Genomic DNA, 53,866 nt, shown 5'->3' with positions numbered 1-53,866 from the left:
GGACCGGACACGGAACATGGCCGGGGTCGGGGAGGTTCCGACCAGGGACCGGCACCCCAGCACCACCCCCCAGAGCAGCACACAGACGAGCACCACCCCAGCGCAGGTAGGAGATCCAGGCCACCCATGCCCACGATCAACCAGCTGGTCCGCAAGGGCCGCGAGGACAAGGTCGAGAAGACCAAGACCCCGGCGCTGAAGGGTTCGCCCCAGCGTCGCGGAGTCTGCACGCGCGTGTACACGACGACGCCGAAGAAGCCGAACTCGGCGCTGCGCAAGGTCGCTCGCGTCCGCCTGACCAGTGGCATCGAGGTGACCGCCTACATCCCGGGCGTCGGCCACAACCTGCAGGAGCACTCGATGGTGCTCGTGCGCGGCGGCCGTGTGAAGGACCTGCCCGGCGTCCGCTACAAGATCATCCGCGGCTCGCTGGACACCCAGGGTGTCCGCAACCGCAAGCAGGCTCGCAGCCGGTACGGCGCGAAGAAGGAGAAGAGCTAATGCCGCGCAAGGGCCCCGCGCCGAAGCGTCCGCTGGTCGCCGACCCGGTGTACCAGTCGCCGCTGGTCACCCAGCTGGTGAACAAGGTGCTGGTCGACGGCAAGCGCTCGGTCGCCGAGGCGATCGTCTACGGCGCCCTCGAGGGTGCCCGCGCCAAGACCGACACCGACCCGGTCGTCACGCTCAAGCGCGCGCTGGACAACGTGAAGCCGGCCCTCGAGGTCCGCAGCCGCCGCGTCGGTGGTGCGACCTACCAGGTCCCGGTCGAGGTCCGCGCCTCCCGCAGCACCACGCTCGGCCTGCGCTGGCTCATCCAGTACAGCCGGGCCCGCCGCGAGAAGACGATGACCGAGCGCCTGATGAACGAGCTGCTCGACGCGAGCAACGGCCTCGGTGCCGCCGTCAAGCGGCGCGAGGACACGCACAAGATGGCCGAGTCGAACAAGGCCTTCGCGCACTACCGCTGGTAACCACCAGCGCCCGCCGTCGGCGGGACTCCCGGGGCGCCTCTCGACGTCGCAGCCCCGGCACCCGCACACGGACCTGATCCAAGAGGAGAAGCAATGGCCAGCAACGAGGCCCAGCTCCGCAAGACCCGCAACATCGGGATCATGGCGCACATCGACGCCGGCAAGACGACCACCACCGAGCGCATCCTCTTCTACACCGGTATCACGTACAAGATCGGTGAGGTCCACGACGGCGCGGCCACGATGGACTGGATGGAGCAGGAGCAGGAGCGCGGCATCACCATCACGTCCGCCGCGACGAAGTGCTCCTGGAACGGCCACGACATCAACATCATCGACACCCCCGGGCACGTCGACTTCACCGTCGAGGTGGAGCGCTCCCTGCGCGTGCTCGACGGTGCGGTCGCGGTCTACGACGGTGTGGCCGGTGTCGAGCCGCAGACCGAGCAGGTGTGGCGGCAGGCCGAGAAGTACGGCGTCCCGCGCATGTGCTTCGTCAACAAGCTCGACCGCACCGGTGCGGACTTCTTCCGCTGCGTCGACATGATGGTCGAGCGCCTCGGGGCCAACCCGCTGGTGCTGCAGCTGCCCATCGGCGCCGAGGCCGACTTCATCGGTGTCGTCGACCTGGTCACCATGAAGGCGCTCACCTGGCGCGGCGAGACCAAGATGGGCGAGGACTACGCCGTCGAGGAGATCCCGGCCGAACTCGCCGACCAGGCCGCCGAGTACCGCGAGAAGCTGCTCGAGAACATCGCCGACTTCGACGACTCGCTCATGGAGGACTACCTCGGGGGCGAGGAGATCGAGGTCGACCGCCTGAAGGCGGCGATCCGCAAGGCCACCATCGGCGGGCAGGTCAACCCGGTGCTCACCGGCACGGCCTTCAAGAACAAGGGCGTGCAGCCCCTGCTCGACGCCGTGGTGGACTACCTCCCCAGCCCGCTCGACATCGAGGCGATCGTCGGCACGGCCCTGGACGGCGAGACCGAGGTCCTCCGGCACGCCGACGAGGACGAGCCGTTCTCGGCGCTGGCGTTCAAGATCCAGACCGACCAGCACCTCGGCAAGCTGACCTACGTCCGCGTCTACTCCGGCCGGCTCGACGCCGGGTCCCCGGTGCTCAACAGCACCAAGGACCGCAAGGAGCGGATCGGCAAGATCTACCAGATGCACGCCAACAAGCGCGAGGAGCGTGCGGGCGTGGGGGCCGGTCAGATCGTGGCGGTCAACGGGCTCAAGCAGACGACGACGGGTGACACCCTCTGCGACCCGCAGAAGCCGGTGATCCTCGAGTCGATGTCCTTCCCCGCTCCGGTCATCTCGGTCGCCATCGAGCCGAAGACCAAGAGCGACCAGGAGAAGCTCGGCACCGCGATCCAGAAGCTCGCCGAGGAGGACCCGACCTTCCAGGTGAAGCTTGACGAGGAGACCGGTCAGACGGTCATCTCGGGCATGGGCGAGCTCCACCTGGAGATCCTCGTCGACCGCATGCGCCGCGAGTTCAACGTCGAGGCGAACGTCGGCAAGCCGCAGGTGGCCTACCGCGAGACGATCCGCAAGGCCGTCGAGCGCTACGACTACACCCACAAGAAGCAGACCGGTGGCTCCGGCCAGTTCGCGAAGGTGCAGATCGCCATCGAGCCGCTCCCCACGGGGGGCGACGCGGCGACCTACGAGTTCGAGAACAAGGTCACCGGTGGTCGTGTCCCGAAGGAGTACATCCCCTCGGTCGACCAGGGCATGCAGGACGCCATGCAGTACGGCGTGCTGGCCGGCTACCCCATGGTGGGTGTCAAGGCCAGCCTGCTCGACGGCCAGTACCACGAGGTCGACTCCTCGGAGATGGCCTTCAAGATCGCTGGATCGATCGCCTTCAAGGAGGCTGCGCGCAAGGCCGACCCGGCCCTGCTCGAGCCGCTGATGGCGGTCGAGGTCACGACGCCCGAGGACAACATGGGCGACGTCATCGGCGACCTGAACTCCCGCCGCGGGATCATCCAGGCGATGGAGGAGCGCTCCGGCGCCCGCATCGTCCGGGCCCTGGTGCCGCTGTCGGAGATGTTCGGCTACGTGGGCGACCTGCGCAGCCGCACCCAGGGACGGGCGAGCTACTCCATGGTGTTCGACTCGTACGCCGAGGTCCCGGCCAACGTCGCCAAGGAGATCATCGCGAAGGCGACGGGGGAGTGAGCATCGCAGGGCCGTCCGCGGCCCGAGCAGCGGAGCGACCCCGGAGCCGGGTCATGGACATCGCCAAGGCGACCGGCGAGTAACCGGAGTCCGGGCGGCCCCGCCCGCGCTCCCCGAGCACAGCCCCACCCCAGAGCACGCACCACCTGCGTAACCACGAGGAGAGGAACCCAGTGGCCAAGGCCAAGTTCGAGCGGACCAAGCCGCACGTCAACATCGGCACCATCGGGCACATCGACCACGGCAAGACGACGCTGACCGCGGCGATCACCAAGGTCCTGCACGACAAGTACCCGGACCTCAACGAGGCCTCGGCGTTCGACCAGATCGACAAGGCGCCCGAGGAGAAGGCTCGCGGCATCACGATCTCGATCGCGCACGTCGAGTACCAGACCGAGAACCGGCACTACGCGCACGTCGACTGCCCCGGGCACGCCGACTACATCAAGAACATGATCACCGGTGCCGCCCAGATGGACGGCGCGATCCTCGTCGTGGCCGCCACCGACGGCCCGATGCCGCAGACCAAGGAGCACGTCCTCCTGGCCCGCCAGGTCGGCGTCCCCTACATCGTCGTGGCCCTCAACAAGGCCGACATGGTCGACGACGAGGAGATCCTGGAGCTCGTCGAGCTCGAGGTGCGCGAGCTCCTCAGCGAGTACGAGTTCCCGGGCGACGACGTCCCCGTGGTCCGCGTCTCGGCGCTCAAGGCCCTCGAGGGCGACGCCGAGTGGGGCGACAAGCTCATGGAGCTGATGAACGCCGTCGACACCGCGATCCCGGAGCCGGAGCGCGAGATCGACAAGCCGTTCCTCATGCCCGTCGAGGACGTCTTCACGATCACCGGTCGTGGCACGGTCGTCACCGGCCGCGTCGAGCGTGGCATCGTCAAGGTCTCCGAGGAGATCGAGATCGTCGGTATCCGCGAGGGTTCGACGAAGACCACCGTCACCGGTGTCGAGATGTTCCGCAAGCTGCTCGACCAGGGCCAGGCCGGCGACAACGTGGGTCTGCTCCTCCGCGGCATCAAGCGCGAGGACGTCGAGCGCGGCCAGGTCGTCGTGAAGCCCGGTTCGATCACCCCGCACACCAACTTCGAGGGCTCGGTCTACATCCTCTCGAAGGACGAGGGTGGCCGTCACACGCCGTTCTTCAACAACTACCGTCCCCAGTTCTACTTCCGGACGACGGACGTGACGGGCGTCGTGACCCTGCCCGCCGGCACCGAGATGGTCATGCCGGGCGACAACACCGAGATGACGGTGGAGCTCATCCAGCCCATCGCCATGGAGGAGGGTCTCCGGTTCGCCATCCGCGAGGGTGGCCGTACCGTGGGCGCCGGGCGCGTCACCAAGATCATCAAGTAACACCCTGACGGGCGGCGGCCGGGGAACCGGCCGCCGCCCGGTCATGGGCTCGGGCGTACGAAGCCGGAGCCACCCCCCGGGTCGTCAGACCCACGGGTCAGCAGACCCACTTGATCTTTCACAACCGATCGGCAGGAGCGAGAACAGGCGATGGCGGGACAGAAGATCCGCATCCGGCTGAAGGCCTACGACCACGAGGCGATCGATGCCTCGGCGCGGCGCATCGTGGACACGGTGACGAAGACCGGAGCGCGCGTCGTCGGCCCGGTGCCGCTGCCGACGGAGAAGAACGTGTACGCCGTGATCCGGTCTCCGCACAAGTACAAGGACTCCTTCGAGCACTTCGAGATGCGGACCCACAAGCGGCTCATCGACATCCTCGACCCGACGCCGAAGACGGTGGACGCGCTCATGCGCATCGACCTGCCGGCCTCGGTCGACGTCAACATTCAGTAAGGGCAGTCAGCAGACATGGCGAGCACATTCCGTGGTCTCCTCGGCGAGAAGCTGGGGATGACCCAGGTTTTCGACGAGAACAACCGCCTCGTGCCGGTGACCGTCGTCAAGGCGGGCCCGTGTGTGGTGACCCAGGTGCGCACCCCCGAGGTCGACGGCTACTCCGCCGTCCAGCTCGGGTTCGGCGAGATCGACCCGCGCAAGGTGAACCGTCCTGAGGGCGGGCACTTCACCAAGGCGGGCGTGACGCCGCGGCGCCACCTGGTGGAGCTGCGCACCTCCGATGCGGGGAGCTACACGGTCGGCCAGGAGCTGACCGCCGAGGTGTTCGACGGCGTCGCGAAGGTCGACGTCATCGGCACGAGCAAGGGCAAGGGCACCGCCGGTGTCATGAAGCGTCACGGCTTCAAGGGCCTCGGCGCGGCGCACGGCACCCAGCGCAAGCACCGGTCGCCGGGCTCCATCGGTGGCGCCTCGACGCCGGGCCGGGTCTTCAAGGGCCTGCGCATGGCCGGCCGCATGGGTGCGGTCAAGACCACGACCCTGTCGCTGGTCGTCCACAAGGTGGACGCCGAGCGCGGTCTGCTGCTGATCAAGGGCGCCATCCCCGGCCCGAAGGGCGGCCTCGTGCTCGTCCGTTCGGCCGTCAAGGGCGGGCCCGTGGGGAGTGACGACAAGTGACCTCATCGACCGACACGCGCACCGACCGCCAGGTCGACGTCCGCACCCCGGCGGGGGAGACCTCCGGCAGCGTCACGCTGCCCGGTGAGCTCTTCGACGCCAGCGCGAACGTCTCCCTGATGCACCAGGTGGTCGTCGCACAGCTGGCAGCGGCCCGTCAGGGCACGCACGCGACGAAGACGCGGGGCCAGGTGAGCGGTGGTGGCGCCAAGCCGTACCGCCAGAAGGGCACCGGTCGCGCCCGCCAGGGTTCGACGCGTGCGCCGCAGTTCGCCGGTGGTGGCATCGTCCACGGCCCGCAGCCGCGCAACTACGAGCAGAAGACCCCGAAGAAGATGAAGGCCGCCGCCCTGCGCGGTGCCCTCTCCGACCGGGCCCGCGAGGGCCGGGTGCACGTGGTCTCCGCGTTCGTCGACGGCGACGCCCCCAAGACGAAGGCCGCCCTGGCCACGCTGCACGCCGTCACCCAGGCCAAGCGCGTCCTCGTGGTCCTCGACCGCGACGACGTCCTCAACTGGGTGAGCCTGCGCAACGTGCCCGAGGTGCACCTGATCGAGGCCGGCCAGCTCAACACGTACGACGTGCTGGTGTCCGACGAGGTGGTCTTCACCGAGACGGCGCTGGCGGAGTTCGTCGCGGGTCCGGCCAAGGGCAAGCGCTCCGGCGCGGACCTGCCGGACCTCGCCACCCACGAGACGCCGGGTGGCATCCCGTCCATCGCCCCCGCCGTCGGCGAGGGCACCGTCGAAGAGACCACCGAGGAGAAGGCATGAGCGTCCGCGACCCCCGGGACGTCCTGCTCGCCCCGGTCATCTCCGAGAAGAGCTACGGCCTTCTCGACGGCAACCAGTACACGTTCATCGTGCGGCCGGATGCCAACAAGACGCAGATCAAGATCGCGGTCGAGCAGATCTTCAAGGTGAAGGTCCTCGGCGTGAACACGATCAACCGCCAGGGCAAGCGCAAGCGCAGCCGCGGCGCGCAGATGGGCAAGCGCAAGGACACCAAGCGCGCCATCGTCTCCGTGGCTGCCGGCGACCGCATCGAGATCTTCGGTGGTCCCGGCGCCTGAGCGCCTGGACCGTTCGGACCAGAGATAGAGGACTGAGTCAGCAATGGCTATCCGCAAGTACAAGCCGACGACGCCGGGCCGCCGCGGCTCCAGCGTCGCCGACTTCGCCGAGGTCACGCGAGACCACCCCGAGAAGTCGCTGGTCCGACCGCTGCACGGTCGTGGCGGGCGCAACGTGCACGGGAAGGTCACCGCTCGTCACCAGGGCGGTGGGCACAAGCGCGCGTACCGGGTGATCGACTTCCGTCGCGCCGACAAGGACGGCGTGCCGGCCAAGGTCGCGCACATCGAGTACGACCCGAACCGCACCTCGCGGATCGCGCTCCTGCACTTCGCCGACGGCGAGAAGCGCTACATCATCGCGCCGGCGCGGCTCAAGCAGGGCGACCTGGTGGAGTGCGGCCCCGCCGCCGACATCAAGCCCGGCAACAACCTGCCGCTGCGGAACATCCCGGTCGGCACCGTGGTTCACGCCATCGAGCTCCGTCCCGGTGGCGGCGCGAAGATCGCCCGCTCCGCGGGGACCAGCGTCCAGCTGGTCGCCCGTGAGGGTCGCTTCGCGCAGCTGCGCATGCCGTCGGGCGAGATCCGCAACGTCGACGTGCGCTGCCGCGCGACCGTCGGCGAGGTGGGCAACGCCGAGCAGTCGAACATCAACTGGGGCAAGGCCGGCCGCATGCGCTGGAAGGGCAAGCGCCCGACCGTCCGCGGTGTCGCCATGAACCCGGTGGACCACCCGCACGGTGGTGGTGAGGGCAAGACCTCCGGTGGTCGCCACCCGGTGAACCCCAAGGGCAAGCCGGAAGGCCGGACGCGCAAGCGGAAGGCCAGTGACGCCCTGATCGTGCGCCGCCGGCGCGCCAACAAGAAGCGCTGAGCCCGGGTAACCGGCGGTAGAGGAGAGCCGAATGCCACGCAGCCTGAAGAAGGGCCCGTTCGTCGACGACCACCTGCTCAAGAAGGTGGACGCCCAGAACGAAAAGGGCACCAAGAACGTGATCCGTACCTGGTCACGCCGCTCGACGATCATCCCCGACATGCTGGGCCACACCCTCGCGGTGCACGACGGCCGCAAGCACGTCCCGGTGTTCGTCACCGAGGCGATGGTCGGGCACAAGCTCGGGGAGTTCGCGCCCACGCGCACCTTCCGCGGGCACGTCAAGGACGACCGCCGCTCGCGGCGGGGCTGACCAGGTAGAGAGAGATTCAGATGACTTCCCAGTTGGGACAGGAGGCGCCGGTCGCCCGGGCTACGGCCCGGTTCGTCCGCGTGACCCCCATGAAGGCCCGCCGAGTGGTGGACCTGATCCGCTACCTGCCGACCGACGAGGCGCTGGCGCTGCTGCGCTTCGCCCCGCAGTCGGCCAGTGAGCCGGTCGCCAAGGTCGTCGCCAGCGCGGTGGCCAACGCCGAGCACAACCTGCAGCTGGACCCGGCTGCACTCGTGGTCAGCGCGGCGTACGTCGACGAGGGCCCCACGCTGAAGCGGATCCGTCCGCGTGCGCAGGGCCGGGCGTTCCGCATCAACAAGCGGACCAGCCACATCACCATCGAGGTGAGCGAGGTGGCCAGCAGCGCCGTCCTCGCGCAGAAGTCGCGCAAGGCGCGCCGGGACACCGGTCAGTCGGGCCCGGCCACCCAGCAGTCCACCAGCAACACGAGGGGAGGGACCCGATAGTGGGTCAGAAGGTCAACCCGCACGGGTTCCGACTCGGGATCACCACCGACTACAAGTCCCGGTGGTACGCGGACAAGCTGTACAAGGACTACGTCAAGGAAGACGTCGCGATCCGCAAGCTCATGTCCAAGGGCATGGAGCGGGCCGGCATCTCCAAGGTGGAGATCGAGCGCACCCGTGACCGGGTCCGCGTCGACATCCACACCGCCCGCCCGGGCATCGTCATCGGCCGCCGCGGCGCCGAGGCCGACCGCATCCGCGGCGAGCTCGAGAAGCTCACCGGCAAGCAGGTGCAGCTGAACATCCTCGAGGTCAAGAACCCCGAGTCGGACGCGCAGCTGGTCGCCCAGGGCGTCGCCGAGCAGCTCTCCAGCCGGGTCAGCTTCCGCCGCGCGATGCGCAAGGCCATGCAGTCGGCCCAGCGCAGCCCGCAGGTCAAGGGCATCCGGGTGCAGTGCTCCGGTCGCCTCGGCGGCACGGAGATGAGCCGCTCGGAGTTCTACCGCGAGGGCCGCGTGCCCCTGCACACGCTCCGCGCGAACATCGACTACGGCATCTACGAGGCCCGGACGACCTTCGGTCGCATCGGCGTCAAGGTGTGGATCTACAAGGGCGACGTCAGCGGCTCGCGCGCCGAGCGCGCCGCCCTCGAGGCCCTCGCCGACCGCCAGCAGCGTCGTGAGCGGGCCCAGCGGCCCCAGCGGCGATCGGGCTCCTCGGGCACCACCGCCGGGGGCACCGAGGCCGGGCGTGCCGCGGTCCAGTCCTCGACCGGTCCGGTGGCCGACGCGACGACCGACACCACGGATGCCGTGGTCGCGCAGACCTCCGGTGAGGTCGCTCCCGAGCAGACCATCGCCGAGGCAGCCGGCCCCGAGGCGACCGCTGCCGCCGAGGCTGCGTCGTCGACGGCCCCGCCCGCCCAGAACACGGAGAGCTGAGCCATGCTCATCCCACGGCGCGTCAAGCACCGCAAGCAGCACCACCCGAGCCGCACCGGCCGGGCCAAGGGCGGCACCGAGATCAACTTCGGTGAGTACGCCATCCAGGCCCTGGAGCCGGCGTACGTGACCAACCGGCAGATCGAGTCGGCGCGTATCGCGATGACCCGGCACATCCGTCGTGGCGGAAAGGTGTGGATCTCGATCTACCCCGACCGTCCGCTGACCAAGAAGCCCGCCGAGACCCGCATGGGCTCCGGTAAGGGCTCGCCCGAGTGGTGGGTGGCCAACGTCAAGCCCGGCCGCGTGCTGTTCGAGCTGTCCGGTGTCGCCGAGCCCGTGGCCCGCGAGGCCATGCGCCGCGCGATCCACAAGCTGCCGATGAAGTGCCGCTTCATCACGCGTGAAGGAGAAGTGTGATGGCCGCTGGTCTGACCGCTCCCGAGCTGCGCGAGCTCTCCGCGGATGAGCTCGCCGCGCGGCTGCGCGAGTCGAAGGAAGAACTGTTCAACCTGCGGTTCCAGGTGGCCACCGGCCAGCTGGACAACAACCGGCGACTGCAGACCGTCCGCCGCGACATCGCCCGGATCTACACGATCATGCGCGAGCGCGAGCTGGGTCTCTCGGTCGCCCCGAGCGAGGGTGTGGCATGAGCGAGACCCAGCAGTCGTCCGGCCCCGGACTGGCCGGCCGTGGCTACCGCAAGGTCCGCGAGGGCCTCGTCGTCAGCGACAAGATGGAGAAGACCATCGTCGTCGAGGTCGAGGACCGCGTGAAGCACGGCCTGTACGGCAAGGTCATCCGGCGGACCAGCAAGCTGAAGGCCCACGACGAGCAGGGGGTCGCCGGCGTCGGTGACCGCGTGCAGATCATGGAGACCCGGCCGACGTCGGCCACCAAGCGGTGGCGGCTGGTCGAGGTCATCGAGAAGGCCAAGTAAGCCCAGCAGGAGGCGGCCCGGCAGGGACGCGACGGGTAGGAGTACCCTGAACGACTGGCGCGCACCCCACCGCTCGACGGGGGTCGCGCGCCGCATCCCGGTACCCGTGCTTCGGACGCACCGGCGGCAGCAGCCGCCGGTGCGTCCGCACGCGAGTGCCGGACAGCCGGTTCACCGTTCCGGCCCGGCTGTCACCACAAGTATTGGGGAGTAGGACGTGATCCAGCAGGAGTCGCGGCTGCGAGTCGCCGACAACACCGGTGCGAAGGAGATCCTCTGCATCCGGGTTCTCGGTGGCTCCGGGCGACGCTACGCGGGCATCGGCGACGTCATCGTCGGCACCGTGAAGGACGCGCTGCCGGGTGCCGGCGTCAAGAAGGGCGACGTGGTCAAGGCCGTCGTCGTCCGCACGGTGAAGGAGCGGCGTCGTCCCGACGGCTCCTACATCCGCTTCGACGAGAACGCCGCTGTCATCATCCGCGACAGCGGCGACCCGCGCGGTACGCGCATCTTCGGGCCCGTCGGCCGGGAGCTCCGCGACAAGCGCTTCATGCGGATCATCTCGCTCGCCCCGGAGGTGCTGTGATCATGGCTGCTGCCAGCAACGGCAAGACGCCGTCGATGAAGGTCAAGAAGGGCGACACCGTCCTCGTGCTGTCCGGCAAGGACAAGGGCGCGAAGGGGCGTGTCATCGCCGCCTACCCCAAGCTCCAGCGCGTGCTGGTCGAGGGTGTCGGCCGCGTGCGCAAGCACACCCGCATCAGCTCGAACCAGCGCGGCGCCCAGCAGGGCGGGATCGTCACGCAGGAGGCGCCCATCCACGTGAGCAACGTGATGGTGGTCGACTCCGAGGAGAAGCCGACCCGGGTCGGCTACCGCAAGGACGAGGAAGGCCGCAGCATCCGGGTCTCGCGGCGCACCGGTAAGGACCTCTGAACCTCATGAGCGCACCCACCCGTGAGCTGCCCCGCATGCTCGCCCACTACCGCGAGACGATCGTGCCCGCCCTCCAGTCGGAGTTCGGCTACGAGAACGTCATGCAGATCCCGCGCCTGACGAAGATCGTCGTCAACATGGGCGTCGGCGAGGCCACCCGCGACGCGAAGCTGATGGACGGCGCGGTCCGCGACCTCACCGCCATCACCGGCCAGAAGCCGGCTGTCGTCCGGGCCCGCAAGTCCATCGCGCAGTTCAAGCTCCGCGAGGGCATGCCCATCGGCGCGAAGGTCACCCTCCGCGGCGACCGCATGTGGGAGTTCCTCGACCGCCTGCTGTCGCTCGCCCTGCCCCGCATCCGTGACTTCCGCGGCCTCAACGCCAAGCAGTTCGACGGCAACGGCAACTACACGTTCGGCCTGACCGAGCAGTCGATGTTCCGCGAGATCGACGTCGACAAGATCGACCGTCCCCGCGGCATGGACATCACGCTGGTCACGACCGCGACCAACGACGAGGAGGGTCGCGAGCTGCTCCGCCAGCTCGGCTTCCCCTTCGCCGGCCAGCCCGTCATCACGACCGTCCGCTGAGCCGGGCAGGAGAGAAGAGATGGCCAAGAAGGCGCTGATCAACAAGGCAGCTCGCACCCCCAAGTTCAAGGTGCGCGGCTACACCCGCTGCCAGCGGTGCGGTCGCCCGCACTCGGTCTTCCGCAAGTTCGGCCTGTGCCGGATCTGCCTGCGGGAGATGGCTCACGCCGGGGAGCTCCCCGGCGTCCGCAAGAGCTCCTGGTAGAAGGACTCGGCTGCGCCCCACGACACGCTTCGCGCGCCGCGGGTCCCTGCAGCCGAGCCGTTCCATTCCGTTACTGATCGCCGAGAGGCCCGGCGCCAAGTCCCTGAGACCCGGCGCACGAGGAACCGCGGCGAGAGAGGCACCACTCACGTCATGACGATGACCGATCCGATCGCAGACATGCTGACGCGTCTGCGCAACGCCAACCAGGCGTACCACGACTCCGCGGTCATGCCGTCGTCGAAGCTGAAGACGCACATCGCCGAGATCCTCCAGCAGGAGGGCTACATCGCCGGCTGGCGCGTCGACGACGTCGACAAGGACGGCAACCCCTTCAAGCAGCTGGTCATCGACCTGAAGTACGGCCCCAACCGCGAGCGCAGCATCGCGGGGGTCCGCCGGGTCTCCAAGCCCGGTCTGCGGGTGTACGCGAAGTCCACCGCACTGCCCAAGGTGCTCGGCGGTCTCGGCGTGGCGATCATCTCGACCTCGACCGGGCTGCTGACCGACAAGCAGGCGAACAAGAAGGGCGTGGGTGGGGAAGTCCTCGCCTACGTCTGGTAAGAGGAGCGAGCGAAGATGTCACGGATCGGACGACTCCCGATCGCCGTGCCCGGTGGTGTGGACGTCGCCATCGACGGTCAGACGGTCAGCGTGAAGGGACCCAAGGGCGCTCTCAGCCACACGGTCGCCGCGCCGATCACCGTCGAGCGCGACGAGGACGGCACGCTGCGGGTCCAGCGCCCCAACGACGAGCGGCAGAACCGCGCCCTGCACGGGCTCTCGCGGACTCTGATCGCCAACATGATCACCGGCGTCACCGAGGGCTACACCAAGACCCTCGAGATCGTCGGCGTCGGTTACCGCGTCCAGGCTCGCGGCTCGGACCTCGAGTTCGCCCTGGGCTTCAGCCACCCCGTGCCGGTGAAGGCCCCGGAGGGCATCACCTTCGCTGTCGAGTCCCCGACCCGCCTCCGGGTCAGCGGCATCGACAAGCAGCTGGTCGGTGAGGTGGCGGCCAAGATCCGCAAGATCCGCAAGCCCGACCCGTACAAGGGCAAGGGTGTGCGGTACCAGGGCGAGGTCGTCAAGCGCAAGGTCGGGAAGACGGGTAAGTGATGGCTCAGGCAACTGCTCCCACGAACGGGAAGAGCGCCGGCGGCCGCAAGCCCGTCGGCACCGACATCAGCACGGCGCGCCGCGTCTCGCGGCTTCGTCGGCACAACCGGCTGCGCAAGCGGGTCTCCGGCACGCCGGAGCGTCCGCGCCTGGTGGTCAAGCGCAGCGCGCGCCACATCCACGTGCAGATCGTCGACGACACCGTCGGTCGCACCGTGGTGAGCGCCTCCACCATGGACGCCAGCCTGCGCGGCGCCGAGGGCGACAAGTCCGCCCTGGCCCGTCAGGTCGGTGGCCTGGTGGCCGAGCGCGCGAAGGCCGCCGGCATCACGGCGGTCGTCTTCGACCGCGGGGGCAACCGCTACGCCGGGCGCATCGCCGCCCTGGCCGACGGTGCCCGCGAGGGTGGGCTGGACTTCTGATGACCACCCACCCCACCAGCACGAGCGAGCAGATCGAGAGGGACGTCTGATGCCAGGACCACAGCGACGCGGCGGCGGCGCCGGCGGCGGCAACGACCGCCGGGACCGCCGTGACGGCGGGCGGGGCCCCGGGGGCGCGCCCGCCGAGAAGAGCAACTACATCGAGCGCGTGGTGGCCATCAACCGCGTGTCCAAGGTCGTCAAGGGTGGTCGGCGCTTCAGCTTCACCGCCCTGGTGATCGTGGGCGACGGTGACGGCACCGTGGGCGTCGGCTACGGCAAGGCCAAGGAGGTGCCCGCGGCGATCGCCAAGGGCGTCGAGGAGGCCAAGAAGCACTTCTACAAGGTGCCGCGCATCGCCAGCACCATCCCGCACCCCGTGCAGGGTGAGGCGGCGGCGGGCGTCGTGCTGCTGAAGCCGGCCAGCCCCGGTACCGGTGTCATCGCCGGTGGGCCGGTGCGTGCCGTGCTCGAGTGCGCCGGGATCCACGACGTGCTCTCCAAGAGCCTCGGTTCGTCGAACCCGATCAACATCGTGCACGCCACCATGCAGGCGCTGAAGGACCTCGTCCGCCCCGAGGAGATCGCGGCCCGCCGCGGTCTGCCCCTCGAGGACGTGGCCCCGGCCGCCATGCTGCGTGCGCGTGCGGGCCAGGGGGTGTGACGTGGCGCAGCTCAAGGTGACCCAGATCAAGTCGGCCATCGGCACCAAGCCGAACCAGCGTCAGACGCTGCGTTCGCTGGGGCTGAAGCGGATCAACGACTCGGTCGTCCAGGAGGACCGTCCCGAGATCCGCGGGATGGTCGCGACGGTGCCGCACCTGGTCACCGTCGAAGAAGTCTGAGGAAAGACTCGCTATGACACTGAAGGTCCACCACCTGCGGCCGGCCCCGGGCGCCCACACCAAGAAGACCCGCGTGGGTCGCGGTGAGGGCTCCAAGGGCAAGACGGCCGGACGCGGTACCAAGGGCACCGGCGCGCGGGGCACCGTCGCCGCGCGGTTCGAGGGTGGGCAGACCCCGCTGAACATGCGGCTGCCCAAGCTCTCGGGCTTCAAGAACAACAACAAGGTCGTCTTCCAGGTCGTCAACCTCGACCGGATCGCGGCGCTGTTCCCGCAGGGCGGCCCGGTCAACCCGGACACCCTGGCCGAGGCCGGCGCGGTGCGCCGTGGCCAGCCGGTCAAGGTGCTCGGTACCGGTGAGCTCGGCGGGGTCAAGGTCGACGTCCACGCGAACGCCTTCTCCGCCTCGGCGGCCGAGAAGATCGCCGCGGCCGGAGGCAGCACCACCCGCATCTGAACACGGATCCCCCGGAGGGCCGAACCGGTCGACAGACCGCGACGCGTCCCTCCGGGGGGATCGACACGGGCCCGTCCCGCTCCGCGGGACGGGCCCGTTGCTAACCTCACTCGACCGAACCAGGGGAGGGCACGTGCTGCAGGCGTTCGCCGCGGCGTTCCGGACGCCAGACCTCCGGCGCAAGCTGCTGTTCTCCCTGGCGATCATCGCCATCTACCGGCTGGGGGCCGCGGTCCCCGGCCCCGGTGTCTCGGTCGAGGCGATCAACAGCTGCCTGGAGCAGGCGCAGGCCTCCGACCAGCGGGACCTCTACTCGCTGGTGAACCTCTTCTCCGGCGGCGCGCTGCTGCGGCTCTCGGTGTTCGCGCTCGGGATCATGCCGTACATCACGGCGAGCATCATCGTGCAGCTGCTGGTGGTGGTGATCCCGCGCTTCGAGCAGCTGAAGAAGGAAGGGCAGTCGGGTCAGGCCAAGCTGACCCAGTACACCCGGTACCTCACCATCGCGCTCGCCGTCCTGCAGAGCACCGGCATCATCGCCCTCGCCCGGAGCGGGCAGCTGTTCCCGAACTGCAGCGAGCAGATCATCCCCTCGCAGTCGGTCTGGACGACGATCATCCTGGTGATCACGCTGACCGCCGGGACGGCCCTGATCATGTGGCTCGGCGAGCTCCTCACCGAGAAGGGGATCGGCAACGGCATGTCCGTGCTGATCTTCACCTCGATCGCGGCCCGGATCCCGGCCGAGGGCGGTGCGATCCTGCAGACCCGCGGCGGCGTGGTCTTCGCCGTCGTGTGCGCCTTCGCGGTCGTCATCATCGGCACGGTCGTCTACGTCGAGCAGGCCCAGCGGCGCATCCCGGTGCAGTACGCCAAGCGGATGGTCGGGCGCCGCATGTACGGCGGCACGTCCACCTACCTCCCGCTGAAGGTGAACCAGGCCGGCGTCATCCCGGTCATCTTCGCCTCGTCGCTGCTGTACCTGCCGCAGCTGCTCACCCAGCTGCAGGGCAGCGAGACGGGCGCGGTCCGGCGCTTCTTCGAGACCTACGTCATCGACCAGAGCAGCCCGGTGCACGTCGCGATCTACTTCGCGATGATCATCTTCTTCACGTACTTCTACGTGTCGATCACGTTCAACCCGGAGGAACGGGCCGACGACATGAAGCGCTACGGCGGCTTCATCCCCGGCATCCGCCCGGGTCGCCCGACCGCCGAGTACCTGCAGTACGTCCTGTCCCGGATCACGCTTCCGGGCTCGATCTACCTGGGCCTGGTCGCCGTCCTGCCGAACCTCTTCCTGTCGATCACGCAGGAGGGCCAGAACCAGAACTTCCCGTTCGGTGGGACCGCGGTCCTGATCATGGTCGGAGTGGGGTTGGAGACGGTGAAGCAGATCGAGACGCAACTCAACCAGCGCAACTACGAAGGGTTCCTGAAGTAGTGCGCGTCGTCCTCCTGGGGCCGCCCGGAGCGGGCAAGGGCACCCAGGCGCAGATCATCGCCGGCAAGCTCGGCGTCCCCGCGATCTCGACGGGTGACATCTTCCGGGCGAACGTGAGCGGGCAGACCGAGCTCGGCCGCAAGGCCAAGGTCTACATGGACGCCGGCGACCTCGTCCCCGACGAGATCACGGTCGCCATGGTCAAGGACCGGCTGGCCGAGGACGACGCCGCGGCGGGCTTCCTGCTCGACGGCTTCCCCCGCACGATCGCCCAGGCCGAGCAGCTCCGGGAGTCGCTGGCCGAGCTCGGTCAGAAGCTCGACCGCGTGCTCGAACTGGTCGTGGACGAGGAGGAGCTGGTCCGCCGGCTCTCGGGACGCCGGATGCTCGTCGACGGCGAGATGGTGCAGCGGGACGACGACAAGCCGGAGACCGTGCGGCACCGCCTGAAGGTCTACCGGGAACAGACCGCGCCTCTGTCGGGCTTCTACGAGGGAGAGGGCCTGCTCGCGCGGATCGACGCGATCGGCTCCGTCGAGGAGGTCACGGCCCGGGCGCTGCGTGCGCTCGGTGCCGACGGCGAGTCCGGTCACCCGGCTGCCGTCTGACCGGACGGCGGGGCGCGGTGAAGGAGCGACGCGGCAGATGACGGCAGGCATCCTCGGCCGCCTTCCGTTGCTCGCGAAGTGGAGTGGACGCATGATCCAGATCAAGACGGCGCACGAGATCGAGCTGATGCGGGGCGCCGGCCTCGTCGTCGCGGGGGCCATCGCCGCGGTCCGCGCCGCGATCCGGCCCGGTGTGACCACCGGGGAGCTGGACGCGATCGCCGAGGACCACATCCGGAGCGCGGGCGCCGTCCCGTCCTTCCTCGGGTACCACGGCTTCACCGGCAGCATCTGCGCGTCGATCAACGACGAGATCGTGCACGGCATCCCGAGCACGAGCCGGGCCCTGGCCGAGGGCGACAACATCTCCATCGACTGCGGGGCCATCCTCCACGGGTGGCACGGCGATTCCGCCGTGACGCTGACCGTGGGAGAGCCCTCGGCGGAGGACGCCGCGCTGATGGCCGTGACCGAGCGCTCGATGTGGGCCGGTCTCGCGCGTGCGGTGGCCGGGGGCCGGCTCACCGACATCAGCTCGGCGGTCGAGCAGGAGATCCGCCGGGAGCAGCACCCGTACGGGATCGTCGACAACTACGGCGGCCACGGCATCGGGACCGAGATGCACCAGGACCCGCACGTGCTCAACTACGGGCGTCCGGGTCGAGGCCCCAAGCTCGTCCCCGGCCTGGCGCTGGCGATCGAGCCGATGGTCACGGTGGGGGACCCCGCGACGGTCGAGCTCGAGGACGGCTGGACCGTCGTCACCAAGGACGGGTCGCGCGCCGCGCACTTCGAGCACACGGTGGCCATCACCCCCGAGGGCCCGTGGGTCCTGACCGCCGAGGACGGCGGGGCCGCCGGTCTCGCCCCGTTCGGCATCACGCCGCGCTCCTAGAAGGGCCCCGTCGCCCCCCACCGTTCGCACGCTCACGGCGGGCCCCTGCGACGGGGCCGCTCCAGCCCGTCGTCGGGGGTGCGGGTCGTCACTCCGGGGGCGGGTTGGTGACTCGTGGGGCACGGGGGTACGATCTTCTGTGGCGCTAGCGCCGCTCCGTCGTCGTGCTGTGGCCGCATGACCCGGGGCGCCCTCTGCGAGAGCGTCAGCACCACCCGATCTGCAATCTCCGAGCGCGTCCAGCCGGGTACCGGCGCGGGCGCACGAGGATCCAGTACCACCGAGTCAAGGAGTGCGTGTAGGGCATGGCGAAGAAGGACGGGGCCATCGAGGTCGAGGGTCGCGTCGTCGAGCCGCTGCCCAACGCGATGTTCCGGGTCGAGCTGCAGAACGGGCACCGGGTGCTCGCCCACATCAGCGGCAAGATGCGGCAGCACTACATCCGCATCCTGCCCGAGGACCGCGTGGTCGTGGAGCTCTCGCCCTACGACCTGACGCGCGGTCGCATCGTCTACCGCTACAAGTGACCGTCGCGGACCCGCACGTGGTGCGGGGTCCCGGCACATCGATTTCGAGGAATGAGGGGCGGCACCGGTGAAGGTCCAGCCGTCGGTGAAGAAGATCTGCGACAAGTGCAAGGTGATCCGCCGGCACGGCCGGGTCATGGTCATCTGCGACAACGCCCGGCACAAGCAGCGCCAGGGCTGAGGGAGTACCTGAACATGGCACGACTGGCTGGCGTCGACCTGCCCCGCGAGAAGCGGATGGAGATCGCGCTCACCTACATCTATGGCATCGGCAAGCACCACGCCAAGGAGACCCTGGCCGCGACGGGCGTCAGCCCGGACCTGCGCGCCAAGGACCTCAGTGACGAGGACCTGCTGAAGCTGCGCGACTACATCGACGAGCACTTCCGCGTCGAGGGTGACCTGCGCCGCGAGGTGGCCGCCGACATCCGTCGCAAGGTGGAGATCGGTTGCTACCAGGGCCTGCGGCACCGCCGCGGTCTCCCGGTGCACGGTCAGCGCACCAAGACCAACGCGCGCTCGAGCAAGGGCCCGCGCAAGACCATCGCCGGCAAGAAGAAGGCCGGTAAGAAGTAATCACCCGGGGGCTCCGCCCCCGTGCACCCCCGGAAAAGGTGCACGGATCAGGCGCCCCTCGAGTGCCCCCCGGCTCGGCTTGCGGCCCGTACGCAGCCTCACCGGATCCAGGCCACGAAAGACAAAGGATTCGACAGACATATGCCTCCCAGGGCTCGCGCCGCGGCCGGTGCCAAGAAGGTCCGCCGCAAGGAGAAGAAGAACGTCGCTCACGGTGCTGCGCACATCAAGAGCACGTTCAACAACACGATCGTCTCGATCACCGACCCGACCGGGAACGTGATCAGCTGGGCCTCGGCCGGCCACGTGGGCTTCAAGGGCTCGCGCAAGTCGACGCCGTTCGCCGCGCAGATGGCCGCCGAGAACGCTGCCCGCAAGGCGCAGGAGCACGGCATGCGCAAGGTCGACGTCTTCGTGAAGGGTCCCGGCTCCGGCCGCGAGACCGCGATCCGATCGCTGCAGGCCACGGGCCTCGAGGTCGGTCAGATCCAGGACGTGACGCCGCAGCCGCACAACGGCTGCCGCCCCAAGAAGCGCCGCCGGGTCTGACCGCGGTCCACTGACGAGACGAACGAGGAGTACCTGACGTGGCCCGTTACACCGGAGCCGACTGCCGCCTGTGCCGGCGCGAGAAGATGAAGCTGTTCCTCAAGGGCAGCAAGTGCGAGTCCCCGAAGTGCCCGATCGAGATCCGGCCGTACCCGCCGGGCGAGCACGGGCGGGGTCGCAGCAAGGACAGCGAGTACCTGCTGCAGCTGCGCGAGAAGCAGAAGGCCCGCCGCATCTACGGCGTGCTGGAGAAGCAGTTCCGCGGCTACTACGAAGAGGCCAACCGCAAGACGGGCAAGACCGGTGAGGTCCTGCTGCAGATCCTCGAGTCGCGGCTGGACAACGTGGTCTACCGGGCCGGCTTCGCCGAGTCCCGCGACATGGCCCGCCAGCTGGTGCGCCACGGCCACATCCGGGTGAACGGCCGCAAGGTCGACATCCCGTCCTACCGCGTCAGCGAGAACGACATCGTCGAGGTGGCCGAGAAGTCGCGCACGATGATGCCGTTCGAGGTGGCCCAGGCCCGCGCCGGCGAGCGCCCTGTGCCGCCGTGGCTCGAGGTCATCAGCACCCAGCTGCGCGTGCTGGTCCACGGCATCCCGGCCCGCCAGGTGATCGACACCCCGGTCCAGGAGCAGCTGATCGTGGAGCTCTACTCGAAGTAGAAGGACCCCTCTGCCCCCCACCACTCGCACGCTCGCGGTGGGACCCTGCAGAGGGCCGTTCCATCGCGTCACCACGGCTCCGGCGGGCGGACAGATGCCCGCCGGAGCCAGCACCACCCTCACGGCGTCATATGGCGGATGCCGGAGGATCTGGAGGAGAAACGCAATGCTCATCGCACAGCGCCCCACGCTGACCGAGGAGACCATCTCGGAGCAGCGCTCGCGGTTCGTCATCGAGCCGCTCGAGCCGGGCTTCGGCTACACCCTCGGCAACTCCCTGCGGCGCACGCTGCTGTCGTCCATCCCCGGTGCCGCTGTCACCAGCATCCGCATCGAGGGCACCCTGCACGAGTTCACCACCGTGCCGGGCGTCAAGGAGGACGTCACCGAGATCATCCTGAACCTCAAGAGCCTGGTGGTCAGCTCCGACTCCGACGAGCCGGTGACCATGTACCTGCGCAAGCAGGGCCCGGGTGAGGTCACCGCCGCGGACATCGCGCCGCCGGCCGGGGTCGAGGTGCACAACCCCGAGCTGCACATCGCGACCCTCAACGGGAAGGGCCGCCTGGAGATCGAGCTGGTCGTCGAGCGCGGCCGCGGCTACGTGCCGGCCCCGCAGAACAAGCAGCCCGGCCAGGAGATCGGTCGCATCCCCGTCGACTCGATCTACTCGCCGGTCCTCAAGGTGACGTACGCCGTCGAGGCCACCCGTGTCGAGCAGCGCACCGACTTCGACCGCCTGGTGGTCGATGTCGAGACCAAGCCCTCCATCGCCCCGCGCGACGCCATCGCGTCGGCCGGGTCGACGCTGGTGGAGCTCTTCGGCCTGCTGCGCGAGCTGAACATCGACGCCGAGGGCATCGAGGTCGGGCCCAGCCCGGCCGAGGCCGCCGACATCGCGAACTTCTCGATGCCGATCGAGGACATGGACCTCACCGTCCGGTCCTACAACTGCCTGAAGCGCGAGGGCGTGCACACCGTCGGTGAGCTCGTCACCCGTTCCGAGGCCGACCTGCTGGACATCCGGAACTTCGGGGCCAAGTCGATCGACGAGGTCAAGATGAAGCTGGCCGCCATGGGTCTGGCCCTCAAGGACAGCCCGCCCGGGTTCATCCCCACCTCGATCGAGAGCTACGACGAGGGCTACGAGACCGACGCCTACCAGGGCACGGGCGAGTACGCCGCGGGTTACGACCAGGCGCAGTTCGACGACGGCTCCTACCAGGAGACCGAGCAGCTCTAGAAGTACCCCGTCCTCCCCACCCTGCGCACGCTCAGGGCGGGACCCGGGACGGGGCCGGGCCGGGCGGCGGGGCGACCCGCCGTCCGGCACCGGTGCCCGACGCGCGACACTGAACGAGCACCACCGACGCTTTGCACCACGGATGCAGCCGGCATCGAGCGCCCGGCCGCCTGAGGAAGGACCGACATGCCCACCCCCACCAAGGGCCCCCGTCTCGGCGGGTCCCCCGCGCACGAGCGGCTGATGCTGGCCAACCTGGCCACCTCGCTGTTCGAGCACGGGCGGATCACCACCACCGAGGCGAAGGCCAAGCGGCTGCGTCCGCTGGCCGAGAAGCTGGTGACCTTCGCCAAGCGCGGTGACCTGCACGCCCGTCGTCAGGTGATGACGACCATCCGTGACAAGGACGTCGTCCACACGCTCTTCGCCGAGATCGGTCCTCGCTACGAGAACCGCCCCGGTGGCTACACCCGCATCACCAAGGTCGGTCCGCGCAAGGGCGACAACGCCCCCATGGCGGTCATCGAGCTGGTCGAGGCCCTGACCGTCGGTCAGCAGGCCGTCGGCGAGGCAGAGCGGGCCCGCGGCACCCAGTTCGCCTCCGGCGCCGGCGCGGCCGCCGTCTCCGGTGAGGTCACCGCGGACGCGGTCGAGCCGACCGACGCGGTAGAGCCGACCGACTCGGTCGACAGCGCCGACTCGGTCGACAGCGCCGACTCGGCCGACAGCGCGGACACCCCGGAGGAGACCGTCGCCGAGGCGCCGGCCGCCGAGGACGAGGGCACGGACGCGCGATGAGCAACCCCGAGAACGTCGCCGGTGCGGGCGCGGCCGGCGTCTCCGCCGGTGGCGGCGACCAGGGCGCCACGTTCGAGGGTGAGACCACCGGTCCCGGCGGCGACACCTCGCCCGCCGTAACCGACGGCAGCGTCACCGACGAGGCGCAGGAGGTCGTCACCGACCTCTACAACCCCGACGGCGAGCGCCAGGACGACGGCGCCGTGACGCCGCAGCCGCAGCGGGAGAACGCCGTCGTCGTCGACGACCCGGTCCTCTCGCCCGAGGTGGCCCGCGCCGCCGCGGCCGAGGTCGAGGCCGCCGAGCTCGGCGACGCGGCCACCGCCGGCCAGCAGTACCAGGGCGGCGACTCCGCGCCCGACCCGAAGTGACCGGCCGCTGACCACGCCAATCACGGGTGCCGAGACCTGCACGGCGCCGCAGGACGAGCCCGCCACCGATTCCGGTGGCGGGCTCGTCCGTCTCCGCCTGGCGGTGCAGTACGACGGGACCGGCTTCCACGGGTGGGCGCGTCAGCCGGCGGTGCGGACCGTCCAGGACGAGCTCGAGCGCGGCCTCGCCACGGTGCTGCGCCGGGACGTGGACCTGACGGTCGCCGGCCGCACGGACGCCGGCGTGCACGCCACCGGTCAGGTCGTGCACTGTGACGTACCGCGGGAGCTGTGGACCGAGCAGTCGGCGAAGCTGGTCCGGCGGCTCCGCGGCGTGCTGCCACCGGACGTCGTCGTCCGTTCGGTCACCGAGGCGCACCCGGACTTCGACGCGCGGTTCGGCGCGCTGGCCCGTCACTACGCGTACCGGTTGACCGACGACCCGGCCGGCCCGCCGCCGCTGCGCCGCGCCGACACGGTGGCCTGGCCCCGACGGCTGGACGACGCGGCGATGGACCTCGCCGCGGGCATGCTGCTCGGTGAGAAAGACTTCGCCGCCTACTGCAGGCGGCGCGAAGGGGCGACGACCATCCGCACCCTGCTGCGGCTGACCGTCTCCCGGGTGGCGGAGGCCTCCGGCGTCGAGGTCGTCCGCATCGACGCCTCGGCCGACGCGTTCTGCCACTCGATGGTGCGCAGCCTCGTCGGCGCCCTCGTCGCGGTCGGTGAGGGCCGGCGCCCGCTCGACTGGCCGGCCGGCCTGCTGCGTCTGTCCGAACGCGCCGGCGAGGTCCCGGTCGCGCCCGCCCACGGCCTGACGCTGCTCGCTGTCGACTACCCGGCCGACAGCGAGCTCGCCGCCCGCACCGGTGTGACCCGGGCCCGGCGGGGCGGCTGACGCCCGGTCCGGGGTGGGCAGCGGGTCAGGGCACCGCGGCGACCGCGTCCTCGATCGGCGTCCCACCGGCGACGAGCTCGACGACCGCGCCGTCGCGGGGGTGGCCCAGGAACTCCAGCAGCACGGCGGCGACGTCGTCGCGCGGGATCTCGCCACGCTCGACGTGCCGTTCGAGGGTGACCCGGCCCGAGCCGGGGTCGTCGGTGAGCCCGCCCGGCCGCAGCACCGTGACCGCCAGCCCGGGGCGCGCCAGCAGGTCCTGCTCGGCGGCGAGCTTGGCCCGCAGGTAGGCGGCGAACACCTCGTCGAGCCCGTCCGGCGTGCCGCTGCCGGCCACCAGGTCGGTGCCCATCGAGGAGACCAGCAGGTAGGTGCGCACGCCCGCGCGCTCGGCGGCGTCGGCGAGCAGCACCGCGGCGCCCCGGTCCACGCTGTCCTTGCGGGCCGCCCCGCTGCCCGGGCCGGCGCCCGCGGCGAAGACGACGGCGTCGGCGCCCCGGACCACCTCGGCCACCTCCTCGACCGAGGCCGATTCGAGGTCGAGCACCACCGGCGTCGTGCCGTCGGCCTCCAGGTCGGCCCGGTGGTCGGGGTTGCGGACGAGGCCGACGACGGTGTCGCCCCGGCCGGACAGCAGACGGCCGAGGCGGCGGGCGACCTGCCCGTGGGCCCCGGCGAGCACGATGCGCATGCCGGTGGCCCTACCCGGCAGCCCCGCCGGCTACCGCCCGGGCCCGCGCGAGCTCCTCCGGGGTGTCGCAGTCCAGCCACGGCGCGGGCCGGCCGGGGGCGACCGGCGGGTGGAAGCGGTCGACGGCCAGCCCGGCCACCACCCGGTGCAGGGCCCGGGGCGCGGCCGGGTCCGCGACGGCCGCGCGCAGGGCGGCGGTGTCCCAGGCGCCCAGGAGGAACTGGTCGCGGCCGGTGTCGTCGACCACCAGCACCCCGTCGCGCCGCAGTCGCCCGCGCAGCTCGGCGACCAGGTCGGCGGTGAGGAACGGGAGGTCCGCGGCGAGGACGACGACGGCCGCCGTCCCCACCTGCTCCAGCCCGGCGCGCAGGGCGGCCACCGGCCCGGCGCCGGGCGGCGACTCGCGGGTGAGGACGACGTCGTGGGGGAGGTCCTGCGCCGGTCCGACGACCACCCGGCGCCGCGCGTCGGCCACCGCGTCCAGGACGGCGCCGAGCATCGTCCGGCCGCCCACCCGCAGCTGGGGCTTGGCCTGCCCACCCAGCCGCTCGGCCCGGCCACCGGCCAGCACCACGGCCGAGTAGGGGGTCAGCGGGTCCACGCCGACACCGTAGGCGCGCGGCATGGGTACCGTCGCCCGCGTGGGACGAGTCACCAGCCGCACCCCCGTGCTGCGCATCCGCGGGTCGCAGCACACCACCAGGCCGGACACGGTCGCCGCGGAGGAGCCGCTGGAGATCCGTCTGGGCGGCACCGCCCTGGCGATCACCATGCGCACGCCCGGCGACGACTTCGACCTGGTGCACGGGTTCCTCGCGACCGAGGGCGTGATCCGCGGCGCCGACGACGTCGCCGGCCTGCGCTACTGCGACTCCGTGGACGCCGACGGCCGCAACACCTACAACGTCGTCGACGTCGACCTCGCGCCCGGCGTGCCGCTGCCGGACACGGGCCTGGAGCGGAACTTCTACACGTCCAGCTCCTGCGGCGTCTGCGGCAAGGCCAGCATCGACGCCATCCGCACCAAGACCTCCTTCGACGTCGCCGCGGACGCCGTCGAGCTCCCCCTGGAGGTGCTGCTGGCGCTGCCCGACCGGCTCCGCGCCGCGCAGCAGGTGTTCGACAAGACCGGTGGGCTGCACGCCGCAGGCCTCTTCACCGCGGACGGGGAGCTGCTCGCCCTGCGCGAGGACGTCGGCCGGCACAACGCGGTGGACAAGGTGATCGGCGACGGCGTCCGCGAGGGCCGGCTCCCCCTGGCCGGGCAGGTGCTGATGGTGAGCGGCCGGGCCAGCTTCGAGCTCACCCAGAAGGCCGCGATGGCGGGGATCCCGCTGCTCGCGGCCGTGTCGGCGCCGTCATCCCTGGCCGTGGAGCTGGCCCGCGAGGTCGGCATCACCCTGGTGGGTTTCCTCCGCGGTGACGGCTGCAACGTCTACACCCGCACGGAGCGCATCCAGCTGGCACCGGAGAACTGACGCGGCACCTGGCGGGAGCAGCGTGCGACGGCGGCGGCGCCGGACGGGGCCGGAGGCTCCTCCGGTGGTGTCGCGGACTCGCTCAGCGCAGGCCGGGGACGGCCGTTGGCCGCGGCGTCGTCCGGAGGACGACCTCAGACATGGTCCCCGCCGCGGAGCTGGCTCACCACGTGCGGCAGCAGCGGGCCGAGGACGGCGAGCCCGTCCTTCACGCCGCCGGTGGACCCGGGCAGGTTGACGATCAGCGTGCGGGCGGCCGTGCCCGCCAGGCCGCGGGAGAGGACCGCCGTCGGCACGCCGTGCTCCGCCCCGTACCGCCGCACCGCCTCGGCGATCCCCGGTGCCTCGCGCTCGAGCACCGCACGGGTCGCCTCCGGGGTGACGTCGGTGGGGGACAGGCCGGTGCCGCCCGTGGTGACCACCAGGTCGACCCCGAGGTCCACCGCGTTGCGGAGCACGGCCTCGAGCTCCGCGACGTCGTCGGGGCGCACGTGCGGCCCCTCGACGGCGAAGCCGAGCTCCCGCAGCCCCGCGGCGAGCGCCTGGCCGCTGCGGTCCTCGTAGACGCCGGCGGCGGCCCGGTTCGAGGCGGTGAGGACGACGGCCCGCGCGCCGGCCGGCAGCGCGGCGGTCACCGGGTCCACTCCCCGCTCTTGCCGCCGGACTTGCGCAGCAGCCGGACGTCGGTGATCGCCGCCCGCGGGTCGACCGCCTTGACCATGTCGATCATCGTCAGCCCGGCCACGGTGACCGCGGTGAGCGCCTCCATCTCCACCCCGGTGCGGTCGGCGGTGCGCGCGGTGGCGGTGATCTCGACGGCGTCGTCGGTGACCTGGAGGTCGACCGTGACCCCGTGCAGCGCTATCGGGTGGCACAGCGGCACGAGATCCGGCGTCCGCTTGGCCCCGGCGATGCCGGCGATGCGCGCCACGGCCACGGCGTCGCCCTTGGGCACCCCCTCGCCCCGCAGCAGGGCGACGACCTCGGGACCCACCAGCACCCGGCCGGCGGCGGTGGCCTCGCGGGCGGTGACGGCCTTGGCGGAGACGTCGACCATCCGGGCGGCGCCGGATTCGTCGACGTGGGTGAGACGCGGCTCGCTCACTGGAGTGCTCCCTCGATCAGCACGACGTCGACCTCGGCGCCGGCGGGCAGTTCGGTGACGTCCTCGGGCACGACGACCAGGCAGTTGGCCCGGGCGAGGTGCGCGACCAGGTGCGAGCCGGGCCCGCCGACCTGGGAGACCTCGCCGCCGTCGTAGCGGCCCCGCAGGAACTGGCGGCGCCCCGCGGGCGAGCGCAGCGGCCCCGACAGCCGGGCGGGGGCCCGCAGGCGGTCGGGCGCGGTGTGGCCGAGGGCGCGGCGCAGCGCCGGGCGGACGAAGACCTCGAACGAGACGAAGGCGCTGACCGGGTTGCCGGGCAGGGTGACCACGGGGACGCCGTCGACCGTGCCGGCGCCCTGGGGGCCGCCCGGCTGCATCGCGACCTTGCCGAACTCGACCGTGCCGAGCGTGCGGAAGGCGTCCTTGACCACCTCGTAGGCGCCGGCGCTCACCCCGCCGCTGGTGATCAGCAGGTCCGCGGAGGCCACCTCGGCGCGCACGGTGGCGAGGAACTGGTCGACGTCGTCGGGCACGAAGTGCAGCCGCCGCGGGATGCCCCCGGCCTCCTGGACCGCGGCGGCCAGCAGCGCCGAGTTGGACTCGTAGATCTGGCCGCGCGCCAGCGGCTGCCCGGGCGCGACCAGCTCGCTGCCGGTGGAGAGGACCAGCACCCGCGGGCGGCGCCGCACGACCAGCTCCGAGACGCCGACCGCCGCGGCCAGGCCCAGCTGGGCGGCGCCGAGCGGGGCGCCGGCGGAGAGCGCGACCGTGCCGGCGGCGATGTCCTCGCCGGCCGCCCGCAGATGGCTCCCGGCCGCCGGGCGGTCGCGGATCTCGACGACGTCGGTGCCGCCGTCGGTGAGCTCCACCGGGACGACGACGTCGGCTCCCGGGGGGAGCGGGGCCCCGGTCATGATGCGGTGGACGGTGCCCGGCGCCAGCGGGACGACGTCGGTGCGGCCGGCGGGGATGTCCTCGGCCACCGGCAGCCGCACCGGGCCGCCCTCGGCGCCGGCGAGCTCGGCCCAGCGACCGGCGTAGCCGTCCATCGCCGAGTTGTCGAAGCCCGGCAACGGCACCTCGGCGACGACGTCGCGCGCCAGCACCCGTCCGTGCGCCTCGGCCAGCGGCACGGTCTCCTCGGGCAGGGCGGGCAGCAGGGCGTTCACGACCGCCTGGTGTTCCTCGACCGTGCGCACGGGGCACATCCTCGCCCATGGCCGCGTGCCCGACACCGGCGGTGGCCGGGGAGGTGCGGGCATGGCAGCGGTCGTGGTGCTGGGGCAGATCGGCCGGGACCTGGTGCTCCGGCTCCCCGCGGTGCCCGGCCCCGGGGGCTCGGCCTCCGCCACCGGCCGCCGGGAGCTGCTCGGCGGGAAGGGCGCCAACCAGGCGGTCGCGCTCGCGCAGCTGGGCGTCCCGGTCGCGCTGGTCGGCGTCGTCGGGGACGACGCCGCGGGGAGGGACGTGCTGGCGCAGGCCGCCGCCGACGGCATCGGCGTCTCGGGCGTCGTCACCCGGCCGGGCGCGACGACCGCCCTCCTGCTCGACCTGGTCGAGGACGGCGGCCGCCGACGGCTGGTGGAGGACGTGCCGCCCGCGGTGCTGCTCACCCCCGCCGACGTCGCCGCCGCGGGCGCGCTGATCGCGGGCTGCCGGGTGCTGAGCCTCCAGCTCCAGCAGCCGGGCGTGGCCGTGCGCGCGGCCCTGGAGCGCGCCCCCGCGACGGCGCTCGTGGTGGCCGACGGCGCCCCGGAGGACGCGGCCACCCGGGAAACGGTGCTCCGGCGCGCGGACGTCGTCCGGGCCGACGCCGCCGAGGCCGAGCTCCTGGTGGGGCACCCGCTGTCCGGACCCGACGACGCCCGCGACGCCGCCGCACGGCTGCTGGCGGCCGGGCCTCGGCTGGTGGCCCTGGCCTCCGGCGAGGAGGGCGACCTGGTGGCGTGGCGCGCCGGCCCGGCTCCCGGGGTGGCGGCGGGCGTGGGGGAGGTCGACCCGGCGTGGGCCGACGGCGAGGTGCTGGTGCCGCACCTCGGCGCGGCGCCGGTCGACCCGACCGGGGCCGGGGACGTGTGGGTCGCGGCGCTCGTGACCGCGCTGCTCGGCGGGGGCGGGCCCGAGGAGGCGGCGTGGCTCGGCGCAGCGGCGGCGGCGGGAACGGTGGCGCACGCCGGGGGACGGCCGGAGCTCGACGCGGCGGCGCTGGCCGGGGTGGTCGCCCGGGAGCGCGGCCGGCGGCAGGTCCGGTTATCGTCCGGTCGTGGCTGAGATCGACCGGATGCTCGAGGCGAACGCGGAGTGGGCGGAGCGGTTCCCCGGCAGCAAGCCGGTGGCCCCGGCGCGCAAGGTCGCCGTCGTGGCCTGCATGGACTCCCGGATGCCGCTGTTCCCGCTCCTGGGCCTGGAGGTCGGTGACGCGCACGTCATCCGCAACGCCGGTGGCGTCGTCACCGAGGACACCGTGCGGTCGCTGACGATCTCCCAGCACCTGCTCGGCACCCGCGAGATCGTGCTGGTCCACCACACCGACTGCGGGCTGCAGAAGAGCAATGACGTCGACTTCGCCGACCTGGTGGAGCGGGCCACCGGTCGCCGGCCGCCGTGGTCGGCGCGCACCTTCACCGACGTCGACGCCGACGTGCGCGAGTCGATGCGGCTGCTCCGCGACTGCCCCTACCTCGTCTCCCACGAGGTGCGGGGCACGGTCTACGACGTCGACACCGGGCGCCTGCGCGAAGTGAAGGACCCTGCTGCCCCCCACCGCTCGTAAACTCGCGGCGGGCCCCTGCAGCAGGGCCGAGGTCGTCGCTCGCCAGGGGCGATGAGGGTCGAGTTCTCCAGCTGGTATCGTCCTCGGTTGGCGCGCGTGCCGGCTGGTGCCGCGCGTGCAGATCCGTCTCCCGTGCTCGGCGAGGCGATCCCACCAGCCATCCCGACGACGACGGAGGACGCGCGCCGTGCGCACGTACACCCCCAAGCCCGGTGAGGTCGCCCGGGCCTGGCACGTCATCGACGCCACCGATGTGGTGCTCGGTCGACTGGCCAGCCAGACCGCGCAGCTCCTGCGCGGCAAGCACAAGCCCCAGTACGCCCCGCACGTGGACGTCGGCGACTTCGTCGTCATCGTCAACGCCGGCAAGGTCGCCCTGACCGGGTCGAAGCGGGACGACAAGGTGGCCTACCGGCACTCCGGTCACCCGGGTGGCCTCAAGACCATCAACGTGGGCGACCAGCTGCGCACGCACCCCGACCGCGTCATCGAGCGCGCCATCAAGGGCATGCTCCCGCACAACACGCTCGGTCGGCAGATGCTGAAGAAGCTCAAGGTCTACGCAGGCCCCGAGCACCCGCACGCTGCGCAGCAGCCCCAGACCTACGAGATCAAGCAGGTGGCCCAGTGACCAGCGCACTGACCGTGACCGACGCCGACGGGCGTCCGGTGCAGACCGTCGGCCGGCGCAAGGAGGCCGTCGTCCGCGTGCGGCTGCTCCCCGGCACCGGCCAGTTCACGCTCAACGGCCGCACCCTCGAGGAGTACTTCCCGAACAAGGTGCACCAGCAGCTCATCCGCGAGCCGTTCGTGACCCTCGAGAAGGCCGAGCAGTACGACGTCGTCGGCATCCTCAAGGGTGGCGGCGTCACCGGGCAGGCCGGCGCGCTGCGCCTGGCCATCGCCCGCGCCCTCATCGAGGTCGAGGCCGAGGACCGCCCGGCCCTCAAGAAGGCCGGCTTCCTGACCCGTGACCCGCGGGTCAAGGAGCGCAAGAAGTACGGCCTCAAGAAGGCCCGCAAGGCGCCTCAGTACTCCAAGCGCTGACCGGCCCGGCGTCGTCCATGGGGGGGAGACTCTTCGGGACCGACGGCGTCCGGGGTCGGGCCAACTCCGACCTCACGCCGGAGTTGGCCCTCTCGGTGGCACGTGCCGCCGCAGGCGTGCTCGCCGACCGCGACGGGACCTCGCGTCCCGTCGCGGTCGTCGGCCGCGACCCCCGCGCCAGCGGGGAGATGCTCGAGGCCGCGGTCGTCGCGGGCCTCACGAGCGCCGGAGCCGAGGTGCTTCTCGCCGGGGTCGTGCCGACCCCGGCTCTCGCCTACCTCACCGGCCGCAGCGGCGCCGATCTCGGCGTCATGATCTCGGCCAGCCACAACCCGATGCCCGACAACGGCATCAAGCTCTTCAGCCGGGGCGGGCACAAGCTGCCCGACGCCGTCGAGGCCGCCATCGAGCTGACCGTCACCTCCGGTTCCTCGGACGGGCACCGCCCCACCGGCAGCTCGATCGGCCGCGTCCGCGCGCTGACCGACGGCTCGGACGCCTACGTCGAGCACCTGCTCTCGACCGTCGGCCGGCCCCTCACCGGGGTCTCCGTCGTCGTGGACGCCGCGCACGGCGCGGCCGCGGCCACCGCACCCGAGGTGTACCGGCGGGCCGGGGCGACGGTGCACGCCATCGGTTGCGAGCCCGACGGCTGGAACATCAACGACGGCGTCGGGTCCACGCACCTCGGGCCGCTGGCCGAGGCCGTCCGGGCTCGCGGCGCCGACATCGGCCTGGCCCACGACGGGGACGCCGACCGCTGCCTCGCGGTCACCGCCGACGGCGAGGTCGTCGACGGCGACGCGATCCTCGCGATCTGCGCGCTGGACCTGCACGAACGTGGTGCGCTGAAGGCCGACACCGTCGTCGCGACGGTCATGAGCAACCTCGGCTTCCACCACACGATGCGCGACGCCGGCATCTCCGTCAGCACGACCGCCGTCGGCGACCGCTACGTGCTGGAGGCGCTGCGGGCGCAGGACCTCAGCCTCGGCGGCGAGCAGAGCGGGCACCTGGTCTTCCTCGAGCACGCCACCACCGGCGACGGGCTGCTCACCGGCCTGGCGCTGCTCTCCCGCATGGCCGGCACCCGGGCCTCGCTCGCGGAGCTCGCCTCCGTGGTGCAGCGGCTGCCGCAGGTGCTGGTCAACGTCCCGGTCTCCGACCGCCTCGCCGTCGCCGCCAGCGACGAGGTCGCCGCCGCCGTCAACGCGGTCGAGGCCGAGCTCGGCGACAGCGGCCGGGTCCTGCTGCGGCCCTCGGGCACCGAGCAGCTGGTCCGCGTCATGGTCGAGGCGCCCACGCAGGAGCAGGCCGACGCGGTCGCCCAGCGCCTCGCCGGGGTCGTCGCCGCGGTCGGCTGAACCCGGCCCGGCGTCTCACCCGTCGGGGCGCCCCGACCCGCGCGTGGGGACGGGCGGGCGCCCGGCCCCGGTACTCTCGGTCCAATGTGCGGCATCGTGGGATACGTCGGCCCCCAGGACGCTCCGGGCGTCGTCCTCGAGGGTCTGCGCCGGCTCGAGTACCGCGGCTACGACTCCGCGGGCATCGCCGTCGTCGCCGACGGCTCGCTGAGCTCGGCGAAGAAGGCGGGCAAGCTCGCCAACCTGGAGAAGGTGCTGGCCGACCAGCCGCTCCCGGCCGCGACGATCGGCATCGGGCACACCCGCTGGGCCACCCACGGCGGCCCCACCGACCGGAACGCCCACCCGCACGTGTCCACCGACGGCTCCGTCGCCGTCATCCACAACGGCATCATCGAGAACTTCGCCGCGCTGCGGGCCGAGTGCGAGGGCTCCGGCGTGGAGTTCGCCTCGGAGACCGACACGGAGGTGGTGGCCCACCTGCTGGCCGCGGTCTACGCGACCACCCCCGAGGGGCCCGGCCGGCTCGCCGAGGCGATGCGCGGGGTCTGCCAGCGCCTCGAGGGCGCGTTCACCCTCGTCGCCACGCACGTCGCGGAGCCCGACACCCTGGTCGCCGCCCGGCGCAGCAGCCCGCTGGTGGTCGGCATCGGGGAGACGGCCGACGGCACCCCCGAGTACTTCCTGGGCTCCGACGTCGCCGCGTTCATCGGGCACACCAAGGAGGCCCGCGAGCTCGGGCAGGACCAGGTGGTCGAGATCGACCGCACCCGTGGGCTCACGGTCACCGGCTTCGACGGCACCCCGGCCGAGCCCACCGCCTACACCGTCGACTGGGACGCCGCCGCCGCCGAGAAGGGCGGCTACGACTGGTTCATGCTCAAGGAGATCGCCGAGCAGCCCCAGGCGATCGCCGACACCCTGCTGGGCCGGCTGGGCGAGGACGGCGAGCTCGTGCTCGACGAGGTCCGCCTGTCCGACCAGGAGCTCCGCGACATCGACAAGATCTTCGTCGTCTCCTGCGGCACCAGCTACCACGCGGGCCTGATCGCCAAGTACGCCATCGAGCACTGGACCCGGATCCCCGTCGAGGTCGAGGTCGCCAGCGAGTTCCGCTACCGCGACCCCGTGCTGGACCGCTCCACGCTGGTGGTCGTCATCAGCCAGTCGGGCGAGACGATGGACACCCTGATGGCGCTCCGCCACGCGAAGGACCAGAAGGCCCGCGTGCTGGCGATCTGCAACGCCAACGGCTCGACCATCCCGCGGGAGTCCGACGCCGTCCTCTACACCCACGCCGGCCCCGAGATCGCCGTCGCCTCGACCAAGGCGTTCCTCGCCCAGGTCGTCGCCTGCTACCTGGTCGGGCTCTTCCTCGCCCAGGTGCGCGGCGTGAAGTACGAGGACGAGATCGCCGCGATCGTCGACGACCTGCGGCAGCTGCCCGGCGCCGTCGAGCAGGTGCTCGAGCAGATGGAGCCGGTGCGGGCGCTGGGCCGCTCGCTGGCCGACGCGGGCACCATCCTCTTCCTGGGCCGTCACGTCGGGTTCCCGGTGGCGCTCGAGGGCGCGCTGAAGCTCAAGGAGCTCGCCTACATCCACGCCGAGGGCTTCGCGGCCGGCGAGCTCAAGCACGGGCCGATCGCCGTCGTCGACCAGGGCACCCCGGTCGTCGTCATCGTGCCCTCGCCGCGCAGCCGCAACTCGGTGCACGGCAAGGTCGTCTCCAACATCCAGGAGGTCCGGGCCCGCGGGGCGCGCACGATCGTGATCGCCGAGGAGGGCGACGAGGACGTCGTGCCCTTCGCCGACGAGCTCATCCGGGTGCCGCGCACGCCGACGCTCATGGCCCCGGTCGTGACGACCGTGCCCCTGCAGGTCCTCGCCTGCGAGATCGCCGACACCCGCGGCTACGACGTCGACCAGCCGCGCAACCTGGCCAAGTCCGTCACCGTCGAGTAGCCCGTCCCGCGCCGGGATCAGGTGCCCTGATCATGGCGCGTCCCCCCGCACGGCAGGCGGTGAGGGAGGACGCGCTGCGGTGAGGGAGGACGGCGGGCGCCCGGGACGACGGCGCGGCAGACTGGCCCGGTGATCATCGGGGTGGGGATCGACGTCGTTCCGGTGGACCGCTTCGCGCGGTCGCTCACCCGGACGCCGGGGCTGCGCGACCGGCTCTTCACGGCCGAGGAGCAGCGCACGCCGTCGGGCACCCCGCGCACCGGGGAGTCGCTGGCCGCCCGGTTCGCCGCCAAGGAGGCGCTGGCCAAGGCGCTCGGCGCACCCGGTGACCTGCTGTGGCACGACGCCGAGGTGACGGTCGGAGCGCACGGGAGGCCGCACCTGGCCGTCCGCGGGTCGGTGGCCGGGCGGGCCGCCCAGCTGGGGGTCACCTCCTGGCACGTCTCGCTGAGCCACGACGGCGGCATCGCCTCGGCGGTGGTCGTCGCCGAGGGGCTGACCCGGGAGGCGACATGACCGAGCTCGCGAGGTCACGCAGGGGCAGAGCATCGTGATCGACCTGCACACCGCCGCCGACGTCCGGGCGGCCGAGGCGCCGCTCCTGGTCGAGCTGCCCGACGGCGCGTTGATGCAGCGCGCCGCCGCGGGGCTGGCGACCGTCTGCCTGCGGTTGCTGGGCCGCCCCTACGGCGCCCGCGTGGCCCTCCTCGTGGGTACGGGCGACAACGGGGGCGACGCCCTCTTCGCCGGCGCCCGGCTCGCCGCCCGGGGGGTGCGTGCCACCGCGGTCCTGCTCGCCCCGGGCCGCGCGCACCCGGCGGGGCTCGCCGCCTTCACGCGGGCCGGCGGGCGCACGGTGGCGCCCGATGCGGCCGGCCCGCTGCTCGACCGGTCCGACCTCGTGCTCGACGGGATCGTCGGCCTCGGCGGCTCCGGCGGGCTGCGCGAGCCGGCCGCCGGGCTGGTCGAGCGAGCGGCGCGGGGTCCGGCGCTGATGGTCGCCGTCGACCTCCCCAGCGGGGTGGACGCCGACACGGGGGCGGTCGCCGGTGCGGCGTTCCCGGCGACGCACACGGTCACCTTCGGGGCCGTCAAGCCGGGCCTGGTGGCCGGCGCCGGGCGGGGCTACGCCGGCCGGGTGCACCTGGTCGACATCGGCCTGGGCCCGCACCTGCCGGCGCCGGCGGCCCGGCAGCTGACCGACGCCGACGTCGCAGCCCGCCTGCCGCTCCCGGACCCCGACGACGACAAGTACTCACAGGGGGTCGTCGGCGTCGTCGCCGGCTCGGCCACCTACCCGGGGGCCGGCGTGCTCTGCACCGGGGCGGCGGTGCGCACCCGGCCCGGGCTGGTGCGCTACGCCGGGACGGCGGCCGACGGCGTCCGCGCGGCGTGGCCGGAGGTGATCGTCACCGACGGCCGGCCGGGGGACGCCGGCCGCGTGCAGGCGTGGGTGGTCGGACCGGGGATGGGCACCGGCGAGGACGCCCGCAGCGTGCTGGCCGAGGTGCTCGCCACGGACCTGCCGGTGCTGGTCGACGCCGACGGGCTGACCCTGCTGGCCCGCGAGCCGGAGCTGGTGCGCGGCCGGTCCGCGCCCACCGTGCTCACCCCCCACGACCGCGAGTTCGCCCGCTTCGGCACCGAGCCGGGGGACGACCGGATCGGGGCCACCCGCCGGCTGGCCGCCGACCTGGGGGCCGTCGTCCTCCTGAAGGGCGACGCCACCGTGGTCGCCGATCCGGACGGCACCGTCTACGTCAACGGCACCGGCACCCCGTGGCTGGCCACCGCCGGCACCGGCGACGTCCTCTCCGGGATCGGCGGGGCGCTGCTCGCCGCCGACCTGCCCGCCGTCGAGGCGGCGGCGGTGGCCGCGCACCTGCACGGGCGGGCGGGGCAGGTCGCCGCGGCGCGCGGACCGTTCGTCGCCGGGGACGTCGTCCGACACCTGCCGGAGGCGGTCGCGCGGGTGCGCGGTACGCCGCCGGGCGGCCTGCCAGACTCGGGGGCGTGACGAACGGGACCGGGGCCGAGGTGGTCGTCGACCTCGACGCGATCGCGGCGAACACCGCGGTGCTGCGGGAGCGGGTGGGCCGGCCGCTGATGGCGGTCGTCAAGGCCGACGGGTACGGGCACGGGCTGGTGCCCGCGGCGCGGGCCGCGCTGGCCGGCGGGGCCGACCAGCTCGGCGTGGCCGTGGTGAGCGAGGCGCTGGCCCTGCGGGCCGCCGGCGTCACCGCGCCCGTGCTGGCCTGGCTGAACGGCCCGGGCGCCGACGTCGCCGCGGCGCTGACCGCCGACGTCGAGGTGTCGGTCAACGCCGCGTGGGGCCTGGCCGAGGTCGTGGCCGCGGCGCGGGCGACCGGCCGCACCGCCCGGCTGCACCTGTTCGTCGACACCGGGCTCTCCCGGGAGGGCGCCCCCGTCGCCGAGTGGCCGGGCCTCGTCGCGGCAGCGGCCCGGGCGCAGGCCGACGGCGACGTCGTCGTCACCGGGCTGTGGAGCCACCTCGCCTACGCCGACGCCCCGACCCACCCCACCATCGGCGCGCAGGTGCGGGTGTTCGAGGAGGCCGTCGCGGTCGCCCGGGCGGCGGGGCTCACCGACGCCCGCCGGCACCTGGCCAACTCGGCGGCGACGGTCGCGCTGCCCGGCACCTGGTACGACATGGTGCGCCCGGGCGTCGCCGTCTACGGGCTGGACCCCCTCGGCGGGGACGCCGCCGACCACGGGCTGCGGCCGGCGATGACCGTCCGCGCCCGGGTCGCGCTGACCAAGCGCGTCCCCGCCGGCGAGGGGGTCTCCTACGGGCACACCTACGCGACCGCCGGCGAGACCACGCTGGCCCTGGTGCCCGCCGGCTACGCCGACGGGGTGCCACGTGCCGGGGGCAACTGCGCACCCGTGCTGGCGGCCGGGAAGCAGCGGACGATCGCCGGCCGGGTGTGCATGGACCAGTTCGTCCTGGACGTCGGCGACGACCCGATCGCCGCCGGCGACGAGGTGGTCCTCTGGGGCCCCGGCGACGGGGGCGAGCCGACCGCGCAGCAGTGGGCCGACGCCGTCGGCACGATCCACTACGAGCTGGTCACCCGCATCGGCGGTCGCTTCGCCCGCCGGTACGTCGGGTCGGCGGGGGCGGTCTGATGGCCCGCACGCGCCCGCAGCCGCCCCGCCGCCCGCGCGAGCACCCCACGGCCCGCGCCGCCGGTGTGGTCGGTGCCGTCGTCGGGTTGGCCGCTGCCGGCACCGCCGCCGGCGTCGCGCTCAGCCGGGTGGCCGCCCGCCGGGTGCGCGCCGCCGAGCTGGGGCCGGTGGGCGACGTGGCGACGGCGCTGGCCGAGAGCCGGCTGCGCCAGGCCGACCCGCTGGGCACCGAGGCTCGGCCGGCCGACCGCACCGCACTGGTGCAGGCCGACGACGGCGTGCTCCTCTCCGTCGAGGAGATCGGTCCGCGGGACGCACCCCTGACCGTGGTCTTCGTGCACGGCTACACCCTCTCGATGGCGTCGTGGGCGTTCCAGCGCCGCGTCCTGGGCGCGCAGCTCGCCACCGGGAGCGGGCACCGGCCGCAGGCCCGCCTGGTCTTCTACGACCAGCGTGGCCACGGCTCGTCGGGCCGGGGCATGCCGGAGCACTCCACCATCGACCAGCTGGCCCGCGACCTGCTCGCGGTGCTGGACGCCCGGGCCCCCCGCGGGCCGGTGGTCCTGGTCGGCCACTCCATGGGCGGCATGACGGTCATGGGGCTGGCCGCGCTGCGGCCCGAGCTGTTCGGCACGCGGGTGCGGGGGGCCGCGCTGCTCTCCACCTCCAGCGGCAACCTCGCCGAGCTGAGCTTCGGGCTGCCCGAGATGCTCACCCGGGTGCGCGCCGCGGTGCTGCCGGTCGCCGCGTGGACGATGCGGCATAGGCCGTCGTTCGCCGAGCGCACCCGCCGGGTCGCGGCGGACCTGGTGTCGGCGGCCACGAAGGCGCTGTCGTTCGGCTCGTCGGACGTCGACCCGGCGTTGGTGCGCTACGTCGACGCGATGATCGCCGGCACGCCGGTCGACGTCATCGCGGAGTTCTACCCCGCGCTGGCGGGCCTGGACGAGACCGGCCGGCTCGAGCCGCTGTGCCGGGTGCCCACCCTCGTGCTGACCGGCGACCGGGACAGGATGATCCCCGCGGAGCACAGCGAGCTCATCGTCGAACGGCTGGCGCAGACCGGCGAGAACGCCGTCGAGTACGTCGTCGTGCCCGGCGCCGGGCACATGGTCCCCCTCGAGTCGCCCGACGAGGTCAGCCGCGCGCTCACCGGCCTGATCCGCCGCGTGGCGGCCGAGGCCCGCACCGGCAGCTGACGACGCGGGTCAGGAGCCGCCGCCGTCACCACCGCCGCCTCCGCCATCACGTCCGACACCGCATCCGAAGCCCACTGCGCCGCCCAGCGCCGTGTGCGACCGGTACGTCTGGAAGACCGCTGTGTCGCTCCTCCGGTCCCAGTGGCTGTGCCTGATCCGGCGGTCGATCTCGCCGGCGCTGAGCGGTTGCGGCGACGGCCGCTCGAAGATGGCCGACCGCAGTGCAGTGTCGGTCATCGCCTCACGCCCGTGCTGCGCGATCGCGACCGCGTTGCCCCCGTCGAGGGCGCGGTCGACGGACGGTCCCCGGCGGAGGATCTCGCGGCCGGCCCGCGTCGGGCGCCACTGCTCCCGGCGGCGGAGACGTCCGCGGCGGAGCAGTCCGGCAGCTGCGAGCGGTCGCCTCAGCCCGGTGATCCGGTCGTCGTTCACCAGACGCCAGCGGATGGTGTCGACCGATCGGCGCCCGCGCGTGCCGACCGCATCGAGGGCAGCTGCCTCCACCGGATGCCGGCGGAAGGCCTCGACCATGGAGAGCTCGCCGGGCGGGTGCACCCGCAGGCGTCCGGATTCGACCAGTACGACGACGACGGTGTCGACGACGCGCTCCCGTCCGCCGGCGAGGAATGCGAACTCGTACAGGTCCAGCGCTTCCATGGCAGTTCCTCCACGCCGGGGCGTCGTAGCGCACGGTGGCACGCTGACGGTGCGGGCGGTAGAGGCTTTAGGCGCATCGTCAGGGTGCGAGGGTGGTCGCTCCCGTGCGCCCCGGCTCGACGCCGTCACCGTCGCCGCCCCCGCCTTCACCCATGACTCCTCCGGGGTGGTGGACAGGAGCGGCGTCGATGCGTCGGCGCAGACCCACCGCCCGCTCCGTCGCGCTGGGCATCGGGAAGGCGTCGAAGCTCGATCCACGCCCGCGGCGTCGGAGGTGGATCCCGGACCGTGCAGGGCGACCAGCATGGCGCTGCCGCCGTCGAGGGCCGGGTCGACCGGAGGCCACGATCAGGTCCCGGAGCGACCGGTGACCGTACGCACGAGGGGGCGGGTGCCGCCGCGGACGACGGCCCCACCGGCTGGGCGGACCTCGAGCGGTCAGCCGCCGGCCGACCGCCGGAACGCGTTCGTCGTCGTCGGACAGACGCCACTGGATCATGTCGACGGCGCGGTGCCCGTGGGTGCTGACGGCGTCCTGCACCGCCGCTTCGACGGGGCCGCCGCCGCTCCCCACCAGGGGACCAGCGCGGTGTCCACCGCCCGTGTCGGGCCGCCGTCAGGACGGCGATGTCGAGAGATGGAGGTCAGGAGCAGTCGCGGTGTCTCCCCGAGTTGGCCCGTCCTGTCGGGCCGACGGCTACTGACCGGGGCCACCGCCCCACAGACCGGACCCGAACGCGGCCGCCGTTCCCTTGTCTGCTGCATGAGCGCGGTAGGGGGCCAGTTTTGGGTCGCTGTGGTCGATGTCGTGCCGGGACCGGTGTCCCGGCTTGCCGACGCCGATCGTCGTGATGGGCAGATCGAAGACGTCGGCGCGCAGCTTGGCGTCGGTCATCGCCGCCCGGCCGCCGAGCGCGACGCGGACGGCCTCGGCGTCCCCCAGTGCCGGCCGGTCATCGATCGTCCGCAGCACACGGTGGCCGGCGCGGGTCGGCGCGAGCGCGCGGCGATCGCCGTGCAGTGCCGAGCCGACGGTGCCGAGGCGGCCGAGCAGTTTGGCCTCGCGCAGCCGGCGTCCGACGTCGAGCAGGCGGTCGTCGTCGACCAGACGCCAGCAGGTCGTGTCGACCGAGCGGTGGCCCGTCGGCCCGACCGCGTCGAGGACGGCGGCCTCGACCGGGTGCCGGCGCGACAGGTCGGTGGTCGCCAGTTGGCCGGGGGAGTGCACCCGCAGCCGCCCCGCCCGCACCAGCGCGACGACGGCGGTCTCGACCACCCGGTTGGCTCCGCCGGCTAGGCAGGCGACGTCGTAGAGGTCGAGCGGGAGAGGGGGCATGGCCGGGTCCTCTCGCGAGGAACGGACGGTGCCGGCTCACGGTCCCACCCGGTACGGCGCCGCGGAAGGGCCGGAGAGCCCCGGCGCTAGGGTGCCGGGGTGGCCGCTCCCCGCCCGCCCCGGCTCGACGCCGCCGCCGACGAGGTGGCCCGCGCCGCGGCGGCCGCTCCGGACTGGGCGACCCTCGCGGAGACCGCCCGTGCCTGCGTCGCGTGCCCCGAGCTGGCCACCGCGCGCCGGCACGTCGTCGTCGGCGACGTGCCGCTCACCGGCCGGCCGCGGTTCGTGCTCGTGGGGGAGGCGCCCGGGGCGACCGAGGACGACACCGGCCGGCCCTTCGTCGGGAGGTCGGGGGCGCTGCTGGACCAGCTCCTGGCGGAGGTCGGTCTGGACCGCGGGCAGGCCGCGGTGCTCAACGTGGTGAAGTGCCGGCCGCCCGCCAACCGCACCCCGAAGGCCCCGGAGGTGGCGCGCTGCAGCGGCTGGCTGCGCCGCCAGCTGGAGCTCCTGGGCAGCCCCGTCGTCGTGGCTCTCGGCCTCTCCTCGACCAAGTTCTTCCTCGGCCCGCGCACCGTCCTCGCCGCCGTCCGGGGCCGCCCGCACGAGGTCGACGGCCGCGCCGTGTGGGCCACCTACCACCCGTCGGCCGCCATCCGGTTCGGCCCGAACGGCGCACCCCGCGCCGGGCTGCTGGCCGACCTGAGGGCCGTCGCCGGGTCGCTGGAGGAGGTCGCGTGAAGCGCGAGCACGTGCTGCCCGACCCCGCCGACACCCGCGCCCTGGGCGAGGCGCTGGCCGCGCTCGCCCGCCCCGGTGACCTGGTGGTGCTGGTCGGCCCGCTCGGCGCGGGCAAGACCGCGCTCACCCAGGGCATCGGCGCGGGCCTCGGCGTCCGGGAGCCGGTCACCTCGCCGACGTTCGTCATCGCGCGGGTGCACCGGGGTGGTCGCATCCCGCTGGTGCACGTGGACGCCTACCGGCTCGGGGGCCACGCCGACGTCGACGACTTGGACCTCGACGCCTCCACCGACGAGTCGGTGACGGTCGTCGAGTGGGGGCAGGGGCTGGTCGAGCAGCTGGCCGACGAGCACCTGGAGGTGCGGCTGGACCGGCGCGACGACGACGTCCGGACAGCGCTGCTCGTGCCGCACGGACCGGGGTGGGCCGCCCGGCTCGACGGGAGCTGAGGCGTCGTGACCCCTACCGGCACGTCGCCGGCGCCGTACCGCACGGTCGTGGCCGGCGGGCTCCCCGAGCTGGACCAGCGGCTGTCGGCCGAGCTCGACGCGTACAACGCCGCCGCCACCGAGGGGGTGGCGCCGGCGCGGGAGCTGACCGTGCGGGTCCTCGACGCCTCCGGTGAGCTCGCGGCCGGGCTGAGCGGCTGGACGTGGGGCGTGGCCGCGGGCATCGGCATGACCTGGGTGCGCGCGGGTTCCCGGGGCGAGGGCCTGGGTTCCCGCCTGCTCGCGGGCTTCGAGGAGGAGGCGCGGGCTCGGGGGTGCACCCACGTGTTCGCCACCTCGTTCAGCTTCCAGGCGCCGGGCTTCTACGAGCGGCACGGCTACCGGGAGATCGTCCGCTGGGAGGGCGTGCCCACGCGAGGCGCCGCCGACGTGCACCTCCGGAAAGAGCTGTGAGCCCGGAACTGCCCGTCGTGCGGCTCGTCCCGCTGGGGGCGGACGCGCTGCGCGCGCTGGCCGACGGCGACCTCGCCGCGGCGGAGGCGGCGGCACCGGTGCCCCTGAGCCCGTACCTCGCCGGGCCGGAGTGCCGCGCGGTCTGGCGGGTCCGGGCCGAGCAGGTGGTCGCCGATCCGGGCAGCGCCCGCTGGATCACCCGCGTCGTCCACGACCCCGAGCGGGGCCTGGCGGTGGGCCGGGCCGGCTTCCACGGGCCACCGGACGCCGCCGGCATGGTCGAGGTCGGCTACTCCACCGACCCCCTGCACCGGCGGCAGGGGTACGCCCGGGCGGCGCTCCGCGCGCTGCTGGCGTGGGCGGCCGAGGAGCCCGCCGTCACCACGGTGCGCGCGTCGGTCGCCCCGGCGAACACCGCCTCCCGCGACCTCGTGCTCGCCGAGGGGTTCGTCGTCGTGGGGGAGCAGGTCGACGAGGAGGACGGCCTGGAGATCGTCTACGAGGTGGCCGCCGGCACTCGCCTACGCTGAGCGGTCGTGCTGGTCCTCGCGCTCGACACCGCCACCCCCACGCTCGTCGCGGGGCTCGCGCGGTGGACCCCCCACGGCGGCGCGGAGGTGCTCGCCGAACGCGCCGTCCCGTCGGGCACGAAGCACGCCGAGCTGCTGACGCCGGCGATCCAGGGCGCGCTGGCGGACGCCGGGCTCGGGCTCGCCGACGTCGAGGCCGTCGTCACCGGCCTGGGGCCCGGGCCGTTCACCGGGCTGCGGGTCGGCGTCGTCACCGCTGCCGCGATCGGAGACGCCCGCGGGCTGCCGGTCGTCGGCGTCTGCTCCCTCGACGCGATCGGCGCTGGTGCGCGCACGGTGGTGACCGACGCGCGCCGCAAGGAGGTCTACTGGGCCACCTACGACGACGAGGGTCGTCGGGTCGAGGGCCCGGGAGTCGTGCGCCCCGACGAGTTCGGCTGGGGTGGGCCGTTCGTCGGCGACCCGGCGTTCGCCGAGCGGCTCGGTGGCCCGGTGACCCCGGCGGAGGTGACCACCGCCGGGCTGCTCCGCGCGGCCGCCCCGCAGCTCGCCGATCCGGGCTCGGCCGGGCCGCTGGTGCCGCTCTACCTGCGCCGGCCCGACGCGGTGCCGCCGACCTCGATCAAGGCCGTGACGCGGTGACCCGGCTGCGGCCGATGACCCTCGCGGACCTCCCCGCGGTGATGGGGCTGGAGGAGGAGCTCTTCGCGCCCGACACCTGGACGGTGGCGATGTACCGCGACGAGCTGGCCCGCCCCGACACCCGCCACTACCTGGTCGCCGAGGACGGCGGCGCCGTCGTCGGGTACGCCGGCCTCATCGCCTACGACGACGAGGCGCACGTCGCGACGATCGGCGTCACCGGCGCGCGGCAGGGCGAGGGGATCGGCGCCCGGCTGCTCGACGCGCTGCTCACCGAGGCCGACCGGCGCCGCGCCCCGGTGGTGCTGCTGGAGGTGCGCGCGGACAACGAGACGGCGCAGGGGCTCTACCGCCGGCGCGGGTTCGCCGAGATCGGCCGGCGGCGCGGCTACTACCAACCGAGCGGCACCGACGCCGTGGTCATGAAGCGGGAGCGGGCAGGGGCGTGAGCATCGCAGCGAGGAACGAGCGAGGAGCGGAGCTCCCCGCGGGAGCGACATGGGACGGGGGGACGCCGTGAGCGAGCCGCTGGTCATCGGGTTCGAGACCTCCTGCGACGAGACCGGCGTCGGCATCGTCCGCGGGCACACCCTGCTCGCCGACGCGCTGGCCACCTCGGTAGAGGAGCACGAGCGGTTCGGCGGCGTCGTCCCCGAGATCGCCTCGCGCGCACACCTGGAGGCGATGGTGCCGACCGTGCACCGGGCGCTGGCCGAGGCCGGTGTCAGCGCTGCCGACGTCGACGCGGTGGCGGTGACGAGCGGGCCGGGCCTGACCGGTGCGCTGCTGGTCGGGGTTGCGGCCGCGAAGGCGTACGCGCTGGCGCTGGGCAAGCCGCTGTACGGGGTCAACCACCTCGCCGCGCACGTCGCCGTCGACGAGCTGCAGCACGGGCCGCTGGCCGAGCCGTCGATCGCGATGCTCGTCTCGGGCGGGCACAGCTCGCTGCTGCTGGTGCCCGACCTCGCGCAGGAGGTGCAGTCGCTGGGCCGCACCATCGACGACGCGGCGGGCGAGGCGTTCGACAAGGTCGCGCGCGTGCTGGGCCTGCCCTTCCCGGGCGGCCCGCCGATCGACCGGGCCGCGCGCGACGGCGACCCGCACGCCATCGCCTTTCCGCGAGGGCTCACCGGCCCGCGCGACCCCGCCTACGACTTCTCCTTCTCCGGCCTGAAGACCGCCGTCGCCCGGTGGATCGAGGCCCGGGAGCGCGCCGGGGAGCCGGTGCCGGTGGCCGACGTCGCGGCCTCGTTCCAGGAGGCGGTCGCCGACGTCCTCACCGCCAAGGCGGTGCGCGCCTGCCGCGACCACGGCGTCGACCATCTGGTGCTCGGCGGGGGAGTCGCGGCCAACTCGCGGCTGCGCGCGCTGGCCGAGGAGCGCTGCGCGAAGGCCGGCATCGTGCTGCGGGTGCCCAGCCCGAAGCTCTGCACCGACAACGGCGCGATGGTGGCGGCGCTCGGCTCGCGGCTGGTCGCCGCCGGGGTCGCGCCGTCCGCCCCGGACCTCGGCGCGGACAGCTCCCTGCCGATCGACGTCGTCAGCCGCTGAGTTCGGCATGCACCGGCTCGCGCAGATCCGGCCCGTCGCCCCGGACGAGTGGGAGGCCGTGCGGGACATCGAGCGTGCCGCCGGGCAGTGCTTCGCGGACGTCGGCATGCCCGAGATCGCTGCCGACCCACCGCCGCCCGCCGGCGAGCTGGACCGGTACCGGGAGGCCGGCCTGGCCTGGGTCGCGGTCGGCTCCACCGACCTGCCGGTGGCCTACCTCGTCGCGGAGCCCGTGGACGGCGGGCTGCACGTCGAGCAGGTGTCGGTCCACCCCGACCACGCGCGGCGAGGCATCGGCCGAGCCCTCCTCGAGCACGCCGCCGCACATGCCGTCGCCGCGGGACTCCCCGCCCTCACCCTGACCACCTTCGAGGACTTGCCCTGGAACGCGCCCTACTACCGCCGCTGCGGCTTCCGGGTCCTGGACGAGCGCGAGTGGACGCCGGGGCTGCGGGCGATCCGCGAGCGGGAGGCGGCGCACGGCCTGGACCGGTGGCCCCGGGTGTGCATGCGCAGGAACCTGCCGGCCCGCGTCAGCCGGTGACGTCGCAGACCAGGGCGGTCGGGTTCCCGGCGACCCGGGTGACGACGACGGTCGCCGTCCCGTCGCCGTTCCCGCGGAGCTGCCGGGCGAGGGTCTCCGGCTCGATCGCCGAGCCGCGCTTCTTCACCACGACGCGGCCGACCCCGCGCTCGCGCAGCAGCGCCTTGAGCTTCTTGAGGTTGAACGGCAGCGCCTCGTCGACCCGGTAGGAGGTCACCCACGGGCTCCCGGCCGGGGCGTCGGAGGTCAGGTTGGCGATGGTCGGGTCGACCAGGGTCGCGCCGAGGTCGGCGCCGACGAGGGAGACCAGGCCGGAGCGGATGACCGCGGGGTCGGGCTCGTGGAGCCACCCGCGCACCGGCCCAGTGGGCGCCGGGCCGGGGTCGGCGTCGGCGGTGAGCTCGTGGACGGCGCCGTCGTGGACGACGCTCGCCCGCCGCCACGTGGTGCCGACCGCGGGCCCCCAGAGCAGCGCCTCGACGATCGATCCGCCGACCGACACCCACTCCGCCTCGACCCCGCCGGGCACCCGGTCGTGGTCCAGGCCGGGCGCCACCTTGACCACGGACGTGGGCACCTTCCCGAGCAGCGCCTCGACGGTCGACCACGGCGGCGACCAGCGGTCGGGGTCCAGCAGCCGCCGCCCACCGGCCCGCCGGGCGGGGTCCAGGACGGCGGCGCCGCACCCGGCCACCTCGCCGCCGCGGGCGGAGGCCACGAGCTCCACCGCGTCCCCGGCCACGACCCAGACGTCGTCGTCGACGCCGAGCGCCTCGGCGTTCAGGGCGGTGAGCTCCCGGGCCACCGGATCGAGGTCGACGGCGAGCACCCGGGCGCCCGCGCGGGCGAGCGCGATCGTGTCGGTGCCCGCGGCACACCCGAGGTCGGCGACGGAGTCCGCGCCGCCGGCCAGCAGCCGGGCGGCGCGGCGGGCGGCGAGCCGGGGGCGGCCGGCCTGCTCGAGGGTGTCGCCGGTGAAGAGCATCCGGTCCGCGTCCGCCCCGAACGTCGCCCGGGCCTTCTGCCGCTGACGAGCGATGCCCCACGCCGGCCCGGCGAGGTCGGCCCCCACCTCGGCCCGCAGCCGCGTCAGGGCGGCGACCGCGTCGGCCCCCTCGGCCAGCAGCGCAGCCGCGCGCGACAGCGCCGCCGCGCCCTCCGGGGTCGTCAGCGCGCGCAGTTGGCGCACCGTCTCGGCGGTCTGCTCCTCGGATGACCCGTCCACCGGCACAGCGTGGCGTACGGGCCGGTCGACGCCGACATCACCCACCCCGGCGACCGGGTTGAGCGGCTGGCACTCTCCTGGGTAGAGTGCCAAACGACACGGGCTGGCGCCCGACCCCCGCGACGGCGGGTGCCTGATCTCGTGCCACAGCATCGAACATCCCTGCCGTCCGACACCGAAGGGGGCGTCACCGACGTGACGACCGCTACCAAGGTCAGCATCAAGCCGCTGGAAGACCGCGTCGTGGTCCAGGCCAACGAGGCCGAGACCACCACCGCCTCCGGTCTGGTCATCCCGGACACCGCCAAGGAGAAGCCCCAGGAGGGCACCGTTGTCGCCGTCGGCCCCGGCCGCATCGACGACAACGGCAACCGCGTCCCGCTCGACGTGAACGTGGGCGACGTGGTCATCTACTCGAAGTACGGCGGCACCGAGGTCAAGTACGCCGGCGAGGAGTACCTCGTGCTCTCCGCCCGCGACCTGCTCGCCGTCGTCTCGAAGTAAGAGGACCCCGCTCCTCCCCACCCCTCGCAGGCTCGGGGCGGGCCCCTGGACCGGGGCCGTTCCAGCGCCCGCGACGGGGCCGTTCCATCACCGCACCTCCGACCGCCCCGGCGACCCGAACACCGGGTCCCGGGGCGGTCGTCTTTCGCCCTGCACTGACTGATCGGAAGGGCCCATGGCCAAGATCATCAAGTTCAACGAGGACGCCCGCCGAGCACTGGAGGCCGGTGTCGACAAGCTCGCCGACGCCGTCCGGGTGACGATCGGCCCGCGTGGCCGCAACGTCGTCATCGACAAGAAGTTCGGCGCCCCGACCATCACCAACGACGGCGTCACCATCGCCCGCGAGATCGAGCTCGAGGACCCGTACGAGAACCTCGGCGCCCAGCTGGCGAAGAACGTCGCCACCAAGACCAACGACGTCGCCGGTGACGGCACCACCACCGCCACGGTGCTCGCCCAGGCGCTGGTGCACGAGGGCATGCGCAACGTCGCCGCCGGCGCCAACCCGATGGCGCTGGGCCGCGGCATGCGCGCCGCCGCCGACGCCGTGCACGCCGCGCTCGACGCCGTCGCGATCCCGGTGGAGAAGCGCGAGGCGATCGCCGGCGTCGCCACCATCTCCGCGCAGGACGCCGAGGTCGGCGAGCTGATCGGCGAGGCGATGGAGCGCGTCGGCAAGGACGGCGTCATCACCGTCGAGGAGAGCAACACCCTCTCCACCGAGCTCGACGTCACCGAGGGCGTCCAGTTCGACAAGGGCTACCTCTCGCCGTACTTCGTCACCGACCAGGAGGCGATGGAGGCCGTCCTCGAGGACGCCCTCGTGCTGCTGGTCAGCGGCAAGGTCGGCGCGCTCGCCGAGCTGCTCCCGCTGCTGGAGAAGGTGCTCTCGACCGGCGGTCGTCCGCTGCTGATCGTCGCCGAGGACGTCGAGGGCGAGGCGCTGTCCACCCTGGTCGTGAACTCCATCCGCAAGACCATCAAGGTCGTCGCGGTGAAGTCGCCCTTCTTCGGCGACCGGCGCAAGGCGTTCATGACCGACCTCGCCGTCGTCACCGGCGGCCAGGTCGTGACCGAGGACGTCGGCCTCAAGCTCGACCAGGTGGGCCTCGAGGTGCTCGGCACCGCCCGCCGGGTCACCGTCACCAAGGACGCCACCACGATCGTCGACGGCGGCGGCACCTCGGAGGCGATCGGCGACCGCGTGGCGCAGATCCGCCGCGAGATCGACGCCACGGACTCCGACTGGGACCGCGAGAAGCTGCAGGAGCGGCTGGCCAAGCTCGCCGGCGGCATCGGCGTCATCCGCGTCGGCGCCGCCACCGAGGTGGAGCTCAAGGAGCGCAAGCACCGCATCGAGGACGCCATCGCCGCTACCCGCGCGGCCGTGGAGGAGGGCGTGATCCCCGGTGGCGGGTCCGCCCTGGTGCACGCCGCGAGCGCGATCGACGCGCTGTCGCTGGAGGGTGACGAGCTGACCGGTGCCCGCGCGGTGCGCGCGGCGCTGGACGCCCCGCTGGTGCAGATCGCCGAGAACGCGGGCTTCGAGGGCCGCGTCGTCGTCGCCAAGGTGCGCGAGGCCGGCGCCGGTCAGGGCTTCAACGCCGCGACCGGCGAGTACGGCGACCTCGCCGGGCAGGGCGTCATCGACCCGGTGAAGGTCACCAAGGCGGCCCTGGGCAACGCCGTCTCCATCGCGGCGATGATCCTGACCACCGACTCCGCCATCGTGGAGGCGCCGGAGGAGGACCACGACCACGGCGCCGGTGGGCACCACACCCACGGCCACTCGCACGGCCACGGCCACTCCCACTGAGCCGCTCCGCCGCGATGATCAGGTGACCTGATCCCGGCGCGTCCTCCCTCACCGTCTGCCGTGGGGGAGGACGCGCCACGGTGAGGGTGGACGCCACCAGCACGCGAGAGGGCCCGGTCCAGGAATCCTGGACCGGGCCCTCTCGCGTGCGTAGGGGCGGGCTTACACCCCGGCGGCGACGGCGGCGGGTTCGGCGGCGATCAGCCGGGCCCGCTCCTCCTCGCTCATGCCGCCCCAGACGCCGTAGGGCTCGCGGACGGCGAGCGCGTGCTTCAGGCACGCGTCGACGACCGGGCAACGGGAGCAGACGGCCTTGGCCGCGGACTGCCGCCGCGCCCGGGCGGGCCCGCGCTCCCCGTCGGGGTGGAAGAAGAGGGACGTGTTCTCGCCACGGCAGGCGCCATGGAGCTGCCAGTCCCAGACCTCGGCGACGGGCGTCGGGAGTCTGCGGATGTCGGCCATGTCTCCTCCAGGACTCTGTAGAGCCGGAGGGGGCTGTCCGGCTGCATGGGGCCCGGTGCCCTCGCCGTCCCACCTCCAAACACAGCCGATCCGCAACTTTTGCCGTGTGTGCGCTGCGTCACCTGGCCGCCCGGGCGCTCACCCCCCGGGGTGAGGGCGTCTGTTCCGCCGCCTGCGGGTCGATCAGTGTGACTCCAGGTCGTGCTGACGTCCGGGAGGGGGATCACCCGGACCGGCTGCCCGACCGGCGCAGAGGTGGAGGGCCCCCGGTGGGCCCTCCACCCCGGCGCCACCCGGTCGGGTGCCTTCCCGACCGGTGGGGGGACCCGGCCGCCGAGCGGCCGGGAGGAGCGAGGAGCCGGCGTGATCGACGACAGGATGCGCGCACCCGTGCACGGCGCGACCGTGTGGGTGTACGACGAGCGACGGCGGGTCCGTGACGACGTCGCCTCACGGCTGGTCGCTCTGCCGTTCGTGGGCCGGGTCGAGGTGGTCGGTGACGCGCAGTCGCTCATGGCCCGCCTGGCCACCCGCACCCCCGACGTCCTGGTGGTCGGCACCCAGCGCGCCATCGACACCGGGCTCTCCGCCGCCACCCAGGCGCTCCGGACGCACCCGGGTCTCCCGGTCCTGGTGCTCGGTGCGCCCGACGACGCCGACAGCGTCCGGGCCGCCGTGGCCTTCGGCGCCCGCGGCTACCTGCGGTGGGACGCGACCCCGATCGAGATGGGGCTGGGCCTCTCCCGGCTCGGGCTGCGCGCCGACGGCCGGATCCCGCAGCAGGTGAGCGCACCGGCGCCCGCGTGGAGCGGCGCCGCCCCGCTGGCCGGCTCGGCACCCACGACCGTGCGGTCGACCGTCCGCGACGCCACCCCCGCCGTGGCGCTGTCCATGCGGGAGATGCAGGTGCTCACCGGGATGAGCCAGGGCAAGAGCAACGCCCAGATCGGCCGGGAGCTCTACCTGTCCGAGGACACCATCAAGACCCACGCCCGGCGGCTGTTCCGCAAGCTGGGCGCCAAGGACCGCGCCGAGGCGGTCGCGACGGGCTTCCGCCGCGGCATCATGACCTGAGCGGTCACCCGACCGACGCACGCGCCGAGGGCCGTCTCCCCAGCGGGGAGGCGGCCCTCGGCGCGTTCCCACCCGCGTCGGGGATCGGCGCGGCACGCGCGCTCAGAGCGGCAGGGGGACGGCACGTGGCCGCGGTGCGATCCGGAGGATCGCGATCGACTCAGTCGTCCCGGGCGTGGCGGCCGGTGCGCCCGCCGCTGGGCTCGTCCCGCTCCGCCAGCGCCGCGACGCCGTCGGCGTACCCGCTGGCGTAGTCCCAGCTGACGTAGTCGTCGGGGTTCGGGTCGAACGGCGGCTCGTGCCGGCCGGTCTGGCCCTCGTCGAGGAGCTGACGCAGGTTGGCCTGCATCAGCGCCCAGTCGACGTGGTGCTCCTCCTCGCAGTCGGGGCAGTCGACCACGATGCCCTTGATGCCGGTCGGCTCGAGCAGCGTGCGGAAGACCTCGAGCTCGGCGAGGTCGTCGAGCACCCCGGCGCGCTCCTCCATCGTGAGGGGCGGAGGGGCGGGGCCGTCGGCCGGGCCGAAGTCGGGCCCGGAGGCGTCGTCGAACGGAGACACGGTCACACGGTAGCCGCCGGGCAGGCGGAGCGACGCCCCCTCCGCGCCGCCGCCTACGATCAGAGCAGGTCCCGCGCGCCCGCGAGGTGTGTCGAACCGGTGTCCGACCCGATCCGCGCCGAAGGGTGGCCGCGCACATGCAGCCCGACTCCGTGCCCGAGCTGCCGGCGAAGTTCGCCCGCCTCGGGCTCACCTACGACGACGTCCTCCTGGTGCCCGGGGCGTCCGACGTCGTCCCGGCCGAGGTGGACACCAGCAGCCGGGTGACCCGGCGCATCACCCTGGCGGTGCCCCTGCTGTCCAGCGCGATGGACACCGTGACCGAGGCGCGCATGGCGATCGCCATGGCCCGCGTCGGCGGCATGGGGGTGCTGCACCGCAACCTCTCCGCCGAGGAGCAGGCCGGCCAGGCCGACCTGGTCAAGCGGTCGGAGGCCGGCATGGTCACCAACCCGGTCACCTGCTCGCCCGAGAACACCCTCGCCGAGGTGGACGCCCTCTCGGCGCGCTACCGCATCTCCGGGGCTCCGGTCGTCGACGCCGAGGGCGTCCTGGTCGGCATCGTCACCAACCGCGACATGCGGTTCGAGACGGACATGAACCGGCTGGTGCGCGACGTCATGACGCCGATGCCGCTGGTCACCGCCCCGGTGGGCGTCGACCCGGAGACCGCGCTCGGCCTGCTCTCCCAGCACAAGATCGAGAAGCTGCCGCTGGTCGACGACGCCGGCCGGCTCCGCGGGCTGATCACCGTGAAGGACTTCGTCAAGCGCGACCAGTTCCCGCTCTCCACCAAGGACGCCGACGGGCGCCTGGTCGTCGGCGCGGCGCTCGGCGTCGGCGAGGACGCCTACAAGCGCGCCGGGCTGCTGGTCGACGCCGGGGTCGACGTGCTCGTCGTCGACACCGCGCACGGCCACCAGCGGGCGGTGCTGGAGATGGTCGCGCGGGTGAAGAAGGACTTCGGCGGCGGCGCCGCCGGGGCGGGCCAGGGCGTGGAGGTCGTCGGCGGCAACGTCGCGACCCGCGCCGGCGCGCAGGCCCTCGTGGACGCGGGCGTGGACGCGGTCAAGGTCGGCGTCGGCCCCGGCTCCATCTGCACCACCCGCGTGGTCGCGGGCGTCGGCGTCCCGCAGATCAGCGCCATCTACGAGGCCTGGCTGGCGGCCGGGCCGGCGGGCGTCCCGGTCATCGCCGACGGCGGCCTGCAGTACTCCGGCGACATCGCCAAGGCGCTGGTCGCCGGCGCGGACACCGTGATGATCGGTGGCCTGTTCGCCGGCGTCGAGGAGGCCCCGGGCGAGCTGGTCTTCATGAACGGCAAGCAGTACAAGACCTACCGCGGCATGGGCTCGCTGGGCGCCATGCAGAAGCGGGGCAACCAGTCGTTCAGCCGCGACCGGTACTTCGCCGACGACGTCCTCTCCGACGACAAGCTCGTGCCCGAGGGCATCGAGGGGCAGGTGCCCTACCGCGGCGCGCTGTCGGGCGTGGCCCACCAGCTCGTCGGCGGCCTGCGCGCCTCCATGGGCTACGCCGGGGCCGGCACCGTCGCCGAGCTCAAGGAGCGCGGTCAGCTCACCCGCATCACCTCCGCGGGGCTCGTGGAGAGCCACCCCCACGACATCCAGATGACCGTCGAAGCACCCAACTACCGAGGCCGCTGAACCGTGAACGTGCGCGACACCGTCGAGATCGGCCTCAACCGCTTCGCCCGCCGGGGCTACGACCTGGATGAGGTCTCCATCGTCCCGTCCCGCCGCACCCGCGACGTCGACGACGTCTCGACCGCCTGGCAGATCGACGCCTTCCGGTTCGAGATCCCGCTGGTCACCAGCCCCAGCGACGCCGTCATGAGCCCGGCGACGGCGATCGCCGCCGGCCAGGCCGGTGGCCTCGGGGTGCTCAACGGTGAGGGCCTGTGGGCCCGCTACGACGACCCGGCGGAGGTGTACCGCCGGATCGCCGAGGCGGCCGCGGCCGGAGCCCCGCCGGTGGCCCTGCTGCAGGAGGTCTACGCCGAGCCGGTGAAGACCGACCTGATCACCGCGCGCATCAAGGAGATCGGCGACGCCGGGGTGACCACGGCGATCCGGATCTCGCCCCAGCACACCGAGCAGCTCGCGCCCGCGGCGCTCTCGGCCGGGGTGGACATGCTGGTCATCCAGGGCACGATCGTCTCGGCCGAGCACGTCACCAGCCAGGGCGACGCGCTCAACCTGAAGGAGTTCATCGCCGACCTCGACGTCCCCGTGATCGTGGGGGGTGCGGCGAACTACACGACCGCCCTGCACCTCATGCGCACCGGCGCGGCCGGCGTGATCGTCGGGGTCGGCGCCGACACCTACTCGACCACCGACGACGTCATGGGCATCCGCGTGCCGCTGGCCAGCGCGATCGCCGACGCCGCCGCGGCCCGCCGCGACTACCTGGACGAGACCGGCGGCCGGTACGTCCACGTCATCGCCAACGGCCGGATCGAGACCAGCGGCGCGATCGCCCGGGCGCTGGCCTGCGGCGCCGACGCCGTCCAGCTCGGGGAGCCGCTGCGCGCTGCGGCGGAGGCGCCCGGTGGCGGGGTGTGGTGGGACTCGGTGGCGGCGCACCCGCGGCTGCCGCGCGGCGGCACCTCCGCGCGGATCGAGCCGGCCGGCTCCCTGGCCGACGTGCTCCTCGGCGAGGCCCGGGACGCCGACGGCCGCACCAACCTGTTCGGTGCGCTGGCCCGCACCATGGCCAAGACCGGGTACTCCGACCTCAAGGAGTTCCAGCGGGTCGACCTGGTCATCGGCGGCTGAGCGTGGAGTTCCCGACCGTCCTCGTCGTCGACTTCGGCGCCCAGTACGCGCAGCTCATCGCCCGGCGCATCCGCGAGGCCGGCGTCTACTCCGAGATCGTCTCCTCGGAGGTGCCGGCCGAGGAGATCGTGGCTCGCAAGCCGGCCGCGATCGTGCTCTCCGGGGGCCCGTCGAGCGTGTACGCGCCCGAGGCCCCGCAGGTGGACCCGACGCTGTTCGAGTCCGGCGTCCCGGCGTTCGGCATCTGCTACGGCTTCCAGGCGATGGCCGCCTCCCTGGGCGGCACCGTCTCCCGCACCGGCGACCGCG

General features: G+C 73.0%; 71 protein-coding genes and 1 pseudogene (1 of these 72 running past the window's edge). 62 read left to right on the top strand and 10 right to left on the bottom strand.

Features of this window, described 5'->3' with window-relative positions:
- The first annotated feature begins 126 nt into the window (after positions 1-126).
- From rpsL to truA, 37 genes are all read left to right on the top strand, one after another.
- A complete protein-coding gene (rpsL, locus tag ACI79P_RS03670; RefSeq protein ID WP_012950487.1) occupies positions 127-501 on the top strand; it encodes a 30S ribosomal protein S12 in 375 nt (124 codons plus the stop codon).
- The gene (rpsG, locus tag ACI79P_RS03665; RefSeq protein ID WP_091929116.1) at positions 501-971 is read left to right on the top strand and encodes a 30S ribosomal protein S7; all 471 of its coding nucleotides are present in this window, start codon (positions 501-503) and stop codon (positions 969-971) included. The genes rpsL and rpsG overlap by 1 nt, the downstream gene beginning before the upstream one ends.
- A gap of 93 nt (positions 972-1,064) precedes the next feature.
- Entirely contained in the window at positions 1,065-3,164 is a 2,100-nt protein-coding gene (gene fusA, locus ACI79P_RS03660) for an elongation factor G (RefSeq protein WP_456579671.1), read from the top strand.
- Positions 3,165-3,337: 173 nt separating this feature from the next.
- On the top strand, positions 3,338-4,531 hold the full coding sequence (gene tuf / locus ACI79P_RS03655) for an elongation factor Tu (RefSeq protein ID WP_246982518.1): 1,194 nt from the start codon (positions 3,338-3,340) through the stop codon (positions 4,529-4,531).
- 150 nt (positions 4,532-4,681) lie between these two features.
- Positions 4,682-4,987, top strand: a complete 306-nt coding sequence (gene rpsJ / locus ACI79P_RS03650) for a 30S ribosomal protein S10 (RefSeq protein WP_091929113.1) — start codon at positions 4,682-4,684, stop codon at positions 4,985-4,987.
- Positions 4,988-5,002: 15 nt separating this feature from the next.
- Complete coding sequence (gene rplC, locus ACI79P_RS03645) at positions 5,003-5,668, top strand: 50S ribosomal protein L3 (RefSeq protein WP_456579670.1); 666 nt, start codon at positions 5,003-5,005, stop codon at positions 5,666-5,668.
- Positions 5,665-6,441, top strand: coding sequence for a 50S ribosomal protein L4 (gene rplD / locus ACI79P_RS03640; RefSeq protein ID WP_456579669.1), 777 nt, complete (start codon positions 5,665-5,667; stop codon positions 6,439-6,441). Before rplC ends, rplD begins: the two co-directional genes overlap by 4 nt.
- On the top strand, positions 6,438-6,740 hold the full coding sequence (rplW, locus tag ACI79P_RS03635; RefSeq protein ID WP_091929110.1) for a 50S ribosomal protein L23: 303 nt from the start codon (positions 6,438-6,440) through the stop codon (positions 6,738-6,740). Before rplD ends, rplW begins: the two co-directional genes overlap by 4 nt.
- Positions 6,741-6,783: 43 nt before the next feature.
- Positions 6,784-7,617 carry a 50S ribosomal protein L2 gene (gene rplB, locus ACI79P_RS03630; protein ID WP_091929109.1) on the top strand — a complete coding sequence of 278 codons (834 nt, stop codon included), beginning with the start codon at positions 6,784-6,786 and terminating at the stop codon, positions 7,615-7,617.
- 31 nt (positions 7,618-7,648) lie between these two features.
- Positions 7,649-7,930 carry a 30S ribosomal protein S19 gene (rpsS, locus tag ACI79P_RS03625; protein ID WP_091929108.1) on the top strand — a complete coding sequence of 94 codons (282 nt, stop codon included), beginning with the start codon at positions 7,649-7,651 and terminating at the stop codon, positions 7,928-7,930.
- 20 nt (positions 7,931-7,950) lie between these two features.
- Entirely contained in the window at positions 7,951-8,418 is a 468-nt protein-coding gene (gene rplV / locus ACI79P_RS03620; protein ID WP_091929107.1) for a 50S ribosomal protein L22, read from the top strand.
- A complete protein-coding gene (gene rpsC / locus ACI79P_RS03615; RefSeq protein ID WP_456579668.1) occupies positions 8,418-9,359 on the top strand; it encodes a 30S ribosomal protein S3 in 942 nt (313 codons plus the stop codon). Before rplV ends, rpsC begins: the two co-directional genes overlap by 1 nt.
- Before the next feature lie 3 nt (positions 9,360-9,362).
- Positions 9,363-9,779: a 50S ribosomal protein L16 gene (gene rplP / locus ACI79P_RS03610; protein ID WP_456579667.1), complete on the top strand. Its 417-nt coding sequence runs from the start codon at positions 9,363-9,365 to the stop codon at positions 9,777-9,779.
- Positions 9,779-10,012: a 50S ribosomal protein L29 gene (gene rpmC, locus ACI79P_RS03605; RefSeq protein WP_456579666.1), complete on the top strand. Its 234-nt coding sequence runs from the start codon at positions 9,779-9,781 to the stop codon at positions 10,010-10,012. The genes rplP and rpmC overlap by 1 nt, the downstream gene beginning before the upstream one ends.
- A complete protein-coding gene (gene rpsQ / locus ACI79P_RS03600; protein WP_236825793.1) occupies positions 10,009-10,299 on the top strand; it encodes a 30S ribosomal protein S17 in 291 nt (96 codons plus the stop codon). Before rpmC ends, rpsQ begins: the two co-directional genes overlap by 4 nt.
- 217 nt (positions 10,300-10,516) lie before the next feature.
- Positions 10,517-10,885: a 50S ribosomal protein L14 gene (gene rplN / locus ACI79P_RS03595; RefSeq protein WP_091929103.1), complete on the top strand. Its 369-nt coding sequence runs from the start codon at positions 10,517-10,519 to the stop codon at positions 10,883-10,885.
- Positions 10,886-10,887: 2 nt separating this feature from the next.
- Entirely contained in the window at positions 10,888-11,235 is a 348-nt protein-coding gene (gene rplX / locus ACI79P_RS03590; protein WP_456579665.1) for a 50S ribosomal protein L24, read from the top strand.
- A 5-nt stretch (positions 11,236-11,240) separates the two neighbouring features.
- The gene (gene rplE, locus ACI79P_RS03585; protein ID WP_456560347.1) at positions 11,241-11,825 is read left to right on the top strand and encodes a 50S ribosomal protein L5; all 585 of its coding nucleotides are present in this window, start codon (positions 11,241-11,243) and stop codon (positions 11,823-11,825) included.
- A gap of 19 nt (positions 11,826-11,844) precedes the next feature.
- Positions 11,845-12,030: a type Z 30S ribosomal protein S14 gene (locus ACI79P_RS03580; RefSeq protein ID WP_091929101.1), complete on the top strand. Its 186-nt coding sequence runs from the start codon at positions 11,845-11,847 to the stop codon at positions 12,028-12,030.
- A 159-nt stretch (positions 12,031-12,189) separates the two neighbouring features.
- On the top strand, positions 12,190-12,594 hold the full coding sequence (rpsH, locus tag ACI79P_RS03575; RefSeq protein ID WP_456579664.1) for a 30S ribosomal protein S8: 405 nt from the start codon (positions 12,190-12,192) through the stop codon (positions 12,592-12,594).
- A gap of 15 nt (positions 12,595-12,609) precedes the next feature.
- Positions 12,610-13,149, top strand: coding sequence for a 50S ribosomal protein L6 (gene rplF / locus ACI79P_RS03570; RefSeq protein ID WP_456579663.1), 540 nt, complete (start codon positions 12,610-12,612; stop codon positions 13,147-13,149).
- Positions 13,149-13,571: a 50S ribosomal protein L18 gene (rplR, locus tag ACI79P_RS03565; RefSeq protein WP_456579662.1), complete on the top strand. Its 423-nt coding sequence runs from the start codon at positions 13,149-13,151 to the stop codon at positions 13,569-13,571. The genes rplF and rplR overlap by 1 nt, the downstream gene beginning before the upstream one ends.
- Before the next feature lie 49 nt (positions 13,572-13,620).
- Positions 13,621-14,235, top strand: coding sequence for a 30S ribosomal protein S5 (gene rpsE / locus ACI79P_RS03560; RefSeq protein WP_026857030.1), 615 nt, complete (start codon positions 13,621-13,623; stop codon positions 14,233-14,235).
- Position 14,236: 1 nt separating this feature from the next.
- On the top strand, positions 14,237-14,416 hold the full coding sequence (gene rpmD, locus ACI79P_RS03555) for a 50S ribosomal protein L30 (protein ID WP_113811322.1): 180 nt from the start codon (positions 14,237-14,239) through the stop codon (positions 14,414-14,416).
- Between the two features lie 13 nt (positions 14,417-14,429).
- The gene (rplO, locus tag ACI79P_RS03550) at positions 14,430-14,873 is read left to right on the top strand and encodes a 50S ribosomal protein L15 (RefSeq protein WP_456579661.1); all 444 of its coding nucleotides are present in this window, start codon (positions 14,430-14,432) and stop codon (positions 14,871-14,873) included.
- A 133-nt stretch (positions 14,874-15,006) separates the two neighbouring features.
- Positions 15,007-16,317, top strand: coding sequence for a preprotein translocase subunit SecY (gene secY, locus ACI79P_RS03545; RefSeq protein ID WP_456579660.1), 1,311 nt, complete (start codon positions 15,007-15,009; stop codon positions 16,315-16,317).
- On the top strand, positions 16,317-16,925 hold the full coding sequence (locus tag ACI79P_RS03540; protein ID WP_456579659.1) for an adenylate kinase: 609 nt from the start codon (positions 16,317-16,319) through the stop codon (positions 16,923-16,925). The genes secY and ACI79P_RS03540 overlap by 1 nt, the downstream gene beginning before the upstream one ends.
- 91 nt (positions 16,926-17,016) lie before the next feature.
- Positions 17,017-17,820 (top strand): type I methionyl aminopeptidase, encoded by an 804-nt coding sequence (gene map, locus ACI79P_RS03535; protein ID WP_456579658.1) that lies wholly within the window; start codon positions 17,017-17,019, stop codon positions 17,818-17,820.
- Positions 17,821-18,125: 305 nt separating this feature from the next.
- On the top strand, positions 18,126-18,347 hold the full coding sequence (gene infA / locus ACI79P_RS03530; RefSeq protein WP_012950459.1) for a translation initiation factor IF-1: 222 nt from the start codon (positions 18,126-18,128) through the stop codon (positions 18,345-18,347).
- Between the two features lie 67 nt (positions 18,348-18,414).
- Complete coding sequence (gene rpmJ, locus ACI79P_RS03525; protein WP_012950458.1) at positions 18,415-18,528, top strand: 50S ribosomal protein L36; 114 nt, start codon at positions 18,415-18,417, stop codon at positions 18,526-18,528.
- Positions 18,529-18,542: 14 nt separating this feature from the next.
- The gene (gene rpsM / locus ACI79P_RS03520; protein ID WP_104527727.1) at positions 18,543-18,923 is read left to right on the top strand and encodes a 30S ribosomal protein S13; all 381 of its coding nucleotides are present in this window, start codon (positions 18,543-18,545) and stop codon (positions 18,921-18,923) included.
- Between the two features lie 141 nt (positions 18,924-19,064).
- Positions 19,065-19,472: a 30S ribosomal protein S11 gene (gene rpsK / locus ACI79P_RS03515; protein WP_012950456.1), complete on the top strand. Its 408-nt coding sequence runs from the start codon at positions 19,065-19,067 to the stop codon at positions 19,470-19,472.
- Between the two features lie 38 nt (positions 19,473-19,510).
- Positions 19,511-20,137, top strand: a complete 627-nt coding sequence (gene rpsD, locus ACI79P_RS03510) for a 30S ribosomal protein S4 (protein WP_456579657.1) — start codon at positions 19,511-19,513, stop codon at positions 20,135-20,137.
- A gap of 166 nt (positions 20,138-20,303) precedes the next feature.
- Positions 20,304-21,380: a DNA-directed RNA polymerase subunit alpha gene (locus ACI79P_RS03505; protein ID WP_456579656.1), complete on the top strand. Its 1,077-nt coding sequence runs from the start codon at positions 20,304-20,306 to the stop codon at positions 21,378-21,380.
- Between the two features lie 186 nt (positions 21,381-21,566).
- A complete protein-coding gene (gene rplQ / locus ACI79P_RS03500; protein ID WP_456579655.1) occupies positions 21,567-22,178 on the top strand; it encodes a 50S ribosomal protein L17 in 612 nt (203 codons plus the stop codon).
- Positions 22,175-22,549 (top strand): hypothetical protein, encoded by a 375-nt coding sequence (locus ACI79P_RS03495; RefSeq protein ID WP_456579654.1) that lies wholly within the window; start codon positions 22,175-22,177, stop codon positions 22,547-22,549. The genes rplQ and ACI79P_RS03495 overlap by 4 nt, the downstream gene beginning before the upstream one ends.
- A gap of 103 nt (positions 22,550-22,652) precedes the next feature.
- The gene (gene truA, locus ACI79P_RS03490; protein ID WP_456579653.1) at positions 22,653-23,447 is read left to right on the top strand and encodes a tRNA pseudouridine(38-40) synthase TruA; all 795 of its coding nucleotides are present in this window, start codon (positions 22,653-22,655) and stop codon (positions 23,445-23,447) included.
- Between the two features lie 25 nt (positions 23,448-23,472).
- Here truA and ACI79P_RS03485 read toward each other — a convergent pair whose 3' ends face one another.
- Together ACI79P_RS03485 and mobA are read right to left on the bottom strand one after the other, a co-directional pair.
- Positions 23,473-24,138, bottom strand: a complete 666-nt coding sequence (locus tag ACI79P_RS03485) for an NAD(P)H-binding protein (protein ID WP_456579652.1) — start codon at positions 24,136-24,138, stop codon at positions 23,473-23,475.
- Positions 24,139-24,148: 10 nt separating this feature from the next.
- A complete protein-coding gene (gene mobA, locus ACI79P_RS03480; RefSeq protein ID WP_456579651.1) occupies positions 24,149-24,739 on the bottom strand; it encodes a molybdenum cofactor guanylyltransferase in 591 nt (196 codons plus the stop codon).
- A gap of 40 nt (positions 24,740-24,779) precedes the next feature.
- Here mobA and fdhD point away from each other — a divergent pair, with 40 nt between their 5' ends.
- Entirely contained in the window at positions 24,780-25,616 is an 837-nt protein-coding gene (fdhD, locus tag ACI79P_RS03475; RefSeq protein ID WP_456579650.1) for a formate dehydrogenase accessory sulfurtransferase FdhD, read from the top strand.
- Between the two features lie 134 nt (positions 25,617-25,750).
- Here fdhD and ACI79P_RS03470 read toward each other — a convergent pair whose 3' ends face one another.
- From ACI79P_RS03470 to moeA, 3 genes are read right to left on the bottom strand one after another with little or no spacing between them, the layout of a single operon-like run.
- Positions 25,751-26,251: a MogA/MoaB family molybdenum cofactor biosynthesis protein gene (locus tag ACI79P_RS03470; RefSeq protein WP_456579649.1), complete on the bottom strand. Its 501-nt coding sequence runs from the start codon at positions 26,249-26,251 to the stop codon at positions 25,751-25,753.
- Positions 26,248-26,721, bottom strand: coding sequence for a cyclic pyranopterin monophosphate synthase MoaC (gene moaC / locus ACI79P_RS03465; protein WP_456579648.1), 474 nt, complete (start codon positions 26,719-26,721; stop codon positions 26,248-26,250). The genes ACI79P_RS03470 and moaC overlap by 4 nt, the downstream gene beginning before the upstream one ends.
- The gene (gene moeA / locus ACI79P_RS03460) at positions 26,718-27,929 is read right to left on the bottom strand and encodes a molybdopterin molybdotransferase MoeA (protein ID WP_456579647.1); all 1,212 of its coding nucleotides are present in this window, start codon (positions 27,927-27,929) and stop codon (positions 26,718-26,720) included. Before moeA ends, moaC begins: the two co-directional genes overlap by 4 nt.
- Positions 27,930-27,981: 52 nt before the next feature.
- Here moeA and ACI79P_RS03455 point away from each other — a divergent pair, with 52 nt between their 5' ends.
- From ACI79P_RS03455 to ACI79P_RS03410, 10 genes are all read left to right on the top strand, one after another.
- Complete coding sequence (locus ACI79P_RS03455) at positions 27,982-28,992, top strand: PfkB family carbohydrate kinase (RefSeq protein WP_456579646.1); 1,011 nt, start codon at positions 27,982-27,984, stop codon at positions 28,990-28,992.
- Positions 28,985-29,494 (top strand): beta-class carbonic anhydrase, encoded by a 510-nt coding sequence (locus ACI79P_RS03450; protein WP_456579645.1) that lies wholly within the window; start codon positions 28,985-28,987, stop codon positions 29,492-29,494. Before ACI79P_RS03455 ends, ACI79P_RS03450 begins: the two co-directional genes overlap by 8 nt.
- 187 nt (positions 29,495-29,681) lie before the next feature.
- Entirely contained in the window at positions 29,682-30,125 is a 444-nt protein-coding gene (rplM, locus tag ACI79P_RS03445; RefSeq protein WP_014377954.1) for a 50S ribosomal protein L13, read from the top strand.
- The gene (gene rpsI / locus ACI79P_RS03440) at positions 30,122-30,541 is read left to right on the top strand and encodes a 30S ribosomal protein S9 (RefSeq protein WP_456579644.1); all 420 of its coding nucleotides are present in this window, start codon (positions 30,122-30,124) and stop codon (positions 30,539-30,541) included. Before rplM ends, rpsI begins: the two co-directional genes overlap by 4 nt.
- 17 nt (positions 30,542-30,558) lie before the next feature.
- Positions 30,559-31,905, top strand: a complete 1,347-nt coding sequence (gene glmM / locus ACI79P_RS03435; RefSeq protein WP_456579643.1) for a phosphoglucosamine mutase — start codon at positions 30,559-30,561, stop codon at positions 31,903-31,905.
- A gap of 84 nt (positions 31,906-31,989) precedes the next feature.
- Positions 31,990-33,867, top strand: a complete 1,878-nt coding sequence (gene glmS / locus ACI79P_RS03430; protein ID WP_456579642.1) for a glutamine--fructose-6-phosphate transaminase (isomerizing) — start codon at positions 31,990-31,992, stop codon at positions 33,865-33,867.
- Positions 33,868-33,996: 129 nt separating this feature from the next.
- Positions 33,997-34,383 carry a holo-ACP synthase gene (locus tag ACI79P_RS03425; RefSeq protein ID WP_456579641.1) on the top strand — a complete coding sequence of 129 codons (387 nt, stop codon included), beginning with the start codon at positions 33,997-33,999 and terminating at the stop codon, positions 34,381-34,383.
- 34 nt (positions 34,384-34,417) lie between these two features.
- Positions 34,418-35,884: an NAD(P)H-hydrate dehydratase gene (locus ACI79P_RS03420; protein WP_456579640.1), complete on the top strand. Its 1,467-nt coding sequence runs from the start codon at positions 34,418-34,420 to the stop codon at positions 35,882-35,884.
- On the top strand, positions 35,881-37,017 hold the full coding sequence (gene alr, locus ACI79P_RS03415) for an alanine racemase (protein WP_456579639.1): 1,137 nt from the start codon (positions 35,881-35,883) through the stop codon (positions 37,015-37,017). Before ACI79P_RS03420 ends, alr begins: the two co-directional genes overlap by 4 nt.
- A complete protein-coding gene (locus tag ACI79P_RS03410) occupies positions 37,017-38,216 on the top strand; it encodes an alpha/beta fold hydrolase (protein WP_456579638.1) in 1,200 nt (399 codons plus the stop codon). The genes alr and ACI79P_RS03410 overlap by 1 nt, the downstream gene beginning before the upstream one ends.
- A 9-nt stretch (positions 38,217-38,225) precedes the next feature.
- Here ACI79P_RS03410 and ACI79P_RS03405 read toward each other — a convergent pair whose 3' ends face one another.
- Positions 38,226-39,023 (bottom strand): TIGR04222 domain-containing membrane protein, encoded by a 798-nt coding sequence (locus ACI79P_RS03405; protein WP_456579637.1) that lies wholly within the window; start codon positions 39,021-39,023, stop codon positions 38,226-38,228.
- 547 nt (positions 39,024-39,570) lie between these two features.
- Positions 39,571-40,221: pseudogene (locus tag ACI79P_RS03400) on the bottom strand (TIGR04222 domain-containing membrane protein); the annotation flags it as partial.
- A gap of 87 nt (positions 40,222-40,308) precedes the next feature.
- Here ACI79P_RS03400 and ACI79P_RS03395 point away from each other — a divergent pair.
- The 8 genes from ACI79P_RS03395 to ACI79P_RS03360 all read left to right on the top strand — a co-directional run bounded on the left by ACI79P_RS03395 (position 40,309) and on the right by ACI79P_RS03360 (position 45,116).
- Positions 40,309-40,947 (top strand): uracil-DNA glycosylase, encoded by a 639-nt coding sequence (locus ACI79P_RS03395; RefSeq protein ID WP_456579636.1) that lies wholly within the window; start codon positions 40,309-40,311, stop codon positions 40,945-40,947.
- A complete protein-coding gene (tsaE, locus tag ACI79P_RS03390) occupies positions 40,944-41,396 on the top strand; it encodes a tRNA (adenosine(37)-N6)-threonylcarbamoyltransferase complex ATPase subunit type 1 TsaE (protein WP_456579635.1) in 453 nt (150 codons plus the stop codon). Before ACI79P_RS03395 ends, tsaE begins: the two co-directional genes overlap by 4 nt.
- Before the next feature lie 6 nt (positions 41,397-41,402).
- On the top strand, positions 41,403-41,849 hold the full coding sequence (locus tag ACI79P_RS03385; RefSeq protein WP_456579634.1) for a GNAT family N-acetyltransferase: 447 nt from the start codon (positions 41,403-41,405) through the stop codon (positions 41,847-41,849).
- Positions 41,846-42,379, top strand: a complete 534-nt coding sequence (locus ACI79P_RS03380; RefSeq protein WP_456579633.1) for a GNAT family N-acetyltransferase — start codon at positions 41,846-41,848, stop codon at positions 42,377-42,379. Before ACI79P_RS03385 ends, ACI79P_RS03380 begins: the two co-directional genes overlap by 4 nt.
- A gap of 6 nt (positions 42,380-42,385) precedes the next feature.
- On the top strand, positions 42,386-43,021 hold the full coding sequence (gene tsaB / locus ACI79P_RS03375; protein ID WP_456579632.1) for a tRNA (adenosine(37)-N6)-threonylcarbamoyltransferase complex dimerization subunit type 1 TsaB: 636 nt from the start codon (positions 42,386-42,388) through the stop codon (positions 43,019-43,021).
- 14 nt (positions 43,022-43,035) lie between these two features.
- Positions 43,036-43,470, top strand: a complete 435-nt coding sequence (gene rimI / locus ACI79P_RS03370) for a ribosomal protein S18-alanine N-acetyltransferase (protein WP_456579631.1) — start codon at positions 43,036-43,038, stop codon at positions 43,468-43,470.
- A 67-nt stretch (positions 43,471-43,537) separates the two neighbouring features.
- Positions 43,538-44,572, top strand: a complete 1,035-nt coding sequence (tsaD, locus tag ACI79P_RS03365; RefSeq protein WP_456579630.1) for a tRNA (adenosine(37)-N6)-threonylcarbamoyltransferase complex transferase subunit TsaD — start codon at positions 43,538-43,540, stop codon at positions 44,570-44,572.
- Between the two features lie 7 nt (positions 44,573-44,579).
- The gene (locus tag ACI79P_RS03360) at positions 44,580-45,116 is read left to right on the top strand and encodes a GNAT family N-acetyltransferase (RefSeq protein WP_456579629.1); all 537 of its coding nucleotides are present in this window, start codon (positions 44,580-44,582) and stop codon (positions 45,114-45,116) included.
- On the opposite strand, the gene ACI79P_RS03355 is transcribed toward ACI79P_RS03360, so the two are convergent.
- On the bottom strand, positions 45,106-46,341 hold the full coding sequence (locus tag ACI79P_RS03355; RefSeq protein WP_456579628.1) for a class I SAM-dependent methyltransferase: 1,236 nt from the start codon (positions 46,339-46,341) through the stop codon (positions 45,106-45,108). The two genes, ACI79P_RS03360 and ACI79P_RS03355, sit on opposite strands and share 11 nt — an antisense overlap.
- A gap of 195 nt (positions 46,342-46,536) precedes the next feature.
- Between ACI79P_RS03355 and groES the strand changes: the two genes are divergently transcribed.
- Positions 46,537-46,845 (top strand): co-chaperone GroES, encoded by a 309-nt coding sequence (gene groES, locus ACI79P_RS03350; RefSeq protein WP_166531823.1) that lies wholly within the window; start codon positions 46,537-46,539, stop codon positions 46,843-46,845.
- A gap of 175 nt (positions 46,846-47,020) precedes the next feature.
- Positions 47,021-48,664, top strand: a complete 1,644-nt coding sequence (groL, locus tag ACI79P_RS03345; RefSeq protein ID WP_456579627.1) for a chaperonin GroEL — start codon at positions 47,021-47,023, stop codon at positions 48,662-48,664.
- 162 nt (positions 48,665-48,826) lie between these two features.
- Here groL and ACI79P_RS03340 read toward each other — a convergent pair whose 3' ends face one another.
- Positions 48,827-49,126, bottom strand: coding sequence for a WhiB family transcriptional regulator (locus ACI79P_RS03340; RefSeq protein ID WP_091929063.1), 300 nt, complete (start codon positions 49,124-49,126; stop codon positions 48,827-48,829).
- 363 nt (positions 49,127-49,489) lie between these two features.
- Between ACI79P_RS03340 and ACI79P_RS03335 the strand changes: the two genes are divergently transcribed.
- Positions 49,490-50,200 carry a response regulator transcription factor gene (locus ACI79P_RS03335; RefSeq protein ID WP_456579626.1) on the top strand — a complete coding sequence of 237 codons (711 nt, stop codon included), beginning with the start codon at positions 49,490-49,492 and terminating at the stop codon, positions 50,198-50,200.
- 160 nt (positions 50,201-50,360) lie between these two features.
- Here ACI79P_RS03335 and ACI79P_RS03330 read toward each other — a convergent pair whose 3' ends face one another.
- Positions 50,361-50,759 carry a DUF5319 family protein gene (locus ACI79P_RS03330; protein WP_456579625.1) on the bottom strand — a complete coding sequence of 133 codons (399 nt, stop codon included), beginning with the start codon at positions 50,757-50,759 and terminating at the stop codon, positions 50,361-50,363.
- 137 nt (positions 50,760-50,896) lie between these two features.
- Between ACI79P_RS03330 and guaB the strand changes: the two genes are divergently transcribed.
- The 3 genes in view from guaB to guaA are tightly spaced (at most 3 nt apart) and all read left to right on the top strand, a layout consistent with a single transcriptional unit that may run on beyond the window.
- Positions 50,897-52,426 carry an IMP dehydrogenase gene (guaB, locus tag ACI79P_RS03325; protein WP_456579624.1) on the top strand — a complete coding sequence of 510 codons (1,530 nt, stop codon included), beginning with the start codon at positions 50,897-50,899 and terminating at the stop codon, positions 52,424-52,426.
- Positions 52,427-52,429: 3 nt separating this feature from the next.
- Positions 52,430-53,557 carry a GuaB3 family IMP dehydrogenase-related protein gene (locus ACI79P_RS03320; protein WP_456579623.1) on the top strand — a complete coding sequence of 376 codons (1,128 nt, stop codon included), beginning with the start codon at positions 52,430-52,432 and terminating at the stop codon, positions 53,555-53,557.
- A gap of 2 nt (positions 53,558-53,559) precedes the next feature.
- Positions 53,560-53,866, top strand: the beginning of a protein-coding gene (guaA, locus tag ACI79P_RS03315) for a glutamine-hydrolyzing GMP synthase (RefSeq protein ID WP_456579622.1). The gene runs 1,256 nt beyond the window's last position; 307 of the gene's 1,563 nt are visible here — the first part of the coding sequence; the start codon lies at positions 53,560-53,562; its stop codon lies off the right edge, out of view.

Source organism: Blastococcus sp. SYSU DS0510 (assembly GCF_054050835.1).
Note: the sequence above shows the minus strand (reverse complement) of the source record. Positions and strands in the feature narration are given on the sequence as shown.

Excerpts from the sequence above, each read along its gene's own strand:
- rpsL (WP_012950487.1), top strand. The coding sequence starts at position 127 with ATGCCCACGATCAACCAGCTGGTCCGCAAGGGCCGCGAGGACAAGGTC.
- infA (WP_012950459.1), top strand. The coding sequence starts at position 18,126 with ATGGCGAAGAAGGACGGGGCCATCGAGGTCGAGGGTCGCGTCGTCGAG.
- ACI79P_RS03360 (WP_456579629.1), top strand. The coding sequence starts at position 44,580 with ATGCACCGGCTCGCGCAGATCCGGCCCGTCGCCCCGGACGAGTGGGAG.
- rplO (WP_456579661.1), top strand. The coding sequence starts at position 14,430 with ATGACACTGAAGGTCCACCACCTGCGGCCGGCCCCGGGCGCCCACACC.
- guaB (WP_456579624.1), top strand. The coding sequence starts at position 50,897 with ATGCAGCCCGACTCCGTGCCCGAGCTGCCGGCGAAGTTCGCCCGCCTC.
- rplX (WP_456579665.1), top strand. The coding sequence starts at position 10,888 with ATGGCTGCTGCCAGCAACGGCAAGACGCCGTCGATGAAGGTCAAGAAG.
- rpsH (WP_456579664.1), top strand. The coding sequence starts at position 12,190 with ATGACCGATCCGATCGCAGACATGCTGACGCGTCTGCGCAACGCCAAC.
- rpsJ (WP_091929113.1), top strand. The coding sequence starts at position 4,682 with ATGGCGGGACAGAAGATCCGCATCCGGCTGAAGGCCTACGACCACGAG.
- rplB (WP_091929109.1), top strand. The coding sequence starts at position 6,784 with ATGGCTATCCGCAAGTACAAGCCGACGACGCCGGGCCGCCGCGGCTCC.
- ACI79P_RS03340 (WP_091929063.1), bottom strand. The coding sequence starts at position 49,126 with ATGGCCGACATCCGCAGACTCCCGACGCCCGTCGCCGAGGTCTGGGAC.
- ACI79P_RS03410 (WP_456579638.1), top strand. The coding sequence starts at position 37,017 with ATGGCCCGCACGCGCCCGCAGCCGCCCCGCCGCCCGCGCGAGCACCCC.
- rplR (WP_456579662.1), top strand. The coding sequence starts at position 13,149 with ATGGCTCAGGCAACTGCTCCCACGAACGGGAAGAGCGCCGGCGGCCGC.
- ACI79P_RS03505 (WP_456579656.1), top strand. The coding sequence starts at position 20,304 with ATGCTCATCGCACAGCGCCCCACGCTGACCGAGGAGACCATCTCGGAG.
- rplF (WP_456579663.1), top strand. The coding sequence starts at position 12,610 with ATGTCACGGATCGGACGACTCCCGATCGCCGTGCCCGGTGGTGTGGAC.
- rpsE (WP_026857030.1), top strand. The coding sequence starts at position 13,621 with ATGCCAGGACCACAGCGACGCGGCGGCGGCGCCGGCGGCGGCAACGAC.
- rplE (WP_456560347.1), top strand. The coding sequence starts at position 11,241 with ATGAGCGCACCCACCCGTGAGCTGCCCCGCATGCTCGCCCACTACCGC.
- glmS (WP_456579642.1), top strand. The coding sequence starts at position 31,990 with ATGTGCGGCATCGTGGGATACGTCGGCCCCCAGGACGCTCCGGGCGTC.
- rplQ (WP_456579655.1), top strand. The coding sequence starts at position 21,567 with ATGCCCACCCCCACCAAGGGCCCCCGTCTCGGCGGGTCCCCCGCGCAC.
- ACI79P_RS03455 (WP_456579646.1), top strand. The coding sequence starts at position 27,982 with ATGGCAGCGGTCGTGGTGCTGGGGCAGATCGGCCGGGACCTGGTGCTC.
- groL (WP_456579627.1), top strand. The coding sequence starts at position 47,021 with ATGGCCAAGATCATCAAGTTCAACGAGGACGCCCGCCGAGCACTGGAG.
- rpsM (WP_104527727.1), top strand. The coding sequence starts at position 18,543 with ATGGCACGACTGGCTGGCGTCGACCTGCCCCGCGAGAAGCGGATGGAG.
- rpsK (WP_012950456.1), top strand. The coding sequence starts at position 19,065 with ATGCCTCCCAGGGCTCGCGCCGCGGCCGGTGCCAAGAAGGTCCGCCGC.
- rpsQ (WP_236825793.1), top strand. The coding sequence starts at position 10,009 with ATGAGCGAGACCCAGCAGTCGTCCGGCCCCGGACTGGCCGGCCGTGGC.
- fusA (WP_456579671.1), top strand. The coding sequence starts at position 1,065 with ATGGCCAGCAACGAGGCCCAGCTCCGCAAGACCCGCAACATCGGGATC.
- rpsG (WP_091929116.1), top strand. The coding sequence starts at position 501 with ATGCCGCGCAAGGGCCCCGCGCCGAAGCGTCCGCTGGTCGCCGACCCG.
- rpsS (WP_091929108.1), top strand. The coding sequence starts at position 7,649 with ATGCCACGCAGCCTGAAGAAGGGCCCGTTCGTCGACGACCACCTGCTC.
- rplC (WP_456579670.1), top strand. The coding sequence starts at position 5,003 with ATGGCGAGCACATTCCGTGGTCTCCTCGGCGAGAAGCTGGGGATGACC.
- rpmC (WP_456579666.1), top strand. The coding sequence starts at position 9,779 with ATGGCCGCTGGTCTGACCGCTCCCGAGCTGCGCGAGCTCTCCGCGGAT.
- map (WP_456579658.1), top strand. The coding sequence starts at position 17,017 with ATGATCCAGATCAAGACGGCGCACGAGATCGAGCTGATGCGGGGCGCC.
- ACI79P_RS03485 (WP_456579652.1), bottom strand. The coding sequence starts at position 24,138 with ATGCGCATCGTGCTCGCCGGGGCCCACGGGCAGGTCGCCCGCCGCCTC.
- glmM (WP_456579643.1), top strand. The coding sequence starts at position 30,559 with ATGGGGGGGAGACTCTTCGGGACCGACGGCGTCCGGGGTCGGGCCAAC.
- ACI79P_RS03495 (WP_456579654.1), top strand. The coding sequence starts at position 22,175 with ATGAGCAACCCCGAGAACGTCGCCGGTGCGGGCGCGGCCGGCGTCTCC.
- rplW (WP_091929110.1), top strand. The coding sequence starts at position 6,438 with ATGAGCGTCCGCGACCCCCGGGACGTCCTGCTCGCCCCGGTCATCTCC.
- rplV (WP_091929107.1), top strand. The coding sequence starts at position 7,951 with ATGACTTCCCAGTTGGGACAGGAGGCGCCGGTCGCCCGGGCTACGGCC.
- ACI79P_RS03580 (WP_091929101.1), top strand. The coding sequence starts at position 11,845 with ATGGCCAAGAAGGCGCTGATCAACAAGGCAGCTCGCACCCCCAAGTTC.
- moeA (WP_456579647.1), bottom strand. The coding sequence starts at position 27,929 with ATGTGCCCCGTGCGCACGGTCGAGGAACACCAGGCGGTCGTGAACGCC.
- rplP (WP_456579667.1), top strand. The coding sequence starts at position 9,363 with ATGCTCATCCCACGGCGCGTCAAGCACCGCAAGCAGCACCACCCGAGC.
- rimI (WP_456579631.1), top strand. The coding sequence starts at position 43,036 with ATGACCCTCGCGGACCTCCCCGCGGTGATGGGGCTGGAGGAGGAGCTC.